Raw genomic sequence first — 57,671 nt, 5'->3', positions numbered from 1 at the left:
TCTCAGCACGGCGTACATCACCATTCAGCCCGGGAATACTTAGACATCCTTCAGGTCCAAGCTGCTCGCCTTCTGTACTGATGATTTCTGGATTAATCATTTTGATCAGCCCGTGCTCTTCATCCGCATCCACCACAATTAGGCGCTTCAATATGCCAACTTGCGGAGCTGCCAGGCCCACACCTTCAGCGTCATACATTGTATCAGCCATATCATCAAGCAATTTTTTCACATTAGGTGTAACTACAGTTACTTCTTTAGCTATTTTGTGCAACACTTCATCCGGTTCCTTAACGATCATACGTATCGCCATTTCAAACACCTTCCCGTTCTGTACATCTCTATATTTAGAGTTTATTGATCTAGCTCTTTTTTTACATTGTAACATGATAACGATTTACATCAACATTTGCGGATCAACATCAATGCTGATTTGGAGCCCTGCATCCCGTACAGAATCCTCTAACTCCTCAGCCACTTGCCGTACAAGCCCTATTACATCGATGGCGCCGCGCCATTTTATCATACATTGGAATCTATATCTACCCTTTAAGCGAGGGATTGGAGAAGCTACGGGACCTAACAGATCTAGTACATCGGTGGTTAGCTTATCTAAACTTCCATACCATCTTAGATTTCTGGCCTTCCCCTGCAGATTCATAGCGTAATTCTCCGCCATCCGGAGTAATAGCGGTAACTGCTCATGGGATAATGTAACGAGTATCAATCTGCAATACGGTGGATAGTGTAAACCTCTACGATGCTTCAACTCTTCCCTTACAAAAGACAGATAGTCATGTCCGCTAGCATGAACAATAGAATAATGCTCCGGTGTATAGGACTGAACAACTACCTCACCCGGAAGCTGATGCCGACCTGCTCTTCCAGCAACTTGTGTAAGCAATTGGAAGGTCTTCTCCGCTGCACGAAAATCGGGTAAATTCAAGGCTGAATCTGCTGTAATTACACCAACAAGAGTTACGTCAGGAAAATCCAAACCTTTCGCTACCATCTGAGTACCTAGCAGAACATCCGCTTTTTTGTCTCTGAATTGGTTGAGTAACTTCTCATGCGAACCCTTTTCTGTTGTTGTATCCACATCCATACGAATCACCCGTATACCAGGGAACAACTTGCCAAGCTCTTCCTCCACTCGCTGCGTCCCCGTTCCGAAGAACCGGATATGCTCACTCCCACACTCTGGACAAAGCTTTGGTGCTGGTTCCGCATGACCACAATAATGACAACGCAAGTTGTCACTACGACTATGATACGTTAATGAAATATCACACTCGGGGCAGCCTGCTACATATCCACAACTCCGGCACATGACAAACGTTGAGAAACCTCTACGGTTAAGTAGTAACACGGTCTGTTCTCCACGTTCCAGTCTTTCAGCCAATGCAGAATGAAGCTTACGGCTGAACATCGAGCGATTACCTTCTTTCAGCTCTTCCCGCATATCCACTACATTTACCTTGGGTAGCTCGTTGCCAAGCGCCCGAGTAGGCATCTCGAGAAGTACTGGTGAAAAATGAATATCAGTCTGCGCTCTGGAAGCATGATAGCTTTCTAACGAAGGCGTGGCGGAGCCTAAAATCACGGCTGCCCCACACTGTTCGGCTCTGCGAATCGCAGCATCACGAGCATGATATTTCGGATTTTCTTCCTGCTTATATGAGGTCTCATGCTCTTCATCCATAATAATTAAGCCTAGGTTAGAGAACGGCGCAAACACCGCAGATCGGGCGCCAACGGCAACCGTAGCTTTTCCTTCACGGATCTTGCGCCATTCATCGTAACGCTCGCCAACAGACAATCGGCTATGCATTACCGCGACACCACTTCCGAAACGTCCCTTAAACCGTTCCACCATCTGCGGAGTCAATGCGATTTCTGGGACGAGCACTGCGGCCTGTCTACCCTGATCCAAACAACGTTTGATACATTGCAAATAGATTTCTGTCTTACCGCTCCCCGTAACGCCATGTAACAGAAAAACTTCATGGAGCTGCTCTTCTAGCGTTCGTGAAATACGAGTGTATACAATCTCTTGCTCTGCTGTGAGTGGCAGAGGCGTAGTAGGCTTAAAATCGCGTCCTTGATAGGGGTCGCGATAGACTTCAATTTCACTGATTTCGATAAAGCCTTTTTCCTCTAAACCCTTCACGGTACTTGCCGTCACTTGAAGTGCTGACAAGACTTCCTTAAGCGCCATTGGGAGCGTAGCTTCCCTTTCAATTAGAAAGCTAAGTACTTCCTTCTGTCGCGCGGATTTTTTGGGGAATTTGTTCAACGCCTCACGAGCAGCCGTAATGCCTATAGCCAGATCTACTGCTTTCAGCTTCTTCTTGCCCATTTTATCTTTGATGGATTGGCTCTCTACAAGAACTCCACGTCTTAACATGAACTTCACCGTCTCCGCAGCCTCCGGGAATGCACGGGTAAGTTGCTTCATGGAAACTTCGCCAGTACGTCCAATAAATTCAGTAATTAGGCGTTCTTCATCCCCTGAATCGGCAAACATAGGGAATAATTCATCATCAGGAAATGCTGTTTCTTCTTCTACATCGCCTAACGAAATCAGTCGTTCTGCCTTCCCTTTTAGGGCTGTGGGCAGCATCGCCTGAAGGGCTGAAATTCGTCTGCATGCATACCTTTTACTCATCCAGTCCGCTAGTTCAACTAGTTCAGGAGATAAAGGCGGAAGCAAATCGAGTACTTCTTGAATGGGCTTAAGACCAGGATTCACTACTGTTTCACCTGACTCCAGTGAGACGACAAAACCTTGAACCGTACGGTGTCCAAACGGGACCGCTACTCGACTACCCACTTCAATCCATAACTTTAATGACTCTGGAATACTATAATCAAATGGCCGGTCAGTGCTGCGTACAGGCACATCCACAATGACCTTGGCAATATCCATTATAATGAAGCTCCAGTAATCCGCTCTGCCACGAGTGTCAGCAAACGACGAGCAACCTCATCCTTAGACAATTGTGGCAATTCAAGCACCAATCCATCTACATCATATATCGATACAATATTCGTATCCGATCCGAATCCGGCTCCTGCAGCCGCTACATTGTTTGCAACAATGAGATCGCAGTTTTTGCGGACCAGCTTGTCCTTTGCATAAAATTCTGTATTTCCCGTCTCCGCCGCAAAGCCGATCAAGAACTGCTTATCCTTGTTCTTACCTAGCGTTTCCAGGATATCCGTTGTTTTGATAAGCTCAAGAGTCAGCGTATCTCCACTTTTTTTAATTTTGGAAGGCTCGCTATGTTTAGGACGGTAATCCGATACAGCAGCTGCCTTGATCATGATATCGCAGCTGTCCCACAACGCAGTAACCGCATCATACATCTCTTGTGCGGATTGAACACGAATGACAGAAATATCCGGGTCCTGCGGAGGTGCTTCATCTGTTCGCGCAGCAACCAAGGTAACCTCTGCCCCCATAGCACGTGCAGCACGTGCCACAGCAAAACCCATTTTACCGGATGAATCATTGGAGATATAGCGTACCGGGTCAATCCGTTCTACTGTACCACCAGCTGTAATGACGATCTTTTTACCATGGAGTGGACTAGACTTCACACTTTCTTGCAATGCAAAAAAATCCTCAACATAGCTTACAATGGTCTCAGGCTCCTCTAAACGTCCTTTACCCACGTAACCACATGCCAGCAGACCTTCTCCAGGCTCAATAAACTGAATACCTCGTTTAGCGAGGGTATCTAAATTACTAAGTACAGCGGGATGCTGATACATATGAACATTCATAGCCGGTGCCACCATAATAGGTGCAGTAGTAGCGAGTAACGTTGTGGATAACATATCATCCGCAATTCCGTGCGCCATTTTAGCTATAATATTAGCAGTTGCTGGTGCTACTATCACAAGGTCCGCCGAATCAGCCAAATCAATATGTGAGATGGAGGATGGATCCCGTTCCTGGAATGTATCGCTATATACTCGTTGCTTCGACAGTGACTGTAGAGTTAATTCTGTAATGAACTGCTTTGCCGATGCTGTCATAATGACATGAACCTCGGCACCTTTTTGGACAAGCTTACTGGTCAGGGTTGCTGCTTTATAAGCGGCAATTCCTCCTGTAATCCCAAGTAAAATGGTCTTCCCCTTCAAGCTCTTCAATATGATCTCCCCCCTGTTCCCTACTCTTACAACGAATGATCTATTTCTTAAACTTCTTATATTTTGAGAAAAAAATAACAACCTTCCGGTTGTCAGAAACAGCCCGGTCTTGGGCTATCATCATTCATTAAAGACCCATTAATGCTCCATAACCCAAGAAGAAACGGCATCGCCTAATCACAACTAGGCGGTATCCGTTTCTACAAAAGGTCATATCTAAATAGGATTGAGACTACTCTTCACCGCGGGTAAGCGTAATGCGATCTTCGTAAATTTCTTCAAGAGCAACACCGACGAATTTATGCGATCTTGGGTTCTTCACATCTGTCTTGCCACCCTCACGCAATTGTCTAGCACGACGTGATGCAGCTACAACGAGCGAATACTTACTGTCAACCTTGGTCATCATTTCATCAATTGATGGATATAGCACAGGGACACCTCTTCATAGTTTACTGGTAATACATTCAGCCTTGCAGCATTCATTATCTAACTTTACAATGTTCGGCGATAATAATGCTTTCTATTCTCTTGCAGGCCAGATCAATCTCATCATTCACAACAGCATAATCATAATGCTGCATTAGATTAATCTCATCCTCCGCTACAGTCATGCGGTGATCGATCACATCTGGATGTTCTGTACCCCGTCCGCGTATGCGGTCCTTCAACTCGTCCATAGAAGGTGGAAGAAGGAACACAAAAATACCTTCAGGAAACTTTTCTTTGACTTTGAGTGCTCCCTGAACCTCAATTTCGAGAATAATATCTTTGCCGCTATTGAGAGTTCTCTCTACAAAATCACGTGGAGTACCGTAAAAATTACCTACGTACTCCGCATATTCAAGCAGTTGGTCGGCTTCTATCATAGCCGCAAACTGCTCTTTGCTTTTGAAAAAATAGTTCACGCCGTCTTCCTCACCCGCACGCGGACTGCGAGTAGTAGCAGAAACTGAGTAGACAAGTTTGGGCATCTTCGGTCGTAGCGCAGTACATACAGTACCTTTACCCACGCCGGAAGGTCCGGATAATATGATGAGCAATCCTTTTGACATAATACACTCCATTTAGTTGTTATTCGTCGTTGTCGTCATCTTTACTGGATAAGCGATGTGCTACAGTCTCCGGCTGTACAGCCGACAGAATGACATGATCACTATCTGTAATGATTACGGCACGAGTCCGTCGGCCATAGGTGGCGTCGATCAACATATGTCGATCTCGAGCCTCCTGGATAATACGTTTGATTGGTGCAGATTCCGGACTGACGATGGAAATAATGCGATTGGCGGACACAATATTCCCAAAGCCAATGTTGATAAGTTTGATTGCCATGTTCCGGTAGTTCCCCCCATAAAGTTCTATGCTATTACCTGTTCCCGGTTACTCTATGTTTGCCGCTTGTTCGCGAATCTTCTCCAGCTCCGCTTTCATGTCTAGCACAAGACCCACGAGTGTTAAATGATTGCATTTCGATCCGATTGTATTCGTCTCCCGGTTCATCTCCTGAATGAGAAAATCCAGCTTGCGTCCTACCGGCCCTTTCCCCTTCAGGAGGGTTCTGCATTGTTCGAAATGACTATACAACCGGGTCAACTCTTCATCAATATTACAGCGATCAGCAAAAATAGCGATTTCCATCCCGAATTTATGCTCATCAAATGCGAACGTCCCATCATTTAATTCATTTAATCGATGACGAAGTTTGTCACGATATTCAATGATTACAACAGGTGCAAGTTCGACCATTTCAGCATGCATGGTCTCGAGATGATTGAGACGCTGTTCAATATCAGCGGCTAGAAAACTGCCTTCACGGGCGCGCATCTCCAGCAGAGACTGCAAACTCTGCTCAAGTCCCGTCTCCAACATTTCAGAGTAGTCTTCTAAGGCCGCGGACACGGCACCCGCAGCCTCATCTTTGCTTTCCATAATCCCGGGTATAGAAAGTATATCACGTAGAGTCAACTCACCGGACAAACCATACTCGTTCTTAAGCTGATCTGCTGCCTTAAGATAAGTCATGACAGCAGAGCGATTCAGAACCGGTCCGGAAGACGACTCATCGTGCTCTCTATTGATGGTAACATCTATCCTTCCCCGTTTGACGTGCTGCTGAACCTTTCTTCTCAGCACATCCTCATAACCCGTCCAATCCCGGGGCATCCGCAGTACAACTTCGCAGTACCGGTGATTCACCGATTTCACTTCGAACGTAATCTTGTAGCCGCCGAATTGCAGGGACGATTGACCGTATCCGGTCATGCTAAATGACAACGGAATCACATCCATTACACTATTGTAATTGATTATTACTAGCGAAACAAGGGGGACAATTTACGTCCTGATTTCTCCCATACATATTCCATCAGCTGTGCACTCATATCATAGAACATGAACGGTGTCATCAAATAGATCCCATTGAAATGGGCTATAGCAACATCTAGCAACTCCTTAGCAATAGCGACCCCTTCAGCTCTTCCTGCTTCCCCTTCAAGTCCCTTCATACGGTTCCGGACTTCATCTGTAAGCTGAATACCTGGAACCTCGTTATGCAGGAACTCTGCATTACGTCCACTAGCCAGTGGCATCACACCGATAAACACGGGAATATCCAAATGTGCTGTGGCTTCAGCGATTCTCACGATAAGCTCCTGATCATAGACAGGCTGGGTCATAATATAATCTGCACCAGAGGCAATTTTCTTCTCCAGCCGCTGTACGGCCTTATCTAAATGTCTAACATTCGGGTTGAAGGCAGCACCGATTACAAAATCCGCTTTCTGCTTCAAAGGTTTACCTGAGAAGGAAATGCCATCATTCAACTGTTTAATCATACGAATAATCTCAAAAGAGGTTAAGTCGTAAACCGAACTTGAGCCAGGAAGATCGCCGAATTTTGCCGGGTCTCCAGTCACCGCTAACACATGATCAATTCCAAGCGCATCAAAACCCATCAAATGCGATTGAGTACCAATCAGATTACGATCGCGACAAGCAATATGCACTAGTGGACGAAGTCCAGTTTTAGCATGCACCAAGTGGCCCAAAGCCATATTGCTCATCCGTGTAACAGCTAGTGAGTTATCGGCGAGTGTCAGTGCATCCGCACCCGCTCTTCTCAGTGCTTCCGCCCCCTGCATAAACTTGGCGATATCCAAATCTCGGGGTGGATCAAGCTCAACGATAACTGTATGGCGTTCCTTCACTAAATCAACTAAGTTCGGCTCTCTGCCATCTTTTTCCTCAGCTTCGCCAAAATCCTCTTGTAGTGATACACGCTCTACTGTTACAAGCGACGGTTCTGGAAGTGGCTGAGGTACGTAACCTTTCAATGCGGAAGAAATTTCAGCAATATGCTGCGGAGTAGTACCACAGCAACCGCCAATAATTCTGCAACCCATTTCTGCAAAAGTTACTGCCATCTGTCCGAAATATTCTGGTGATGCCCCATACCGATATTCTCCGTCTACATAATCCGCAACACCCGCATTCGGATAAACCGAGGTTGGTAGAACCAGATTACCCTGTACAGCTTTTAGTGCTCTCTTAATTCCATTTGGTCCAGTATTACAGTTAAATCCGATGATATCTGCGCCGTCACCTTCTAAAATGCGAAAAGCCTCCGGCAGCGTCAAACCATCTAATGTGCGTGCCGACTCATCCACAGCAAATTGGCAAATGACAGGAAGAGCACTATGTTTACGTACTATTCTCAGCGCAAGATGCAGTTCCTCGACATCGTAGAAGGTTTCTAGCATAATTCCGTCTACTTCTTCTTCTAACAAGGCTGTAATCTGTTGTGTAAAATACTTCTTCAACTCTGTGGATGAGAGATTCGCACGTTTACCGGCACGAATAGAGCCTACAGCACCTAATACATATCCAGTATCTCCAGCAGCTTTACGAGCGATTCTAACTCCAGCGCGATTAATTTCTTCAACCTTGGACTCCAAACCATATTTGGACAGCCTGTCAAAATTCGCTGAGAAGGTGTTGCTTTCCAGCAGCACAGCCCCTGCATCGATATAGCTGCGATGGACATCTTCGATAACCCCCGGAGAGGTCAAATTTAATTCTTCGTAGGAAATGCCGACAGGGAAACCCTTCTGATATAAGTACGTACCCATCGCTCCGTCTCCGACCAATACTTTGTTTCCCCATGCGGAACGTAAATCCTGCTTCACTGCAAGATCCTCCCCTGTCACATTAGTTTCTACTTTAGTTTCATACTAATGTAACATAAATCGCTATGGATGATAAGCTTTCATAAGAAAAGCAATCAGTCCCCCAGCCCGGGTATGCATGATCAAGTATTAAAATCCTCATACTATCAAAAAACAATTAAAGGGGTATTTAAGTGAAGAAAAAAACTAGAAAGTTACTGATCCGAAAATACGCAGTGATGCTACTCTTATGCATTCTCTGTCTGTTATATTTGTATCTGGGGGATTGGTTGTTCGGCTATGGCCTAGGCAATATTGGCTATATTCTAAATTACTTGCTGTATACAGCCTCCGAGAAAGTCGCTGCCTGTATTTTGTTGCTATGTCTAATTATTCCCGATATCCTAGCCTGGAAGACGGGGCATCAACCAGAACGAGGAGGAGAACTGTGACTTCTTATCGCTGTAATAATAATTAGGAGCAACGGAATCAACACCATAAAGAAGGGAAAGACCGTATATAGCAGTTTCCCTCCCTCTTCAATATGTTCTGTAAAGCTCCGTGCGTTCAGTATCGAACTGAACAGGATAATAAGAGCTACCGGATAAACCATTCTTCGATAAGGTATCTTGAACAATTCTGATATCCCAATAAGTGCTGCCGCAAAAAAAACAGACAATTTGAAAAAAACACCGATTATTAGCACCATGACAATTAGAATATCCACACGCTGAATAAAATCAGAGATAGAGATCTTACTGATGGTAGGCATTAAGGGGAGCGGGGAACGCTTAACAATATCTGTACCTAGCACCGAGATGTTCAGAACCATTGTCAGACTTAACAATATACCTGATACAAACATGCCTGCGGCGATAACCCAAGGGCCCTTTTTAACGTTATTTAAATAAGGCATTAGCATAGTAAAACAGATCATTTCACCAAAAGGGAACATGTAGTTTTGATGTAAAACAGAAGATAAAACTGGATTAATTCCATTTTCAAAAACAGGGAGCAAACGGTTCAGATTAATGGAGCCCGAGAACATTAGCATGCTCGAACAAAATAATCCAATGAGTATCACAAGCACTGCAAACACCAGCGAGGTTCGGGTCAACACCTCTACCCCTTTATGCAGTACATATGCACTTGATAATATCATTAGCATCGAAATAATGAATAACGGCGTTCGGTGCATGGTTGCCATAACCAGCATAGAGCCACCATCTCGCAGATCACGACCAGCCAAATTAAGAAACAACACGATATATGCTATGGATATCACCGAACCCACATATTTACCAAATAGTTGCCGGATATATGCCGTAAGGGGCAGATTCGGAAACTTTTTATAAAGATAAGCATATCCCGCAAATACAATTAAACCCATTAAGTTCCCCAGCAATATGGAAATCCAAGCATCCTTATCAGACTCCATTCCAAGATTCACTACCAGCGCCGTCCCTAGCTCAAACAACACTGTCAGGGTGAAAAATTGAAGTAGTCCTATTTTAATATTTCCCATAGCTGCCCTCCTAAAATTATCTTATATTGTTGAACTGAAAGGAATTATTCCGCATGTCGGTATGCCGAACAACTATATCCACGTCAAACTTGATTTCACAGGTTGCAAATATGCTATCCCAATGATCTTTCACTTGCTTCCAACCACGCGGATTTTCTCGTTCTACAGCTTCACCAAATCCAAGATAATCGCTTTTTAACGAACGAGCTGCTGAGACAGCTGCATGTAACTTATCCTTGATATTCTGTTCTAGAAGTTCCGAAAGATTATTTACGACCTTGGGATCTGTTAAGTCCAAAGCATTAGGCGATTCTTCTAAACCAGCCTGCTCAGAGATATATATTGTGATTATCGGATGCTCTGGATCCTTCGCCTCAGCATGAATATGTACCTGAGATAAATACACAATGAATGATACATATTCATTCTCTCCAATCGAAACCACTTCAGGGATTTGAGTAATTTCATTCTTTATTAGGCTGGTGCCCACAGCTTCATCACCTTGCAGCCAGCCTTTCAGTTTATCCTCTTTAAATGCAGCTAGATCTGTAACTCTAAGGATGGCTTTCGGTTTTATATCCTTTAAACTGTCATTACTTCCTTGTTGGTCCCCACCAATTACCATTACCCCATTGACGATAGGCCCTCCCCCTGGAAGTTGAATACCGCGAACTATATCATCCACTTCCATCCGGTAATTATATCCATACTGTTTAGAGGTCGTCTGCAGCTTCTCCACTAGATCATTGGCAGGAATCTTGCCAAACGCAGTCATGGTCGTCAAACTTTCTATTGCCGGCTGTCCTTTGGATATAAAAATATAACTGCTTAGTCTAGTTTCACTTTCTCTTTCAAACACATCCATCATATCTTTGATGCCTTCGCGAGCGAACTTCTCCGATATTATGATCACTCGGATATGTCCTAGTGACAAAAAACGTGCAGTCTGACGCGAGGCATTAGCCAACGCTTCAAACATAGTGCGGCCGCTGCCTTTATATACCACAACCGGTGAAGCACCTCTAGCATTTTCACCTGAGATTTCGTCAGCAATAATAACCTGGAAAGATAATACATATTTTTCCTCATCCGTAGGACCTCTATCAATAGCTACTCCAGAAACGATTGCCCTTCTATTTAACTCCACACTGTCCCAGCAGCCTGTAAGACTTAAAATTATCATTAAGCAAGGCAATAAGGATCCAATAAAAAAAAGGCGTTTACTCTGCATCCTGCATTCCTTTCTTTGCCTGATCTGGGCCTTCAGTTTTTTTGAATATTTCAGGAGAAAGATTCTGTTCATGTCCTGTTGAGATCTTCTTTCCTTCTGAAATGCCTCCGTGCTTAGTAGAAGCTTGCTTCGTATTTAAAGCCCACAAAGGGAGCCTTAAGATTGCATCCTTTTGACCATGTGAGGATAGGGGCACAATTGGGGACAGATAGGGAACTCCAAACGAACGAAGACTATTCATATGCGCAACCAGTACGATTAAACCTAACGTGATCCCGTAAAAGCCAAACATACCTGCGAGTACTAAAAAAAGAAAACGAATAATTCTACCTGATATTGCCATGTTATAAGCAGGTACAGCAAAGCTCGCAATCCCTGTCAGCGCTACTACGATAACCATAACCGGCGTGATGATCCCTGCTTCTACTACTGCCTGCCCCAAAATAAGAGCACCTACAACGGATACAGTCTGTCCTACTGCACGCGGCATCCTTACTCCAGCTTCTCTAATAATCTCAAACGCTCCCTCCATCAGGAGTGCCTCCACAAAAGCAGGAAAAGGTACATTTTCACGTTGTGCTAATAGATTGATCAACAGGGTTGTAGGAATCATCTCATAATGGTAGGTGGTTAATGCTATATAAACGGAGGGTCCCAGAATTAGTACAATAAAACTGATATATCGAACAAGACGCATGAGAATTGTAATGTCGAACCTTTGAGCATAATCCGAGGGAGATTGAAAAAACAGCGTAAATACCGCAGGCAAAATCAATACAAAGGGAGTGCCATCTATGATGATCACAACCCTACCCTCTAATAGGTTCGTCGCTGCAACGTCAGGCCGTTCACTATTATTAATGGTTGGAAAAGGTGTGAAGGTTTTATCCTGAATTAGCTCTTCAATATAACCGGATTCCAAAATGGCATCAACATTAATTTGACTTAGCCGCTTTCTTACCTCTTCAACCAGCTTCTCATCTGCATTGTCTTTAATGTACATAAGGGCCACATGTGTGTGGGTTACCTTTCCGATTTTCAAATGCTCCAATCTTAGCTTAGAAGACTTAATTCTTCTCCGAATCAAGGAGATGTTCGTAGCCACAGATTCAACAAAACTATCCTTTGGACCTCGCACAACTAGCTGGGTCGTTGGCTCGGTGACCGAGCGAGCTTCTCCTCCCTCCGTCTCACATAAAATAGCAGTGTCAAATCCTTCAATCACAATGACCGTGTTGCCAGACAGGATTGCCAGCATGACCTCTTTCCAATCCTGTAGCAGCTGCGCTTCACCTAATTCCAAAGCACGATTAAATATATAATCCTTGAGATCTTCGGTTGCGGAGATGTTTTGGAGCATATCATCTGTAATTCCGAGCAACGAGCCGATAACGAATTCATTAACCGTTTCCGTGTTGACAAGACCATTGAGATGAATCGCAGCTGCTTGAATAGGCTGCTTGCTTCCAATCTTTACCTGACGAATTTTGAGATCCGGACTATGCCCCAGCTCCATATCTATTTGTTCAAGCGTTTGGTCTAAATCAGCAGTAAGTCTTGGGAATCGAGCGCCTTCATGAACCGAGGCTGCTTGTTGTCCTTTCGTGGATTTGTTTCTTCTATGTATCCCGTTTATGTTCAACAAGGTCCCCCCCTTTTTTCAAGCTTGAGGGTATTATTCTCGGTTATCCCTTCCATTATTCGGCTACATAAAGCCGTAAGGATGTTGGATCAAAAAAAAGCCCAAGAATAGTCTCTTGGGCTGCCTTTTATAGTATTAATCTAAATTTCTACACTTCCTGTGAATGCAACCTCAGCAGGTCCTGTCATATACACATGGTTATCTTCTTCATTCCATTCAATATAGAGATCGCCACCCTTTAGACTAATCCATGCCGCTCGGTCTGTCAGACCATTCAGCACAGAAGACACTAAAGTTGCGCAGGCTCCAGTCCCACAAGCAAGTGTTGGTCCAGCCCCACGTTCCCATACCCGCATATCTACTCTCCCACGATCCAGAACCGTCGCGAACTCGACGTTTACCTTTCTCGGGAACAATGGATGTACTTCTAGCTTAGGTCCCCAGGTCGTAAGATCAAAAGATACGGCATCTTCTACATAAATAACGCAATGAGGATTACCCATAGATACTGCAGTAAACTTAAATTCGGTTCCGTCCGATTCAATCGGCTCTGAGAGTACGGGTTCTGCATCAATAGCTACCGGAATTTGAAGGCCGGACAATACTGGTTCGCCCATATCAACCGTTACAGTTTCCACTACACCGTCTTTCACATTCAAGGTAACCTTTTGTTCTCCGGCACCAATCGTTTCAATAACAATCTGCTCGGAGTTTACCAAACCATGATCGTAAACATATTTAGATACACAGCGAATGGCATTTCCGCACTGCTCCGCTTCCGAGCCATCAGAGTTCATAATGCGCATCATGTAATCGCCGCGTTCAGACGGAAGGATGTATACAAGTCCGTCCGCACCAATTCCGAAGAACCGGTTGCATAGCGTTACAGCAAGATCCGCTGCATTGCTTGGTAGCTCTTGCTCACCGAAAACTACGATGAAGTCATTGCCTAGGCCGTGCATTTTTGTGAATTCCATTGAAAGCCCACTCCTAAAGGTTATGTTATGTTAGCATTCGCCTAAGCTTAATATTCTGTGTAATGTAGCCCTTCACACGTATACGAGCTGTTAACTGCAACAAGTATACCTTTAGGAATGGAGCAATACTATTAACTTTATGCCGAAATTTTTGTACTTTTTATCATCGAATTACTACCGCTACGACCACGATTACGTTTACCGCCCCAAACACTGCCAGCACCCATCAAGAAGGTCGGGATCCCTGCTGTTACAAAGACTAGACACCATTCACGAAAATTAAGCGGTACCGTTTTGAAGACGGGCTGTAGAAATGGAATATACATTACACCCAGCATCAGAATCACGGATGATAATACAGCAAGCACTAGGTACTTATTCTGGAACGGATTTCGATGGAACACCGAACGAGAACTGCGGCAATCGAAGACATGAATCAACTGAGCCATTACGAGTGTCGCAAAAGCTACAGACTGAGCTCGAATCAGCTGTGCTGGATTCTCTGGTGCCACACGTAAGGTTAGCCAAAATGCACCTAACGTACATAAACCGATTAAGAATCCACGGCTTATGATCTTCCACCCTAAACGACGGGCAAAAATATTTTCCTTCGCACCACGTGGCTTATGCTCCATTAAGTCCTTCTCAGGCTGGTCAACACCAAGCGCCATCGCTGGTAGTCCGTCCGTCACCAGATTGACCCATAAGATTTGGATAGGTACTAACGGCAGAGGCAGACCAAGCATCATGGCGAAGAACATGGTCAAGATCTCTCCCACATTCGAAGCGAGTAGGTAACGAATGAATTTACGAATGTTCTCATAGATGTTTCTACCCTCTTCAATAGCAGCGACAATGGTTGAGAAATTGTCATCCCCCAGGACTAGTGAAGAGGCTTCCTTGGTCACATCTGTACCTGTGATGCCCATTGATATTCCTATATCAGCCGCTTTAATTGCTGGAGCGTCATTGACTCCGTCCCCGGTCATAGCCACAACATGACCACGGCGCTGCAAAGACTTCACAATTCGAAGCTTATGCTCAGGAGATACGCGGGCGAACACATACACATTGTCCGATACTTTATCCAGCTCATCATCATCCATCCGAGTCAGTTGAGCCCCTGTTAGCACTGTGCCCCCACGTTGCAGAATCCCTAATTGGTGAGCAATGGCCTCTGCAGTCGTTCCGTGGTCCCCAGTAATCATTACAGTCTTAATTCCGGCTCGGCGTGTGACGCTTATGGCATCGCGGACTTCACGCCGCGGAGGATCAATCATTCCAGCCAATCCGATAAAGACGAGTTGGTACTCTGCATCCTTTTCACTATCCACATTTTCACTCGGACGCATATCCCGATAGGCCATACCCAGTACACGAAGAGCACTCGAAGCCATTTGCTCATTGGCATCCAGTACTTTCTGCCGCAATGTTGGCGTTAAAGGCACAACACCGCCCTCCCAGAGCATATATGAACAGCGATTAAGCAGTACATCAGGTGCACCTTTCGTACATACCATCCGTCCTCCGGGATGACCAATGATAACTGACATTAACTTTCGCTCGGAATCAAATGGAAATTCCTTCTCGCGGGAGTAAGTTACAGCTAGCGTCTGGGCGGTCAAACCCATCTTGCCTGAAAGCGCCACAAGAGCCCCTTCGGTTGGATCTCCTTTGAGCTCCCAGGTGGATAAGCTGTCAGATGACTTATCAACTACGATGTCCTTATCCTTCCCTTTACGCTTCCCCCGTACTTCAGACGGGAAAGTCTCTATAATCTCCGCATTACTGCACAAAGCACCAACCTGTAGCATCCGCCGTAAACTTTGATCATTTTTGAGATCTACAGGTTTTCCTTTCTCCAGAACCTGTCCGTTCGGAGCATAACCTTCACCTGTTACTTCAAGCCCACGTCCGCCCGTCCATAATCGGGTCACCGTCATTTTATTCTGAGTCAATGTGCCCGTCTTGTCCGAACAGATTACGGATGCGCAGCCCAAAGTCTCCACTGAAGGCAATTTACGAACGATAGCCTTACGTTTGATCATCCTCTGCACGCCCAGCGCAAGTGCGATGGTAACAATGGCCGGAAGCCCTTCGGGTATTGCAGCGACCGCCAAGCTTACCCCGGCCAAGAACATTGCTGTGGCAGGCTGTCCATGTAAAATACCAGCTGCTACAACCACAATCGTTAAACCTAGTGATACATAGATCAATATTTTCCCTAACTGCTCGAGACGATGCTGAAGCGGAGTTTCCTGAGATTCTGTATTCTGGATCAGGTCCGCAATCTTACCCATCTCTGTGTTCATACCTGTACGAATTACGATAGCTTTACCAGTACCCCTGGTTACCATTGTGCCCATGAACCCAAGATTCTTCTGATCGCCGAGCGGAATCTCCTCCGCGTGAATCACATCCGAATGCTTCGAGACAGGCAGTGATTCCCCAGTAAGCGCAGATTCCTCCACATATAGAGAACTGCAATCCAGCCATCGTATATCCGCGGGAATTCGATCACCACTCTCCAGCAAGACAATATCACCTGGCACTAACATCTTTGCCGGAATGACCTCGCTATTCCCCCCACGCAGCACTTTGGCAGAAGGTGCGGAGAGCTGTTTTAAAGCTCTTAGCGAACGTTCGGCGCGAAACTCTTGAACAAACCCAAGGGCTCCGTTTAAAAGGATAATCGCGATGATCGTGATGGCATCCAAATATTCGCCAAGCAAACCGGATACGAGCGTCGCACCCATAAGCACAAGCACCATGAAATCCTTAAACTGGTTCAACAGCAGGGTAAACGGGGATACGGTCTTTCCTTCGGACAGCTCGTTATACCCATTTTGCTTCCGTCGCTCCGCGGCATCCTCTCCACTGAGGCCCGTCCTCGGATGGACATTGAACATTTTCTGCAGCTCTTCTGCACCGAGCCGGTGCCAACTGTTTTGTTCCATGACTTTTCTTTCCCTCCCGGTCGTTTCTTGACTTCCGGCGGCGCACAGCTTTTCCACCTGTTCATGACCAAGTGTATTCAAGGTCGTCCAATAATATCACCGCCTATCTAATTCCCCTTTTGCGCGAATGTCCCAAAGTATGGCATCATAGAGAGGTAAGCTTTAACGTCTTCGGTGTTCTTATATAGGCCGTAAGCGTTTAAGCGAGAAATATAAGAGATAAAGTATTGTATAAAACTTATACTTTCTTATATTTTCAGAAATTCATTTCACGTCGACAGGAGAGCTTTATCATGGCATTAGACGGCATTGTTACCCGAGCTATTGTGCACGAACTGCAATCATTCATTGGTGCGCGCATAGGCAAAATATATCAACCGAACAACCACGATCTTATCTTCAACCTGCGGGGCGCCGGCGGCGGTGGCAAGCTATTGCTCTCTGCTAATCCGACATATCCGCGTCTGCATCTTACAGAAAGAAACAGCATAAACCCATCAGAAGCACCTATGTTCTGCATGCTCATGCGTAAACATTGTGAAGGTGGGGCGATCGAGAGTATCACTCAGGTAGGCTTGGAACGAATTATTCACATAAATGTTAAGACTAGAGATGAGCTTGGAGACGTCTCCGCCAAAAAGATCATCATAGAGCTCATGGGACGGCATAGTAATATCATCCTTACAGATCTCAGCACTGGAACGATCATAGACGGCATTCATCATGTTACTCCATCGATCAGTAGCTACCGGATCGTAATGCCCGGTGTCGCTTACACAGAGCCTCCTCAGCAACACAAGCTGAACCCTCTGAAAATCGACAAAGAACAATTTCTTAATTTGATCTCGGCTGCTGAAGAAGCCGCTCTACTGGAAGAAGATGAAAAGGAGACCGAACCGGAAGAAATCATTGAAGGCGAGCTCGCTAATCTGATTACAAAAGAAGAAGTTGAGCAGAAACCTGACGGCTCAGGCGGTCCTTCCCCTTCAGCTGACCCTGTAGGCTGGATGGTACATGCTTTCAGCGGAATGAGTCCACTTGTTGCCGGAGAGATCGCTCTTCGCCTTAGAAATGACCTACCGATAGACGATACACATGGATCTACAACAGATTTCCCGACAAAGTTATGGGAAGCCTTTCAGTCTGTTATGGGATCCGTGCTTGATTGCGAATTCTCTCCAGTTTCAGGTGCAAATGCGAAAGGGAAAATGATTTTTTCCGCGATTCCGTTAACTCTATTGGGTGAAAATGCAAAGAAATATAACTCAATCAGTGAGTGTATGGAGGATTATTACGGGGATAAAGCCGAACGTGATACGGTGAAGCAACGGGTAAGTGATTTGATCCGTTTCCTGGGCAACGAACGTAGCAAAAACGTTAAGAAGCTTGCCAATCTGCAGAAGGATCTGGACGAAGCGCAAGACGCAGATCGCTATCGCATTTGGGGTGAATTGCTATTCGCGTCGTTACATGCCGTGTCCAAAGGAGATAAAGAAGCCTCATTGGTCAATTATTATGACGAAAATCAGGCTGAAATGATCATTCCGCTTGATCCTTTATTAAGCCCATCGGATAACGCACAACGTTATTTTAAAAAGTACAACAAGTATAAGAACAGCCTTCTTGTTATAAATGAGCAGTTAATTAAGACTCATGAGGAAATATCCTACATGGAAAGTTTACTCCAGCAGCTTGCCCATGCTTCACTGAATGATATTGAGGAAATTCGCGATGAGCTTGTAAGTCAGGGATACCTGCGCGACCGAAGCAAAAAAGGTAAAAAGAAGAAAAAAGCAACCAGACCTACATTACAAGTCTTCACCTCGTCAGAAGGCATCGACATTTATGTCGGAAAAAACAATTTACAGAACGAATACGTCACCAATCGACTGGCATCACCGAACGACACTTGGCTGCATACCAAGGATATCCCTGGTTCTCACGTGGTCATCCGAAGTGAGGAGTTTGGAGATGCCACGCTGGAAGAAGCAGCTCAGCTTGCCGCTTATTTCAGTCAAGCGAAGCAGTCAAGCAGTGTGCCTGTAGACTGCACTTTGATCCGGCATGTACGTAAACCGAGTGGCTCCAAACCTGGATTTGTGATCTACGATCATCAAAAGACGTTATTTGTCACACCGGATGAGGATCGTATTAAGAGTCTTCCAAACACGTTGAGAAGCTAAATAACAAAAAGAACCGGTTGTCGTCCTTGTATGGATGACAGCCGGTTTCGCATTTTACAGGAATACAAGATCTTTGATTTAAATATCAGTAACCTTATTCAACTGATCCAGCACACTAGCAGAAACCGTAACACTACCGATATCTCCATGGAAAATAACACCTTGGCGGGCACCATGAAAATCCGAGCCGCCGGTTATAATCAAGCTAAACTCTTCAGCCATGGTTAGGTAACGCTCTGAATCAGCGGGTTCGTGATCCGAATGATAAACCTCAATCCCTTTAAAAGTCCCCCGCTCCAATATGCCTCGAACCAACTGATCGTCACCATATAGACCCGGATGTGCCAATACTGGAGACCCACCTGCCTCAATAATCCAATTACAGGCTTCCTCAGGCGTGATTCGCGGAGGTGACACGTAGGCTGCTGCGCCTTCGGCTAAATACTTATTGAAAGCATCTCTCATATCTTTAGCTGCTTCAAGACGAACCAGCTCATCAGCAATATGTGGTCGACCAATACTCTCATCAGGCTTCAGTTCCCGTCCAATCCCCGCGACAACTGCCTCAAGCGTAATCTCAATCCCAAGCCCACGTAACTTAGAGATGATCGCCTCATTCCTTAGTGCCCGGGTATCTCTTAGCCCTTCCAAACGGGAAAGAAACAACTCTTTTGCTGGATCTACGTAGTATCCAAGGACGTGAATATCTTTTCCTCCTGCACGGGTGCTGATCTCTACACCGGGTACAACAGTGATTCCGTACTTCTCTCCTGCTTCGAGAGCTTCCTTCACACCGGCCACAGTATCATGATCCGTAATGGCAACAGCGATTAGTCCCTTCTCTTTAGCAAGACGTACATTTTCCTCCGGCGGATGCATGCCATCAGAGGCTTGAGTATGCGTGTGGAGATCGCATCGTCCGAAGTCAATATTCTCCAATCTGTCGCCCTTCAGTTCATCTAGTCTAGTTTCATTCTCCATTTCTATCACCTCTAACGCTAGTTTCTAAGTTTCCGTATTTTGGTCATTCAAGCTTTAGTTATCATTCGAATGCTCGCGCAAAAAAGTCAAGAACGTCACTGCAGAAATCGGCAGCAGTGTCGATTTTAGATGAATGGCGTAGAACTGTCTTTTAAATGAGGCATCCGAGATATTCACGATTTTCAGAAGTCCCAGCGCCACCTCATGCTTAACAGAAGAGGTCGAGATGATTGTAATCCCAAGTCCAGCCTCCACTGCCGACTTCACAGCACCCGTACTACCAAGCTCCATCACTATTTTCATCGTTCCCGGATCAAGCCCCTTAGAGAACAGCTGCTCTTCCATCACACGCCGCGTTCCTGAGCCCTGCTCCCGCAGTACGAAAGGGTGCTGAAGCACCTCCTCCAAAGCAACCTCTTGCCGCTCTGCAAGCGGATGATCATGGGGCACAATCAACTTCAATTCATCCCCCATCACCGGCTCAATCACCATATCAGGATGTGTCACCGGCGCTTCAATTAAACCAAAATTCAACTGATGTTTTAGGATTTCCTCCATAATTTGCGAGGTATTCATGACTTTCATCATGATTGAAATGTTCGGATACTGCTTCCCAAAAGGGCCTAAGAGCCGTGGCAGCACATACTCCCCAATGGTAAGACTTGCCCCAAGCTGCAGACGCCCCTCCAGCATATGCGTAAACGCCGACATCGCTTGATCCGTCTCACGCATCAATTGGATGCTACGGATCGCGTATGGCATTAGGGTATGCCCTGCTTCGGAGAGCACGATTTTTTTGGTAGAACGATTGAAGAGCTTGGTTCCAAAATAATCCTCTAGCGCCTGTACCTGCATGGTCACTGCTGGTTGAGTCATATGTAATGTCTGCGCCGCTGCCGAGAAGCTTCCTCGCTCTAAGACCGTATAAAAGATATGTAATTGATGAAAGTTCATGCTCTACAACTCCTTGTGCTATCTATAAAGGAAACTTAAGGATTATGTATGATATGAAGCTTGTACATTCTTATTTCCAAAAAGGACATGCAGCCACCGCCGCATGCCTCCTGTCCGTTCTTTATACACTATTTGCGTTTACGCTTCTTCTTCGTTAGCTTAGTGCGGCGGGAATTGCGCAGCAGCGAAAAGTAAGTTTTTAAATCTCTCAACTGTGGTGTCGCAGAGATTTTTCCAAGAAACGAAACGATGATCATAGAATATAATGGCTGACCTGAAATATCTTTTTCACCTGTCAATTCCGTGAACTCAGCGATTACTACAGAGTCATCGTCAATTAAATACGCGTTAAAATCACTGTCTGAAAAGGGCTTAAGCCGATTCTGCATCAGGCACTGCCACATCCATGCGGCGACCTCTTCGTCATTGCTTACACCTTTACTGATCCGGTCCAAATAGCGACTCTTCGCATGATTTGTTATAACGATGTCAGCGACCCTGTAGTCGTTCAGCATGATGTGGAAGGGCTCGTAAGAACTGGGCCAATCCGTCCCTTTGTTGCGCATCATCATCACACTCCACCATAAGGGTCTTTGTATGTACTTAATGTTGTCATCTTACCTCATTGCTGAAAGTTGTACAAGTTCCAGGGAACGGAAGAAAGCGCGATTAATCGAGATCTGCGTATAAAAAAACAGGCGCTATTTAAGCACCTGTTCATCTCCAAGAATTACATACCGTAATTACGGGACTTGTCCGGCCCATTACTGGTATACTCTGTCTTAATTTCGTTACGATAGGATCTTTCGATCTTACGAACGTAGGAGAGTCTGCGGACATTCTTCATAACTTCCTCGGCACGTTCTGCATTTACATACATCACTGCATAATGCATTTTCCGAGATACATAATGTAATGTTCCGTATTTCTCAAGGTTACGTGCCGCTTTAACGTCACTTACCCAAATGATGTATCCTGTCCGTTCCGCAAACATAAGCTAAACCGCCTTTCTCTCTCTAAATCCTAAGGGAAGCTTATCCGCAGGAGCATTTTCCCCCGCTACCGCATCCACCTTTAGGGGAAGGATCGTTACTTGGTACTTTAATGCTATCCGATACTGAAAAAGCAATCGCTTCCGACATGGAATGTAGAATGTCATCAAGAGTCTTCTCTGCCTGCTTAAAACGAGCGACCTCTTCAAACTTCTCCAATTCCGCTTCTACTGCCGAAACCTCATCCTTCGCTGAATGATAGTTCGGGTGAAAATGTCCGAATCGCTGTGTTTCTTCAAACAACTCCTTCTTTGCTTGAAGTCGTTTGACCATGGCCTGAATTTCTGGGTTCGAATCAACCCGTCCTTTCCAGTATAAGTAATCCGACACTTCGGCGGATTGATTAATCATATCGCCTAATTCATAGGCGTATGTCAGCACTTCAGCCATATCGACCGTATTTAATTCCGCTACGCTCATGAACTCAGCTCTTTTCTACGTTAATGTTCTACCGAATTCAGTAGACTTTTCTATCATAACATAATCACTCGCTTCAGCAGAAGAGGAATTTCTTCGCCTTTTGGGAATAACTAACTTCATTTCCTTCCAGTCTTCAGGGGTCAGCTCTATTTCTTCAACCGTTTCACCATCGTTATACAGCAGATGCCCTACCACTTTCCAAGGATTCCCTTTTATTCGGAAAGGAATGAAATCTAACATTTGGTCCTTTAAGGAAAACCGCACCTTAATTCCCCATCTCAACCCTTGCTCCATTACTTTCTGAGCGGTTGAGCTATGGTAATGACGCCATTCCTTGCTCCAGATCTGAGGTACATTTTCTGCACCTAATAAGATATCCTCCTCCTGCTCAGGAGAAATAACAGGTAAGTTTAAAAAGGGATTCCCTCGGTGAAGTAGCCCTAGTTCAGAATTTAGTACTGGGAGTGAATACAACTCTTGCCCGGTTTCTGCTTCTTGATGGAATGAAGTCCAAACAATGTCTGCGTCTGCCTCCTCCTCACATCCTCCAATCATCCTAGAAGGAGCCATTCCTGCTAAATACAACTCCTTATGTATCTGCTCCACAGACTCCGGAGATATAAGGAAATGAAGCGGTCCGATACGTTTAAGGCAATCTTGCAGTCGCGGATGGGCTGCAATAGCCGTTCCGTCTTCCTCCGTCTGGCAAGTCAACAGAATCACTTCAGAGAGTGATGTTCGGCCAATGCTTTTTCCCCATTGCTCTAAAGACAGCTCCACCACGGATGGCAGACCACCCAGTGCATGATCTTTAATCCAAGCTATCGCTTCTTCTGGAGGCATCCCTCGCTCTGATGCTTGCTCAAGCTTCTCACGAGTCAGCCGGAAGCTCCACATCGTATCTGTTTGCAGCAGTTCAGAGCATTTAGCTAAAATCCAGCGAACAATATAGGGTACCTCCGGTGGAATCAGAACTTCAAAATCGGGCTGCACAATAAACTGAACATTCGAATTCTCTGCCATAGAATCAGGAAGGGACTCGCTACCCGAAATCAGCTTTGGTTTTGCAGCAGTCCAGCGAAAACACGGGATACCCTCAGGCGTGCTCCCCTGTTCACACCATCCAAAGCCTGTTAGACAACGAAGCCAGTTCAAGCTTGATTGTTCCAGCTCATTTCGGGCAATCGTTCCGGTTAAATTCATATCTGCCATCCAGTCCAGAAGCCCAGGCAACGCTGTCCATTTCTCTGGTACAAAAGCAGTGCTGGATATCAAATAGCGAAAATGCTGATCGGCAGGTCCAATGCTTCCAAAACGATGAATAACAATCCCATACAGGATGTCAGTCATTCTCGTCTCAGGAAGTTGCAACCAACGTTTCAGCATATCCTTGTCAAGTTTAAAGCCTGTTTTTAGTCTGGTAATAAGCCCAAGACACAACATGATGTCTACAACAAGAGTCGCTGACAGAGTATCCATTTCATTCGAAGGAATGCCCATAGAGAGCCCCGCTATATGTTTTTCCTGAAAAGAAAGCTGAGCCGCTAAGCGATTTAAATTCTTTTTATGAATGATTCCCTTAGCGGTCAAAGGCAAGCCTTCACTAGAGGTGAACAGCAAAGCCCGAAACAGATCTACTGCCAGTCCAGCACCCGCCTCCATGGATAGATTCACTGAATAACCCTCAATAAACTTAGGTTGGCATGGGAAAAATTCTTGTTCTAGCACTGGTAATTGTTCCACAGGAATTTGGTACAACTTCTCCCCCAATATTTTATGCCTCGCAGTTAACAACCCCGCGCGCCGCAGTTCATCCATTGCAAGCTTTTGCTCTGCCCGGCAGAGCGTCGTAGGACGCCAACGCTCTTCTTTCCCCTCGTCAAAGGGTTGGGCCGCGTAAGCAGCACATAATCGCCTCAAAACCTCTAACGCTTCCGCTGATAGCTGGTTCAATAGATCGTTCCCCCCTTTCCGCTCGGCACCCTTTTAACGACATATTCATAGCCCTGTTCTGTCAAAAACATCCGGCGGCGCATAGCGAAATCCTGCTCCCGACTATCTTCAGATACCAGCGAATAGAAGTACGCCTTGTTCTCCCCCGCCTTCGGGCGCAAGATTCGTCCCAAACGCTGGGCTTCCTCCTGCCTAGATCCAAAAGCTCCTGAAACCTCGATAGCAATCGACGCGTCTGGCAAATTCACCGCAAAATTCGCCACCTTAGATACAATCAACACCTGAATCTTCCCTTCGTTAAATGCTGCATACCGCTCATCTCTTTCTCGTTGCTTCGTTTTGCCAGTAATCAGAGGCGCACCGATCTTATCCGCTAGTTCAGTTAATTGGTCGAGATACTGTCCAATAACCAGAACAGATGATCCCTGATGGGCTTTTAGAAGCTCGACTACAACCTCAGCTTTAGCAGGATTGCTTGAAGCTATTCGAAATTTCTCTTTCGCCTCCGCATACAAGTACTTCTGTCTCAGCTCAGAGCTCATCGGTATGATCATCTCGACACATTCTACCTCTGCAATCCAGCCCTGCTGCTCCAGCTCCTTCCAAGGCATATCGTAACGCTTAGGCCCGATCAAAGAGAATACATCCCCTTCCTTCCCGTCTTCTCTAACCAAAGTTGCAGTGAGACCTAGTCTTCTAGTAGCCTGAATATCTGCAGTAGCCCGGAAGACTGGAGCTGGAAGCAGATGGACCTCATCATAAATAATCAAACCCCAGTTGCGTTCATTGAACAGCTTCATATGGAGAAAAGGACCGCCTTTGGATTGACGATGCGTTAATATCTGATAGGTAGCTATAGTAACAGGTCGCACTTCTCTTTTTTCACCGGAATATTCACCAATAGACTCATCATCCAAATCGGTTCGCTCAAGCAGCTCATCTACCCATTGTCTTACCGAAGTTGTATTTGAAGTTAAGATCAGTGTTTCACATTGTAGACTTTCAAGAACGGCTAATCCTACTACCGTCTTACCCGCTCCACAAGGTAACACAACTACCCCGCTGCCTCCCTGCCCTTCTATGCCTTGAAATAACTGAACGGCCTCCAGCTGGTATTCACGCAGTCCAAATGCTCCACCTTTCGCTCCACCCTTTGCATGATTGTGAGACTCCTTCCAGGCCAAACTTAGAGCTTGTCCGACATGATAACCAGCATAATCCAGAACAGGATAGCCTAGTCTCATCAGCTCTTGCTTTAAAAGCCCCCTGTTCTCCGCACGGCATGAGCTTTCTAGTGAATTTATTCTCTGCAAACCTAACTCCTTTAGACCTGATTCATTAACTAGTCCATCCAGAATCTCAGGTGTCTCAGCCCTAAGCGTAATGATCTCATTCGAAGTCTCCTGTCCGTGAAGAGTCAGCTTCCCATACCTAGAGTGAAGAGTTCCGATCTCATCCTCCAGCCCGGCAGGAACACCCCAGCGCGCGAGGCGATGCAGACTTGAAATAATCGCTTCAGCTGTATAATTAAGCGATGCAGCATTCCATAGTGATAATGGAGTGATTCTATAGGTGTGATAAGCCGGAGGACTCTTTATGAGCTCTGCAAAGGTTCCTAGCTCTTTCCTCGCCTTCTCAAAACCAGGATGTGCACATTCCAGTAGAATCGTCCGATCCCTGCGCACAATGCAGGCCCCTGTTTCATTCATAACGTTCCCTCCCCAATCATTAATTTTTATGTATAGTGTGAAACCTATATTTTCTTATATTTGAACAGGAAAAAGCTCATCCCCGCATAACGGTCATGAGCTTCCCTATCAAACTATCTAATGTAAATGCTGCTGCGAAATATCATGAAGTGCTTCGCCAGCCTCGTCCACAAAAATGTTGCGCACAGCCAAGTCACCGATGGACACTACACCAATCAGCTTCTGGCCACTAGTCACAGCCAATCTACGAATTTGCCGGCTCGACATCAGTTCTGCAGCCTCATCTACAGATGTATTCTCTGAGACGGTCTGAATTTCTCTACTCATTACCTTTTCCACAGCAGTTGATCCAGGGTGTTTAGCCGCGTAACCTCTAATCACTAGATCACGATCTGTAATTACTCCGAGCAGAGTCTTATCTTCTTCATTATCAATGACCGGTATAAATCCAGTGTCATGATCTCTCATTTTAACAGCGACTTCATACACGTTATCCTGTAACGTGACTGCTACAGGCTCCATCGTCATAACCTCTTTCACTGTCTTCAAGGATGAACCCTCCTAAGCATAATCTCCATGTTATGGAATAGGTTCTCCTCTATGAAACGAAATTATACGATTGTCTTCTCTTGCAAACAGGAATTCGCCATAGCGATCAATAATTTCATCCCATGCAACATAGCATCCTCGTCAAAATCAAATTTGCTATGATGATGAGGGTAAACTGCATCTTTATCTGGATTCCCAGCACCTACGAACATAAAGCAGCCAGGAATTTCTTTTACATAGTAGGCAAAATCCTCAGCTGGCATCAGCTTTTCCATCCGAATCACTTGAACGTCTTCTCCTAGCGCTCCTGGTGCCACCTCGGAAAAACGCTGATATTCCCCCTCGTGATTTACGAGTGGCGGATATCCCATAACGTAGTCTATCTTAGCTTCTGCACCGTATGCGCCAGCTATTGAAACTGTCATTTCTTCGATCCTGTTGCGGATCAGATAACGGGTTTCCTCGTCAAACGCCCGTACGGTTCCTGTAATGCGACAATGCTCAGCAATGACATTCTGGGCAAATCCCCCTTGAATGGTTCCTACACTGAGAACAGCGGGCTCCAGCGGGTTCACAGAGCGGCTTACGATGCTCTGAAGCTGAGTCACAAGCGCGGCCCCGGCCACAATGCTGTCAATCGAGCGATTCGGCATACCGCCATGTCCACCCTTACCGATGATATCAATGAAAAATTCATCAGCAGATGCCATAAGAGGTCCTGGCGCACTGCCCACAGTCCCCATTGGGAGCGGAGTCCACAAATGCAGTCCATACACCGCATCCGCACCTTCCAGCATACCTTCGGCAATCATTCCCTGTGCACCACCCGGGCAGACTTCCTCCGCTGGCTGAAAAAGAAAACGCAGCTCCCCTTCTAGCTCATCAAGGCAGCTGCTATAGTAAGAGGCTACACCCAGCAGTATTGAAGTGTGTCCATCATGCCCACAGGCATGCATAACCCCTTCATTTTGCGAAACGTAGTCATTCTTATTCTCCTCTTTAATAGGTAGTGCATCCATATCCGCGCGAAGGACTACCGTTTTCCCCGGTCGTTCTCCTCGCAATATACCTGTTACACCATACCCGGACGTGCTTCTTCTAACTTCAATACCGAATTCTGCTAACTTATCTGCTATAAATGCTGACGTTTCCCTTTCACGAAAAGACAACTCCGGATAACGGTGTAAATGGCGTCTCCATTCCACGATCTCCGGCATGAGCGAATCAACCGCTAAGCTCTTCATACGTTCTCCATCCCCTTCATCATAAACCCGCATCAATAGCATGCGACAGCAGTCCTGTTCACTTTGTTCCAGCCGCATACGGCTATAATTCTTTTATTGTAGCAGAAACGAAAAAAACTGGGTATCGTTAGGAGGTGCCTACTCTTGCACAACGTTTAGAAACATACTATCATGAGGTAGAACATCAGCAAACGGATCATGAATTCATCATTATACTTCATAAGGGGGATATGCGTGCTATGATTTTTGAGAACACGGGCCTCGTAGGATTGAAGAGTGATCTTCTCTATCTGGACGAGAGTGCGACAAAGGCTGGCTTCATTCGCTGGCAATGGGAATACTATCGTGCCACTTACGACTGCAAAATTGAAGACCCACAGGATGGTGGCGAATACTTTCTACGCATCAACACTCGAGCTGTCGAGGGGAAGCTGGAGAAAGCTGATGCCGTACTTGCAATTGAAGCCGTATACTTAGGGAAAGCAACATTCCCTCATGGCCTGGAGTATGACTCCCCGGTGCCTAAACCAGTATTGGACACTGCTGCTACTCGGATTCTCGAATTAAAGCAGCTGTTGGAGGCTTGAGTAACAGAAAGGGAAAGACGAAACAAAATGTCAGCCTGCCCAAAAGAGGAACACCCGATTTCCAACTACTTATCTTAACACTACTACTTGTGGGTTTCGGTCTAGTCATGGTCTTCAGTGCTAGCTCCAGTTTGACCTTAGCAAGCTCGAAGTTCGGTAATGACCCTCTATATTTCATGAAACGCCAAATGATTTGGATCGTACTTGGAATCGTTGTTATGTTTACAGCCATGAATATTCACTACAGTAAATTCAAGAAGTGGTATGTACCTATCTTCATCATTACCGTTATTCTCCTGCTAATAGTAGCCTTCTCCGAAAGAATCAATGGCGCCAAAAGCTGGTTAAGCATCGGAACGCTAGGAATCCAACCTACCGAACTGGCCAAAATATCGATTATCCTGTATCTCTCTGCACTGATTACCAAAAAAGGTGAGCGTTTTAGAGATTTCCGTACAGGATATATCCCTGTAATGGTCATTGTGGGTATAGTTGCCGGACTTATTATGATGCAGCCAGATTTAGGCTCATGCCTTATTCTCGTGGCTACCAGCGGACTTGTCATTTATGCAGGCGGTGCCAGCATGAAGCATATCCTAGGCTCTATTGCACTCTTGGTGCTAGGCGTAGGAATTGTTATGGGGGCTAAAGCAGCGATTGATTCCCTTTCCCCCGCAACCGACAAAGTAGCAGCCAATCAGGACTATAGAAAAGGCCGTATCCAAGCTTTCATAGATCCCTATCAGGATGCTGAAGGCGAAGGATATAATATTATTCAGTCTTTGACCGCTCTCGGACAAGGTGGAGTCAGTGGCTCTGGCTTTGGCAAAAGCATTCAAAAGCTGGATTATCTTAAATACCCGTATACGGACTTTATTTTCCCCGTCATTGGTGAAGAATTCGGCTTTATAGGAACGGCATTATTTCTGATGTTATACCTGTACTTTATCTGGCGAGGTATTTTAATCGCATTAAGGTGTAAGGATCCCTTTGGCACACTAGTGGGCATTGGTATTATGGGCCTTATTGCCATTCAGGCCTTTGTCAATATTGGTGGTGTAACGAAGACGATTCCGCTTACCGGTGTAACCTTGCCATTCATCAGCTACGGCGGCTCTTCACTTCTTGTGAGTATGTTGTCCATGGGAATTATGCTGAGCATTTCAAGAGAAACCAATCTTCCAGCTAAAGAGGAAGTCACGAAATCTGTAACTACGGTTAGACAAGTTCGTTCCCGGTAAGATTCATAAATCCGGATGTGATGGAATATATAAAAAAGCAGTCCAAGTTAAATATCTTGGACTGCTTTTTTGTGTACAAGCTCTTATGCATTAAGCGATTTCATCGTTCTTAAAGGCTACGCCTTCAACTTTGACATTCACTTCAACAATATGAAGTCCTGTCATGCTCTCCACAGCTTCGCGTACGTTCTGTTGAAGCATCCGGCACACTTCATGTATCGGTGTTTCATAGAGAACGATAATACGCAGATCTACTGCTGCTTCTAGCTGTCCCACTTCAACGGTAACGCCCTTCTGAACGTTCTTACCACTTAGACGCTTTGCCCAGCCCTCTGATAGGCCACCTGACATGGCTGCAATACCTGGAGTCTCCAAGGCAGCCAATCCGGCAATTTTCGAGACGACGTCATTTGAAATTCGTATATTTCCCATTTCCAATTGAAGTTGTTCTGCCATGCCATATCCCCCCTTAACTCATTATCAATTATTGTAATTCCTAAACAGGCTAAAAAGCAAATCACTTTCTCGCTTTCTCGTTTACATACAGGAACAATTTGGGTATATTGATTATGAATTCATCCTGAATACATAGATAGGAGTGTACTTTACATTGAAAAAATGGATTTCACCAGCCTTGCTGGTAATCACCTTTATCCTTAGTGCAATCGGCCATTATGCAGATTGGGACCATACACTTCAGTTTGTTCTCTCTGCGGTCGCCGTTGTGTTTGTGGCTGGATTTCTGGGCCGCGCCACAGAAAGTGTGGCTCATTATGCCGGACAGCGGTTAGGTGGCTTCCTAAACGCTACCTTCGGAAATGCCGCTGAGCTAATCATTGCCTTTTTCCTAGTGAAGGAAGGACTGTTCGACATGGTGAAAGCCAGTCTTACCGGTTCCATTATTGGCAATCTGCTGCTTGTCCTAGGTTTAAGTATTTTCGCTGGTGGAATGAAGTTCAAAGTGCAGAATTTCAACGTAACCCTTGCCGGTATGAATGGCTCCCTAATGGTCGTAGCGGTGATCGCTTTATTTGTTCCGGCTATGTTTTTCAATACCCATTCCATAACTGAAAAAGATACAGACGTGCTCAGTTTAATCGTCGCTGGCCTACTCATCGCCTCATACATGGCCTGGCTAATCTTCTCCATGATTACGCACAAGAAACATCTAGAGGACGTTTCAGAAGCGGGTAAGGAAGAAATGGCTCATGAGCATGCGCCTAAGTGGTCCAGAAACAGATCCATCCTTTATCTACTTCTTGCTACCGTGATGGTAGCCTTTGTAAGTGAGTGGCTGGTAGGAACGCTTGAAACACTAACTGAGCGCTTTGGATTTAGTGAACTGTTTGTAGGCGCCTTCCTCGTGGCAATCATCGGTAATGCCGCAGAACATAGCGCAGCCATTATGCTAGCCATGAAGAACAAAATCGGTGCGGCAGTAGAAATAGCTGTCGGAAGCAGTCTTCAAATTGCACTATTCGTAGCACCTGTACTTATCTTCGCCAGTTATTTCATGGGTGATACTATGGATATTGTGTTCACAACAATCGAAATTGTCGCTATTGGTGTCGCCGTCTTTATTGCCAAATCAATCACTCAGGATGGTTCGACCAATTGGTATGAGGGTCTCTTACTATTAACGGTCTATCTAATTCTCGGAGTCTCCTTTTATCTCGTATAGAGACTCCCTGTTCATTCTACCATACTCAAAAAAAAACGCACATGAGTGACAATCTGTCCTCATGTGCGTTTCTATGAATACCTAAAATCAAAATTCATTCTTCTTTTGCTTTGTTATTCAAAGCCTCATAAAGTACTGCTAATTTCCGCTCCAGCTTACTCAGCACCATTTTACCGGTAATCTCTGGCACCAAACCTGCTCTAACCGCAAAATCGACCTCTCTAGAGAAACCGTACATTTGGGTATCCAGCACTTCCTCATAGAGTGGGCAGTAGCGTGTTGCCAGATTTTCCATCTGCACTTCAATAAGTTGCTGAATTTTATCGGCATCTTCTTGTAGAAGATTGATCGCTTTAAGATTAAACTGTTCCTGTAATTCCGACGAAGTCATGCCTCTTTCCCCCCCATGTCCAAAAGTTAAGCTGCTTTTACTATTTTACTTAATATTAGTCGAAATCCGATATCAATACAACAATTCTGTTTATACTAACCATTTATTTGAAAGCAGCAGCTATGTTGTTTATAAGTGACGGCGTTAGTTCCACATCTATTTCTAGAAAAAACGCCCCACCGTAAATCGGTAGGACGTCTTTACATACAACTATTACTCAGCTACAACTGTAAAGTTCAAACCGTGTTTAGCAAAAACTTCACTCATTGCCTTCTTAGCTTCTTCTGCATCTGTTCCGTGAACATGAAGCTCGTAGCTTTGGCTTGATACCAAAGTCGTGAACAAACCAAGGATACTCTTAACATCAATGTACTTGTTGTCCGCTTGAAGAACGATTGAAGAGTTGAACTGACCTGCTGTTTGAGCAATATCAACGATTGCCGCATTGTTACTGGACATAGAAATCCCTCCGCAACTTGATTATGAAACATAAGTCATTTGTAATCATTTCTTATGATACCTTGAATCCGCTTACTTGTGCAAGGTGTTTTCTTACTTTTACATCTTATTTCAAGTTTTCAGGATTCAGACCTTCGAGTTCTGGTAACACGAAGATTCCATCCTTACGGATTAATACATCGTCAAAATAAATCTCCCCGCCGCCATAGTCTGGACGTTGGATTAATACAAGATCCCAGTGAATGGAGGAACGGTTTCCGTTATCTGTAACATCATACGCTTGTCCAGGTGTAAAGTGCAGGCTGCCTGCAATTTTCTCATCGAACAAAATGTCATTCATTGGGTGCAAAATATAAGGGTTAAAGCCTATAGCAAATTCTCCGATATGACGTGCGCCGTCATCTGAATTCAGGATTTCATTCAAGCGAGCGGAGTCATTGCTTGCTGCTTCAACAATTTTACCGTTCTCGAATTTGAATTTGATATTTTCAAAAGTTACTCCATTATAAACGGATGGTGCATTATAGCTGATCGTTCCATTTACAGAATCACGAACAGGGGCGCTGTAAACCTCGCCATCCGGAATATTCTTTTGTCCAGAGCATTTCTCTGCACCGATTCCTTTGATGGAGAATTTAAGATCTGTTCCGGGACCTGAAATATGTACCTTATCTGTTCTGCGCATGAGATCAGCCAATGCATCCTGAGCCTTGTCCATTTTGGCGTAATCCAAATTACACACTTCGAAATAAAAGTCCTCAAATGCTTCTGTACTAATATTTGCAAGCTGAGCCATACTCGCATTGGGATAACGTAATACTACCCACTTCGTATGCTTCACGCGTTGTTCACTATGCACTGGATGGGAATACAAAGAATTATACAATTTCATATTTTCTTCTGGAACATCGGACAGGTCATTTACATTCTCACCTGCACGAATGCCGATATAACAATCCATTTGCTTCATCCGGTTCAAGTCAATTTCAGCCCATGTCTGAAGACTCTCACGTGTTGCATATTTAAGCATGCTGCGTAGGACTGTACGATCTGTCAACTGCACAAAAGCATGACCGCCGGCCTTGCCGATTTCCTCAACAACCGCTTTAATTAAATCTCTTTCATTGCCAATCATCTCTACAAGCACGTTCTCGCCTGGCTGGACATCTACGGAATAACCTACAAGATTTGCCGCCAGCTTTTGAATTCTGGGATCCTTCATTGTGTACTCTTCCTTCCTCTGTCTGAAAAATAAGCATGCCGTTCTATTGTAGCACGCCCTTTATGGAGCGCAAGACCTGCATAACAATGTAAAGATCAACGGTAACCTGTGAAATCCACCTTAGATACATAGGTTTCATTTTCAGATTTATTCATCATTTCACCGGAATAGCTTACTTTTCGATTCAAGGTAAGTCTTCTAGGAAGGTTATGTTTCTTATCAACTGTTAGGTGGTAGACCGTTTCTACATTAGCCTGTTTCAGCTTTTGTTGTAATTCATTATTTTTTTTCTGCCATAGCTTCTCCAAAGCTTTCGAAACTGCCTGATCAGCCTCTGTGTTGTTCTCAGCCGATTCGGGAGTTTTAGGTCGAAGGTTCTGCATTTCTTTCTCCAACTCAGCAGAAAGCTGCTTTCTAGCCTCCGAAGGCGTCAATTCGATTCGCAGCACACTTGTCCCTCTGCCAGCTCCAGCCTCTTCGGTTATATTCTTCTCCATGGATTCAAGCTCCTCAAGTTGCTTAAGCGGATTAAGCGCAGGTAATGGATTTCCCTCTACCGAGGAATTTCCGGAAGTCTGAAGTTCCCATCTGCCCTCTTTTTTCTCTAACTGACTGTAATAAGGTTTCAGAGCATACGTACTACTCTTTAAGTCTTTAACGCCGTCAGCGGCTGTTTTTTGAGTCATGGCTTTATCTGGAAGAAGTGTGTACAGCTTTACCTTTTTATGATCCTCTACTGTGCCTCCGTAAAACAATAAGGATTCAGGAACCGTCGTCCCCCCTCTTGTCAGCATATTTGCCCCTTCAAAAACAACCTCATCACTTCCAGCCATCCCTGCCAATGCCAAACTTAAATCTTCCTTCGCAGGTTTGTCTCTTATGACGCTACATCCGCTACAAAACACGCAGTATAGTGTAAGAACTAGAGGGACTCCTCCCTTAAGTAATAATAGCTTTCTCACGGTCCTCAGGCCTTTCTCGGAGTATTTTACTTAAGTACAACCCACATATAGGGTTCTCCCTTCCTGCATGCCTTATACCGCAATTAGAGCCAGAATAATTGTGCATGTAAAAAAAGAACCCATGAGGCTTACCTCATGAGTTCTTAATATTGCTATCATTGTCTTTAGTATCAAAGACCACTTGGTTCCGGCCATTATTCTTAGCTTTATACAGTGCCATATCCGCTCGATAAAATAATGACTCAACACTTACTCGATCGTCCATCCAGCTCCATTCTGCTATTCCGCAGGATACAGTTACATTAGGTTCGGTTTCTTCCATAACGCGTTTGCGTATACGCTCGGCTACATAACCCGCCTGCTGCACTCCCATTAACGGTAAATAAACAGAGAGCTCTTCCCCTCCCCATCTTGCGGCAATATCCCCTTGACGGATGGAGGATTTCACAATTTCGCTAACCTCTTTTAGGATCTTATCGCCTTTTTGATGACCGTAAGTGTCATTCACAATCTTGAACTGATCAATATCTACAACAATTAAACTACCGCAAAAGTCTGTAGACTGTCTTTCTTTTATCTCTTCGTCCAAGTAATGACGAGCATAAAGTCCAGTTAGGCTATCTCTGTTCGCAAGTCGTCTGACTTCAGCATGTAGCCTGGCGTTACCTACTGCTAGACCAATATGCCCCGCCATCGCCTGCAGCAATCTATAATTATCATATGAAAAATAATGTGCATCACGATGTGCCAACATGATCGCACCTCGTATTTCACCACCCACACTAAGAGGTGTGGCAATCAAAGACTGCGAGCCAGTGGCATTCATTAGCCGGGAAGTTGTCTTAGGATTATCTATGTAATCGGACATGATCAGTGATTCTCCTGTGGAATACACCTTTCCACCTAAACCTGCCCCTACTTCTAAAACTTCGTTCTGCAAAGAGGGATGATTGCAGGCAATGACTTCAAGACCACCCTTTTCCTCATTCATATGTAAGATACAGCAGTAATCTGCACCAAACATTCCAAGTAGCTCTTCGAATGCAAATTGAAAAATATCACCTAAACGTAAGCTTTGATTGAGACGCTGGGTAAGCTCATTACTCATGCGGAGCTCGCGGATTAGTTGGTTAGAGCGCTCATATAGCTTAGCATTCTCAAAAGCAGTCCCTGCCGTATCAGCCACCATGGAGAGAAACCGTAAATCAACATCTGAAAAGATCGGATTATCCATCATCATATGGAATACCCCATAAACCCCCTGTTTACCACCTAACGGAAGACCAATCTCTACATTACGATCATCATCATCACTAGTGTGCATTGCAACTCGTCCATCCTTAAATGCCCTAGCACAGACATCATCACTTGTCATGTGGAATGGTAAAGGTTTGACCTGCGGATGAGTGCTGCGGTGGTCTTGAGACATAAACAGCTCAAGCCTGGCTCCAGGATACATCGCAGAAATGCTATCAATGACTTCCGACAGAACAGCATCCACATCTATGTTGTCATGCATCCGCTGGACAATCTGATATAACAAAGAACGACGATTGCTTTCACGTTCAGCATGAATATGGGTACTTGCAAGATCAGCTACAAATATATGTTCAAACTCATGATAAAAACAGGTACGGTAATGCAGCGACATCGCTTCTGCAGTATCTCGTCCACCCACTTCATATTGTTGTGTGGGCATAGAACAACCTAAAAATGCAAAAATTTCATTGTCGACGCGTGTGAATAACGGTATGGTAAAAAAACTAAGATCCTTACCCTCTACGGTCAACTGAACTGCCGAAATTGTTTCTGAAATCAAGCTAGAAGCCGCGGCCTGTTCCCATTGCTGTCTCCATAGTTCTTGTTCATCCCATATGTTGTTTATATACTTCCCTTCAAAATTCAGTACACACCATTCCCATGATTTAGAGAATGGAAGGACATCGAGTCCACTAAACCATTCATTGAAACTGTCTGCAATCAGGTTTGCTAGATAAGGGAAGTCATGCGTAACTATTTCCGTTTCCCTAAGCCAGGCGGTGGGATCTTCGGAATCTCTACTAGCGTGTATGTTATCCTGTAACAGCATACGGCTGTCTTTATGGACGTATGCTTTCTGCTCTGACATAACGAAGATCCCCTTTGCATCTTGATTAAGTAAACTATCTTCCCTAGTAACAACTATTTAACTATATTTTACTCTCTTTCTTTGTGTATTGCATTACATTTTCATCATTTCCGGGACTTTTTTTTAGGACCAAAGAACTATCGACAAAGATTGACAAAAACTCTTTTAATAAGCGCTTGACTTTATATACTGTATTCATATAATATTTATTGTTGAACAAGACTGTAACAAGTCTTACTTGGGCGTAACGTTGTGTCACCCTCACGCATTTCGTTACTGCCAGGGCAGCGGCTGAACTTCCCTGGCAGTGTGGAAGCCATTAATGCTAATCACGGATACGAAATGCGGCGCAAATAGAGCCCTAACTGAAATTTCAATTATAAAGGAGTCTACTATAACATGGCACGTTACACCGGACCTAAATTCAAACTCAGCCGCCGTCTGGGCATTTCCCTTAGCGGTACAGGAAAAGATTTGAAACGCCCTTTTCCACCAGGACAACACGGAGCTAACCAACGCAGAAAAGTAAGTAACTACGGAATGCAGCTTTTGGAAAAACAAAAACTGCGTCACATGTACGGCTTGGGAGAGAAACAATTCAAAACTCTCTTCACTAAAGCACAAAAGCTTCCAGGTCTTGCGGGCGAAAACTTCATGTTCTTGCTTGAAAGCCGCTTGGACAACCTAGTTTACCGTCTTGGATTTGCTAACTCCCGTGCTGGTTCACGTCAGTTGGTATCCCACGGACACGTAACTGTTAACGGCAAAAAAGTTGACATCGCTTCTTACCGTGTAAGCTTGGGCGACGTTATCGGTCTTCGCGAAAGAAGCCAAAGCATGGCTTCCATCAAAGAAGCTCTTGCTAACCGTTCCCACCTTCCAGCTTACCTGGAATCTGCTGATGGATCTTTCGAAGGTAAATTCATTCGTTTGCCAGAACGTTCCGAGCTTTCTCAGGATATCGATGAGAAACAAATCGTCGAGTTCTACAACCGTTAATATCTCGCTTATAGCGAGTATGACCAAAGCCTCCGGATTTATCCGGAGGCTTTTTGTTATTCTAATAGGTAATGCACACTCCGACTGCATTCAAAATCACCAATTTGTGCTATAATAATTCCGTTAAAAGGAGGAATTATCGTCGATGGTTCAAGAGAACAAGAAAAAAAACGTAAAGAAGCCTTCACCCCGCAGATCTGGGCTTAGCAGGTTCGGTTCTGTAGTTAAGTGGATGTTTATTCTTGGTATAATAGGCATTCTGTTTGTCGGTGGTGCAGCAGCAGGATATGTCACTTCCATGGTGAAGGATGAACCTGTTCGCTCAGAGGAAATGATTCAACAGCAAGTCGGCCAAAATGCGATTACCGGATTCGCGTACTTCCGTGATGGCGCACCGATCGGCCAGCTTCGTACAGAAGAAGATCGAAGGCTCATTCAATACAACGATATCCCCCAGATTATTATTGATGCAGTCCTCGCTATAGAGGACAATAATTTCAATGAGCATAATGGCGTGGATTTCAAAGGCACCTTACGTGCCGTCAAACAAAAGTTATTAAATGAATCCGTTCAGACCGGAGGCAGTACACTTACTCAACAGCTCGCAAGACGTGTATTCCTCAATCTGGATCGAACAGAAGATCGTAAAGCAAAAGAAATTCTACTTTCGCTTAGACTCGAGCGCTTCTTGACCAAGCAAGAGATTTTAACGGCTTATCTGAACAAAGTTCCGTTCGGTAATGGCTCGAATGGCTATAACGTATTTGGGATTAAAGCTGCATCCAAAGGTATATTCGGTCTGGATGATCTAGACAAGTTGAATATTGCCCAAGCGGCGTATTTGGCCGGTCTTCCGCAGCTCCCTTCCGCTTATTCAGCATTCAATGGCATTGGGGAATTCAACGCAAAGGCGTTCAATAGAGCTATGGATCGTCAACAGCTTGTGCTTCGCCGTATGCTAGAGGAGAACAAGATCACTACCTCCCAATATGATGAAGCACTCAAATTTGATATTAAAAGTTCGCTCGCTCCTCACACTAAGAAAGCCTATGCTACATATCCATACCTAATGATGGAAACGGAGCGTAAAGCAGCTGAGATTATTTTGTCACTAAATGTTGAGAAAAACGGTACAACTGATACAGCTGGCTCTAGTGATAATGCCGTACTTCTTGAGGAAGCAAGACAACAGTTAATGACCGGTGGTTACCGAGTCTATACCACGATTGATAAGAAAGTATACAGTGCAATGCACAGTATTTCCGAAGATAGTAGTAATTTCACCAAGAACAGCAAAACAAAAGGTATTGAACAGACGGCTGGCATATTGATCGACAACAAGACCGGAGCCATTCTCGGTATGATTGAAGGTCGTGATTTTAATATCGAACAAATGAACTACGCAACCCAAATGGTCCGGCAACCTGGTTCAACGATGAAGCCGATTTCAGCTTACTTACCTGCCTTAGATGCAGGACTGATTCAACCTGCTGGGATCTTGGATGATGCTCCCATCATTTTGAAAGATGGCGGGAAAGGCTTCCATATCCCTAAGAATGCTAACAATCGCTATCAGGGCTTAGTTACGGCTCGCTATGCCCTTAATAAATCACTCAACCTTCCTGCACTTAAACTGTTTAACGAGAAGGTCGGAATAGAGGATGCTTGGGCTTTTACTAAAAAGCTAGGGATTACTACCCTCACCGAAGATGATTACAGAGCGCAGACTGGGGTTATAGGCGGTCTTCGATACGGTACATCCGTTGAAGAATTAACCAATGCCTACTCCGCCATTGGCAATCAGGGAGCATTTAATGATGCTTACATGATTGAGAAGATTGTGGATTCGGAAGGCAAGATCGTTTATCAGCACAAGATTAACCCTGAACAAGTATTCTCTGAGCAGACTGCTTATCTAATGACCGATATGCTGCGTACAGTAATCACAGAAGGTACTGCAAGTACAGTAAGAAGAAATTATAAGCACTTTAAAGATGTTCCGATTGTAGGTAAAACGGGTTCCACTCAGAACTATGGAGACGTCTGGTTCATGGGCTACACCCCTGATGTCACACTTGGCATGTGGGTTGGTTACAAGGAACAAATTAATACCCTTACAGGAGATACACAAAAACGACAAGCACAGACCTTATGGGCTAAAGTCATGAATGCTGTTATCGATAAGCAGCCAGACTTGTTTGTTACAGACAAATTCACACATCCTGAGGGAATTACCAAAAAGACAGTGTCCGCATACAGCGGTAAACTGCCAACGGCTCTAACTGACAAATTCACAACGGATCTTTTCAATGCGAAATATGTACCTACAGATAGTGACGACGGTATTTCCAAAGCTAAGTATATTACTTATAACGGCGTGAATTACCTTCCGCTGGAAGGAACACCAGAGGATTTCCTGAAGGAAAAAATCGTTGTTAAACGCGAAAAGCCGATTCAAGATTTAGTCAAAGAGCTCTTAGCAGCCTTCCCTAAGATGAAGGATCATAAATCGCTGGATTATTATATGCCAGCCGATGCTAAGACAGATTTCCCTACTGAAGTCGATCCACGCGTGGACGATGGTGCTGCCCCTTCTGCTCCTGGAAATGTTAGTGTCTCATACAGCACTGGAAAAGCTGTGATCAGCTTCTCCCCAAGCGGCTCTCCAGATGTAGTAGGATACCGGTTATACCGTTCTAAAAATGGCGGGTCTTTCCAGAAGCAAGCTGTAATTATGGCTGACGAGAGCAAGGTATTCTCTCCAGGAACACCTGCGAGTGCCAATGTAACATTCTATGTTACTGCTGTTGATGTCGCAGGTAATGAGACGGCTTCTGGCAACGTTGCTGGAGGCACTACACCAACACCGGAAGCTACACCAACTCCTGATCCGCAACCGGAGACAACGCCTCCTACAGACTCTGAGAGTACACCAGGAGAGGATATCGAGATTCCAGGAACCATTCTACCAACACCTACTTCAACGCCATCTGGCGAAGGTAGCAGTAACGGAAACAGTAATAGTGGGACAGCCGGCAATACGACTGGAAACCATTAGCCGGTAGTCAACAGAATAACTTTGCACAGACAAAACACCGTTCCCTTGAATTCATTAGGGAACGGTGTTTTTTATGATCCATTCTAATCTTCTATCGTTGATAAATCGCCAGTTGGGAGATGAAGCTCCCAAGCCTTTAATACACGCCGCATGATTTTACCTGATCGTGTCTTAGGAAGTTTATCCTTAAATTCGATCTCTCTCGGTGCAGCATGCGCAGACAGCCCGGCTTTAACAAATGCCGCGATCTCCTCTTTGAGAGCAGCTGTAGGAGTATAGCCTTCTCTCAGCGAAATGAAAGCCTTGATAATTTCCCCACGCACCAGGTCTGGTTTACCAATTACGCCCGCTTCTGCCACAGCTGGATGCTCTACCAATTTACTCTCCACTTCAAAAGGTCCAATACGCTCACCAGAAGAGTTGATAACATCATCAATCCGTCCTTGGAACCAGAAATATCCATCATCATCCATATAAGCGGAATCACCAGACATATACCAACCAGGAATGCGGAAATACTCCTCATACTTCGTCGGATTGTTCCAGATCGAATTCATCATGGATGGCCAAGGCGTCCGGATTGCAAGATTACCCATTGAGAATGGTGGAAGAACATTGCCTCGATCATCTAAAATCGCTGCTTCAATGCCTGGTAACGGACGACCCATAGAGCCAGGTTTGATATCCATTCCAGGATAATTGCAGATCAGTTGTGCCCCTGTCTCTGTCATCCACCAAGTATCATGAATGCGCTGATTGTAGAATTTATCTCCCCACCGCACCACTTCAGGATTTAACGGCTCTCCAACAGACAGGACATGGCGCAGGCTACTTAAATCAATTCCCTGAATTGAACTTTCTCCTGCCCCCATTAACATACGAAATGCTGTAGGTGCACTGTACCAAATACTAACCTTATTTCGTTCAATCGTCTTATACCAATCCTGAGGGCTAAAACGCCCTCCTCTCACGACATTCGTTACCCCATTTAACCATGGAGAGAATATTCCGTAAGATGTACCAGTCACCCAGCCCGGATCAGCTGTACACCAGTAAATATCATCTGGACGTAGATCCAGCACCACTCTACCTGTATAATAATGTTGAATCATTGCTCTTTGAACATGATAAACGCCTTTAGGTTTTCCTGTAGAACCAGATGTATAATGCATGATAAGACCATCGTCCAGGTCAAGCCATTCCAATTCGAGCTCAGAAGATGCGTTAGCCATCTCCTCTGTGAAACCTAAGTTACCTTGCTCGATATCAGTGGTACCACCTACCAGAAAAATATGACGCAAATTCGGAAGCTCATCTCGCTTTACACGATGAAGTAGTTCAGGCGTAGTAACTAACGCAACGGCACCGCTATCTTCCAGCCGGTCCTTAACAGCTGTCTCCATGAATGCTTCGAACAGAGGGCCTGCTATTGCCCCAATCTTCAAAATGCCTAGCAAACTAAAATATAGTTCCGGTTGACGAGGCATAAAAATAAATACCCGATCTCCCTTACCGATACCATATTTACGCAATACATTTCCGAACCGATTCGACCGTTCCTGCAGATCGGCAAATGTATAGGATTCATCCCGCACCGCATCACTGTAGAGCAGGGCCGTTGCCGCTCCCCGTCCTTCTTGAACGTGGCGATCCACTGCTTCATGTGCCATATTTACTTTGCCAGTGTCATACCATGAGAAGTTACGTTCAACATCCTCCCACTTAAAATTGGCTACTGCCTGGGTGTAATCAGACATATTGGAGCTCTGCACACGTCCCGGCAAAATTTCGCTATGGACTTGACCCATCACTCTTGCCTCCCTCACTCGTTTGATTTAAGCTTTAAGGGTAAGACTCTTCTCTTAGATAATGATGTCAATGCAATGAATGTGAATTTTTTATGTCTGAATTAGTATAACATAGCAAACGTTTACATTCCATATTTTATGATCTGAAAGGAGCACTGCTATGGAACATCGTAAAATCCTTGTTTCTCATACGCTTTCATATAAAGGAAGAACGATTACAGTAAGTGGCCCCCGATCTCCAGAGGACCTAGAAGCCCTCCATATGCATAATGATCTTGATGCCTTCCGTAAGCCGATAGAGCAGCAAGAAGCTCTTATAGAGATTGCTAGCTTGCCTGAAGGACGTATAATTACAGCTGTAGAGAATGGAACTATAGTAGGCTATGTAACCTTTCATTATCCAGATGAAATGGAGCTTTGGTCACAGGGTGGAATGATGGACCTTATTGAGCTTGGGGCGATTGAGGTGAGTAATGATTATAGGGGAGCCGGACTTGGCCGGCTACTGATTTCCACTGCTTTTGAGAAGGAGCAATTGGAGAATTGTATAATATTTACAACAGAGTATTATTGGCACTGGGATTTAACAGGAAGTGGGCTTGATGTATGGGCTTATCGTCAAATGATGGAGCGGCTAATGAAAACTGTAAATATGGTTTGGTATGCTACGGATGATCCCGAAATCTGTTCACATCCAGCGAACTGCTTAATGGTTCGCATAGGACAAGAGGTACCTATGTCCTCACAGGAGACTTTCGACAGGGTACGCTTTAGACAACGCTTCATGTACTAAATGAGTATTATAGGTGCTGCAGCATATATTCTAATATAGAATGTGAGCGCCCCGAGGCTTCAACCGTGAACTCCTTAAAACTCACATTTGCTGACCCGTCAGATTTATCAGAGATCGAACGAATAATAACAAAGGGAGTGGCGTTCATCATACATACTTGTGCAACCGCCGCCCCTTCCATCTCCACACACATTCCATTCAATTCCTTTCTTAATTTGGCTACAATCTCCGCATTAGAAATGAATTGATCACCTGAAAGCACTTTGCCGACCAAGTGCTTTTGACCTAGCTCGTTACACGCCCTCTCAGCAAGGAGCACCAATGAAGAGTCTGCCTTAAAGACAGAATTTTCCTGATAAGGTATTTCTCCTCTTGAAAAACCAAGCGCCGTAGCATCCATATCATGCTGGACACAAGTAGACGAGATCACAATATCTCCAATATTCAATTCAGGGTGCACAGCTCCAGCAACTCCAGTAAACAACACACGTGATACATCAAAGGAATCAATTAGGATTTGTGTCGTAACTGCTGCATTCACTTTACCTACCCCAGATTTACACAGCACTACAGACTTTCCTAATATATCTCCTATGTAATAATGTATTCCTGCCTTGACCTTCGTCTTCTTATTCTCCATCCTTTCTAGTAGTAGCTTAATCTCTTCATCCATCGCACCAATTAATCCGATAACTTCACGCAAAACTAACGCCTCCTTCAATGATTTTCTCTGTAAAAAACATAAAAAGCTCCAAAAGGAGCTTTCTACAGAATAATTGTTTAGTTCTTAAATTACTTATTCATTACTTATTCAGATGATTAACAGACAAGCGGAGAATCGTTTCATGAGGCAGGATAACCCGCGGATTCTCAACCGTCTCTTTCTTCATGAGTTTCGTCAAAAGTCTCATTGCTACCGCACCTAGGTCATACATAGGCTGGGCTACTGTTGTCAACAATGGACGAACCATCGAAGCCATACGGATGTTGTCCACACTAATAATGGAGAAGTCATCCGGTACTTTCAGACCTTCATCTTGAATACTGTGAATTGCACCAATTGCCATTTCATCAGTTGCGGCAAAAATAGCGGTTGGTTTCTTCTTGAGTCCAAGGAAATACTTCATGGCTTCAACACCAGATTCATAGCGGTAATTACCGATACGAACTAAATCCTCTTGGTACTCGATTCCAGCTTGTTCAAGAGCCTTCTTATACCCATGGAAACGCGCATATCCATTCGCAGGATCCTGGAGTGTACCACTGATCATTGCGATTTCACGGTGACCGTGACGAATCAGAGTATTCACTGCATCAAAAGCAGCGGTTTCATGATCGATGTCAACGGAAGGATAAGTCCCCTTCTCATCCCGTGTAGCACATAGGACAATCGGAACTGCAGAAGTCTGGAAAGCTTGAATATGTTCTTCAGTTACCGTACCACCCATGAAGAGCAGACCATCGACCTGTTTCTCCAAAAGGGTATTGATGACACGGATTTCCTTTTCTTTACGCTTATCCGCGTTACACAATATGATATTGTAATGATACATGTTCGCGATATCTTCAATCCCGCGTGCAATTTCTGCAAAAATCGAGTTTGAAATATCAGGGATGACAACCCCAACGGTTGTCGTTTTCTTACTGGCAAGTCCTCTCGCCACGGCATTGGGACGATATCCCAAACGCTCAATCGCTTCAAAAACTTTCTTCCGGGTCTGCGGTTTCACGTTAGGGTTATTGTTCACAACCCGTGATACCGTAGCCATAGATACGCCTGCTTCTCGAGCTACATCGTAAATGGTTACCGTCAAATTACTCTCTCCATTGCGATAAATTTTATCGTTCGACTAATTAAAAATATGATACGACACTTTGTACAATTGTGCAATGATAACGCTTCATTTTCCTTTCAAAATTTCTTTCAAGGATGAAGACGTACCCCTAAATTACAATTTTTGACTAGTGCAGGTTTCCCTATTCACGAGCACAAAAATGTAACTTCTATCTATCGTAACAAAAAGTGAGTGAAAAATCCAACATTCCGTGAAAGTTTTTCATTATTTTCACAGAATGTTTTAATAATTTGCGTTTTTGGTCGTTTGGAACGTTAATTGAGACAATCTTCGACTAGTTTCTTCCATCCAATTCTGGTCCGTGAGCTCCTCAGCTAATCGGTATAAATCGAGCAACATATCCACTCTAGCTTGAATTATCGCTCGGATAGCCAATTCTAATTCTTGAAATCCCCCGACAATAAGCTCTGACAAGGATTCTTTTAGAACACTAGCTAATTCATTTCTTTCTGTAAACGAAAAATCTTGTCTTGGCTCATCCGCGTTCAGTTCTTTCACTAACTTTCCTAGATCTGCTTTAATAAACGACAAGGGCTCATAACTAGTACATACCGGACAAGTATAGACAGGGACGTGGGTAATCTTCACCTTCGTATTAAAAATCAATGAATGCATATGTAAGGTCATGAGGCCACCACAGCTGCACAACTTTTCCATTAAATTATCTGTATACATCTTCTACACCTCTTGCAAGAAATGAATTAAGTACAAAGTATGACTTTTCAATTTCTATATTCGACCTCCCTCGATTAAAACCCTCCTTAATTGCATATAATGATTAAATTGGCAATTCGTCTATAATTTACAATCCTTCAGATGACTTCGTATTTTAAATTTGATAGAATATGAAGGATCATGTGATACGAAAGGAGCTTAACAAAATGAGACTAGCCGGCAAAAAGGTCATAGCACTCGTAGACGATGAATTTGAAGATTTGGAGCTCTGGTATCCCGTGTACCGAGTAAGAGAAGAAGGCGCAGAGGTTCACTTGGCAGGTTTGGAAAAAGATAAAACGTACATCGGCAAATACGGTGTACCTGCAAAGGCAGAATACTCCTGGGACGATCTTAATGCCGCAGATTATGATGGAATTTTGGTTCCTGGTGGCTGGGCTCCTGATAAAATCCGCAGATATAACGCCGTTCTAAAGCTCGTACAGGATTTTAATACAGCTAAGAAACCTATTGGGCAGATCTGCCACGCAGGTTGGGTATTAATCTCCGCTAAAATTCTGGAAGGTGTAACCGTCACCTCCACGCCGGGCATCCGTGATGATATGGAGAATGCCGGAGCTATCTGGAAAGATGAAGCCGTGGTTACGGATGGACATATTATTTCTGCTCGTCGCCCGCCAGATCTGCCGCCCTATGGTAAAGCTTTTTGTGATGCGTTGGCTGGGGAGTAGAATACGGTAGATTTATAGTCTAACAATTAAACAAGCCCTGTTTCTCACTAAACGTGAAGAACAGGGCTTTAGATTTAATTCGCTCGACATCCGGGTTACTTACTTAATTCGAATGGACGCTTTCTCCTTGATTACGTTTGGATAAGAATTAAACCAGAACGTCAACGGTTGGGGTAACTTCTCCTTACCTACATTGAGGAAATTGGTTATTGTAGTTCCCTTACTACTTTCATTAAACTCTCTATACCCTGAGTAATCATTTTTGATAGTTTCCATCATATGCCCGCTTCCAGAGCTATCTTCAAAATAATCACTCAATGCAAAACCTCCATAATCAAGTGACTCCTTATCTTCTTTAGGAATAAAGTAATCTAATACCAGAATACCCTGCTCTTCGTTCTCCATTCGTTTGGAAATCGTCAGATTGCTATCCGGTACCTTCAGAATCTGCTGTGTTTCGGTATTAATCATAAGCTCCAGCTTAGATTGATCTAGAGCAGAAATCCCTTCAATTTCAAACTTAATCGGATCATCAGGTCTCATATTATCATTATGATAAATATTCGATCCACTTACCCACATTAACTCCTCTTGTTGCTCTCCTTTTCCGATGACAAGCTTAGGTGAAAGCATATTAAATATCCTCATTGTATTCTTTTGGTCATATCTTTCCCGCATATAAATACCCGTAGGTCCAATATAGATATTCTCCATATTAATTTGCTGTCCGGCGATAGAGAGGCTTTCTTTCAAATCAATGATATCACCCTGAAAATAATTATAATCGGCTTCCAGTGGAATCTTGACACCCATTTCTTTTATATCCTTGTTATTAAAAACTTGACCAAGAGCATCTGGAAAAAGCGATAATGTGATATTCAACTCCTCTGGTATCTCATCCTGATATTTATCCCAGACGATTTGCTCATACATACGAGTCGTCCCAGGAGAACCAACCTTTTGTGCATTAGTAGTGCTAAACCCACTGTATCCACTAAGGTGGTACTTATCCTCTGGAGTCTTTCTTAAAGACAAGCCAGCCAACTGCATCTTCTGATCCGTATTATTCCGGATGGTATAAAGCACAGCAATTCCTCTTCGGTCGGCCATAATTCCATTAACCGTCCACTTTATTCCATCCACCTCAGCTGAAGAAATATTCACTTCCTTCATCATCCCTGCGTCAAGTGCGGATGTGATGGTCAGATTATTAGCAATAACGGGTCTAAACACCTCAAGCTGCCCCCAGCTTTTTGGAGGTAACTGTGCACGTACAGGATTCGCCATCTGATTTGCCCAAGGGACAATAATCAATAAGGCGATAGCTAGGATCGCCAACGCAACAACTGCGTATTTTTTTCTAAAAGACAACCTTTTGTGGTTACCTAGCTGCATCCCTTTGCGAATCGCTGCGTCCAGCTTAACATCCGGGATTTCCTCAGCCTCGACATTGATTTTTTGAAAAAATTCATTTAGCAGCTTTTCTTCAGGCTCAGCCATAAAATAGATCCCCCTTCCGTTTCATTCTGTCACGCAGTTGTTTCAGACCTTTATTGAGCCATGTCTTCACGGTGCCCTCCGGTTTATCGAGCACCTCCGCAATTTCTGCAAGGGTCATATCCTTGTAATATTTGAGTACAAGTACCTGGCGATACTTCGGCTTTACCCCGTCCAGTGCTTGTTCCATGTCCAATCTGCGGTCGCTTTTCATCTCCATGATCCCTACATCACTTCGTTCAGCTTCTGTGACTGTATTCCTCTTTCTGCGCTTCAACTCATCGTTACAGCAATTGATCAGAATTCGTGTCAACCAGGGAGCAAACCGCTCCGAGTCTTTCAAGCTTTTACGTTTAATCCATGCGCGGCAGGTTGCCTCCTGCAGAACTTCCAACGAATCTGCTTCGTTTCGCAAATAGCTGTAAGCAATGCTGTAAAGCTTTCTTTTCTGCCCAGATACCAGCTCGTAAAATATGTCTTCATCCGTAGCGACAATTTCCATTTCGTCCTTAATAATGTGTTCCATGCTTGTTCCGTCCTTCCCCCTTGCCATCACGCATAAATCATTCCTGTGCAACTCGCTCTATGTATAGACTGCTCTGAAGCGCAAACGGTTTTGTTTTTTTATAACGATCTAGTACAAAAGAAAAAGGCTCGGCAAGAATGCCGAACCTTGATGTGGACTTGATGATGTATCGCTTAATAACTATGAAGAAGCTTTCTCCTTTGTTTCCACGCTCGTTCCAAGCGTAATACCGCTTTTCTGAGCATAAGCACTTAGGATTTCTTCCGTCTCCGAGCTTGTACGATGATGGAAGCAAGCTTTGGCAACCCTTGTAGCATCTATAGCCAGTGTATTCAGGGTACGGTGTTTTACCTTCAGCAGTGCCTGTGGCGACATGCTAAGGTCATTAATCCCCAGCTCCAGCCAAAGTGGCAAAGAACGCTCATCTGCCGCCATTTCACCACATACACTTATATCTATTTTTGCATTACGCGCTGCTTCTACAGTCATACGTATCATTCGCAGAACCGCTGGATGATATGGATGATACATATGCGCAATTTGTTCATTCATACGGTCTACGGCTAGTACATATTGCACCAAATCGTTCGTACCGATACTGAAAAAGTCAACTTCCTCTGCCAGTAAATCCGCAATCATAACCGCAGCCGGAACTTCAATCATAATACCGACTGGAATATTCCGATTAAACGGTATGCCCCGTAGCTCCAGCTCAGCCTTCACTTCTTCCAATACAGCTTTTGCTGCCTGTACTTCTTCTACGGAAGATATCATAGGGAACATTAGCTTTACATTCCCATAAGCACTCGCCCGCAAAATGGCGGTTAGCTGAGTTTTGAACATATCTTGTCGATTTAAGCTGATTCGAATGGCACGATAGCCAAGGAATGGATTCTGTTCTTCTGGTAGCTGGAAGTAATCCAGATGCTTGTCCCCGCCTATATCCAGCGAACGGATCACAACCATATTGCTGCCTACCTTCTCGACAACCTGTTTATACACTTCGAATTGTTCATCCTCCGTTGGGAAAGAACTGCGATCCATATAAAGAAACTCTGTACGGAATAGACCTACACCCTCAGCTCCATACTTGAGTGCTAAATTCAGTTCTTTAACAGAACTGATATTACCGGCCAATCGCAGGTTAACGCCATCTTTAGTGACGGCCTCTACAGTAGCCAGCAACTCCAGTTGTTCTTTCTTTTTATGCTGCTTATTCCGTAGAGATACATATTCATTGATCGTTACTTCATCAGGATGAATTTGCACAGATCCGGTGTCTCCGTCTATCACGAGCATATCTCCGGTCTGAATAGGGTTAGACAAATTATTCTCCAAACCTGCTACGAGCGGAATGCCCAGTGCACGAGCCATAATGGAGGAATGTGAGGTTTTACCGCCCATCATAGTAACAATACCTAGAACATAAGTTGGGTTCAAGTGAGCTAACTGGGAAGGAGACAACTCCTTCGCAACTAGAATATACGGCTGTGTATCCGATGGCAGCGTGACCTCAGGAGCACCTAAAAGATGCTTTAACAGACGATTTCCGACATCCTTGATATCGACCGCCCGTTCCTTCATGTATTCATCATCTAGCAGATCAAACATCGCTACAAAATGATCAATCGCTTCCTTAACAGCTACCTCCGCCGCCTTGTACTGGCGCTCAATAATCCCCCGGATTTCGCTCATGAACACCGGATCATCCAATATCGCCAAATGCGCATCAAAAATACTGGATTCCTCTGGACCGACCACTTCTCTGAATTCTTTTTTGATGAATTCAATTTCGTCCTTAGAGGTACGGATACCTTCGTATAAACGCTCAAACTCCTTAGCTAGATCCACTGGGTTCACTTGTGTGTCTGGCAAGCTCCACTCCCAGTTGGGTAAGACAAAGGCCTTCCCGATAGCTACACCTGCTGCTGCGCCTATGCCTTGTATCATCCTTCTATCCCTCCAACGTTACTTTCATGTAAGACTACGGACATTACTGAAGATTGCCCCTTTTTAACATTTTTAAATGGAGCATAGCTCCATGATTTTACTCGATCAGGATTCGTAATCACCATTGGTGTAGCCAGTGAGGCCGCATGCTCACGCAAATAAGCGAGGTCGAATTTAACCAGCAATTGACCTGGCTCCACGCTGTCGCCTTCTTTTACAACCGCCTCAAATGGCCCTTTAAGCTGCGAAGTATCGATCCCTATATGCATAAGTACCTCCAGCCCTTCCGGCGTAGCAATACCAACGGCATGCATTGTAGGGTAGACGTGCATAACCTTCCCGAATACAGGCGAAGTAAGCTCCCCTTTTTCCGGCAAAAATGCAACACCATCACCCACTAGCTTTGCTGCAAAGATGTGATCCGGCACTTCCTCAATGGGCATCATTCTACCCTGCATCGGAGAACTGAACAACACCTGCGGCAGATCACGAAGCATCAGTTTATTAATCTCCTCGCGGATTAGCTCTGAATACGTACCAAATACTACCTGAACATTCCCGCCACCGAGCTTGATAATCCCAGCAGAACCAAGACCTTTAAGCGCCCCGGTATCAATATATCGATCATTGTGGACGGTAAGCCTCAAACGGGTGATACAGGATTGAACTTGTACGATATTCTCCTTCCCACCAAGCGCCTCCAAAATCAGTGGTGCCTGATAAGGGATGTTGCCTGCCCAATCACCGAGTTCCGAACCTTCTTCACGCCCTGGTGTCGGGATCTGAAAACGGCGAATCGCCCAGCGGAATAAATTATAATATACAATCCCATAACCAATACCGATTGGAATCAAAAGCCAAGCCCTCTGTGACAGATGCAAATTCAAAAAGAAGTCAATAGCTCCTGCTGAATAAGAGAACCCGTGATGAATCCCAAGCATGTAGGTCAACACCATCGCGAGACCGGACATTACAGTATGAACCGCGAATAAATACGGAGAAGCAAACAAAAACGCGAATTCGATCTGTTCTGAAACCCCAGTTAGAAAACAAACTAAAGCCGCCCGCATGAAAGTCTTTTTAATCTTAGGCTTCAAATCCTCGCGCGCTTCCTGAATGATAGCAAAAGCAATGGCTGGCAGTGCGAACATCATTATCGGAAACAAACCTGCCATAAAAATTCCAGCCGTAGGATCGCCTGCAAAAAAACGTGGCAAATCCCCCTGAACGACAGTGCTACCATCAGGAGTTGTAAAGTTCCCAAGCTGAAACCAAAACACATTATTAAGAATATGGTGAAGACCGAAGGCTGTTAGTACTCTATATAGTACTCCATAAATAAAAACGCCAAATCCGCCTGTCTGTAAAATCCCTTGAAAAAGATCATCCAGTCCTCTTTGCAGTAGTGGAGAGATTCCTAACATCACCCATGCAAAGCCAGCCGAAAATAATCCCATGAACAGCAAAACAAACCGCGACCCTCCAAAAAACTGGATCGCCTCTGGAAGCTTGATATTTTTAAACCGGTTTTGAGCAATACCGGCGACTATACCCAGCAAAATTCCGATAAGTGTTGCAGGTTGTACAAGCCCGTCTCCCATATGGGTAACAATCCGGTCGTAAGTGAACATTCCAGCCAGTGCTGCAAGACCCGCTGTTCCAGCTTGATTGGATAATCCCCATGCTACACCCACAGCGAACAAATAAGGCATAAAATAAAAGATTCCCTGCCCAGCGTATGTAGCCACTTCGGATACCGAAGAAAGTCCCCATGCAGACCAAGGTAAACTGCCCAAACTAAGCAAAATGGCTGCCGCCGGCAGTACCATGGTAGGAAGCATTATGGCTCTGCCCAATTGCTGCAATGATCCGAGCCAATTCAAGGCTACCCTCTCCTTTCTTTCTATATTGAATGGTACGCGCTGCGGGGGTTTTTGTCAAAATAAACTGAAGGAAAAATTCCGATGGATTGGGCTGTATTCGCTAACCTATATACGTATCGAGATTTCGTGCGGATGACCTGAAGAATTTAGTATAAGATATTGACCTTTCATTTCTCAAGATGCTCTTTGGTGACTTTTTATAGGCTCTTTGGTGTACTTCTTATAGCAATAACAGTGCATTTCATAGCTTCGGATCAATGACACTAGGTGGTTTTCGCATTCTAATGTATTATGTGCAACAGAATGAGCTTAATTTTGATGAAAAATGGTTTTGATTGCACTTTGTACAATAGAAATCTCTAGAATCGCACAATAGTAGATCTATTGCTCTTATTGATTGTACAAAGTGCAATGAACATAATTTTTTTAAGCTAAAACGAAGATTCTATTGTACAAAGTGCAATCTAACGCTAAAATCACTCCTCACCGTTAAACTGAAGGTAAAGATTCGATGAAATGAGTTGATCACTCTATCACACTAAGCATAATAAGACACTGAAATCTGATCTGAAGAACTTGCTATAAAATATAATTTCTCAAATTACTCTTTAGAGACTCTTATAGATTCGATTTAAAGATCCCAAGGAAGTTCTCGTATTCTAATGTATTATGTGCAACAGAATGAGCTTAATTTTGATGAAAAATGGTTTTGATTGCACTTTGTACAATAGAAATCTCTAGAATCGCACGATAGTAGATCTATTGCTCTTATTGATTGTACAAAGTGCAATGAACATAATTTTTTTATGCTAAAACGAAGATTCTATTGTACAAAGTGCAATCTAACGCTAAAATCACTCCTCACCATATTTGTTCAGGGTGCATTGGTCGTAACTCGTAATGTCTAACCCCTCTTCTACCCACGATTGGCTTTAACAGCCCCTTCTCACTTAACGATTGTAACAATCTACGCGCCGTCCGAAAGTTAATACTGAAATGCGCTATCACATCTTTTGGACGAATCGCCCTGCCCAGTCGCCAAGCCAAACGCAGAACCTCCTTCTCCTCAGACAAAATATCTGCGCCTGTAGATTTGCGCGCCAAATGAGGTGCCAGCACCAATTGTAAAAGCATCCGGCACACCTCGGGGCGGTGCTGGAGATCGTCAACAGAAAAATGAATCATCTTCCAGCCCATTCCGGTCAGAAAAGTGTCCCGATTAACTGAATAATTGAACCTCTCGCGGTCCATGTCCTTCACATGGCTTTGAAACCCGTCGCACTCAATCCCGAGGCTGCTGCCGCTCTGCGGTAGAAAAGCGAAGTCCAGAAACTGAGATTTACGGTTCCAGTCATACACTTCGTATTCTGGATGCAAATCATCGAGACTCTCAAACAATGGCCACCATACATTTTGCAAGAACAGCTTCTCAGCATAGTTATGCCCTCTAACAAGTCTTCCCCTTCTTTCACCTGATCTTTCCGACAAGTGCTTGTCAATGAACAAACTATGTGCTTCTTCAAATTCCATAATGGTATCCTCCCCGAGTAAAATAAAAAACGCCCTTCACCGCAAATCATGCGGATAAAGGACGTTCTTCGTCTAATTTCAGTATATCAAGTTCAGATGGTGATTTGCATTAGAAATTGTGCAGCCTGGGCAGCCATCGTAATCAAACAATGCTTATTATCTTTGGCTGTTCTTTAACATTCAAGCTGCAATTTACTTCAGCGCTAAAAAACATGCTCCGTTCGTTGGTTCGTTGTAGGTCGGTTCATTGTTCGCTCGTTATTGTTTCGGTCATCGGTCGGTTCATTGTTCGCCCGTTATTGTTTCGGTCATCGGTCGGTTCATTGTTCGCTCATTGTTGGTTCCTTTATGGTTCGCTTGTCGGCTCATATGCTTGGATGCTCGTAGGTTCGTTATTCGCTCGCTATTGTTTCATTCGTGGGTTCATCGATGTCTCGTTAACTCGTTCGTCTCTTCATTCGTTCGAAATCCCTCCACTTCACTCTCCAACCGCACACTTAATCCCCAGTCGCATAAAGTGTTAACCACCGAACTCTACGTCCGACTACGCCCATGCATCGTGATTGCTTCCTCGACCTTGATGCAGCGGTCCATAATCGCCGTCATACCGTGCTCAGCGGCGATTTCAGCGGCCTCCTGGCTGATAATCCCCTGCTGGAGCCAGAGCACACGTGCGCCGATTTCAGCGGCCTCCTGTGCGACCTTTGCGCAGTATTCGCTTCGACGGAACACATTGACTATGTCCACCGGCTCTGGAATTTCGGCTAACGTATGATAGCACTTCTCTCCCAATATTTCACCGTCAACCAAAGGGTTTACAGGAATGATCCGATATCCCCGACTTTGCATAGCACCGGCGACCATATAGGAGGTCCGGTCTGTTTTGTCAGACAGGCCAACAACTGCAATATTACCTGCAGAAGCAAGGATATCTCCGATCTGCTCCCGACTTGGATTCTCAAAGCTCATACATAGTGCCCCTTTCCATAGTTACACTTTATGATCCTTATATAACTGAAGCTAGATTCACTAGCTCCCTTACCTCTATTGTACCCATTCTACATTTGCACCAAGCGCACGCAGGTGATCAAAATATTGCGGATACGATTTAGCGACATGGTGAGCATCCTTGATCAATAGCGGTTTACGCGCTCGTAAGCCTACTACTGACAGCGCCATAATTACACGATGGTCGTAATGCGCGTTAATGGTCACACCACCTTCGACGCCTTCAGGCATGCCGTGAACGATAATCTCATCGCGGCGTTCCTCAACATTGGCTCCTGCACGGGTCAACTCTGCCAAGTAATCAGTTATACGATCACATTCCTTATACCGTAGGTTCTCAACGTTATAGAATCGCGAAGTGCCTTCAGCAAATACAGCAGCAGCTACCATAGCCAGCACTGCATCGGTGGCAGCATCTCCGTCGAATTCAACAGCTTTTAGAACGCCGTTCCCTTGTACGTGTACCGTTCCCTCATTATGAGTAAGAGGTACTTCCATCATACGCAGCACATCAACAATGGCTCTTTCTCCCTGCTTACTCTGTTCCACAAGTCGATGAACCTTAACATCTGACTTGGTAACAGCAGCAGCCGCAAGAATAGCCGCAGAGCCAGGATAGTCACCTTGAACGGTATACGTCTTTGCCGCATAGGCTTGACGACCTGGCACTTTAAAGGACATGTAATCATTCGCTGCATGAACCACAATTCCAGCCTGCTCCAATACTTCTAGCGTCTGACCTACAACAACCTTTGATTTCAAATCATCAAGAACAATAATTTCACTATCTTCTTCAAGCAATGGTGTCAAGAAAAGTAGAGCGCTTAGGAACTGGGAGCTGACTGCACCGGAAACTGTAATTTTACCCCCAACAGGTTTGCCACCACGGATCGTGATCGGCAGCTTTCCTTCATTGTGCTCTACCTTCACACCAAGCTGTTCCAGAGACACGATCAGGTCGTCATGCGGACGTTTGCCTAATGAGTCAGGATACGTATTTACGAATATAACCTCAGGGCTTAGTGCAGCCACAGCCATTAGAAAACGTAGTACTGCTCCAGCATTCCCCACATTAAGTTCCTTAACATCCTTCGGTTTTCGTCCAAAGCCTTGAATCACAATCTTCTCATCATCCTCTGTGAGTACAGCTCCCAAATCCGCAATACAACGACGGATTGCATCGCTATCTTCACTATGTGCCGGATGATAAATCGTACTTACGCCTTCTGACAATGCGGCAACCAGCAAATAACGAGTGGTGTAGTTTTTGGAAGAGAGGGCCCCGAATTCTCCTTGCAGAGATGGCGTTGGCCTAACAATAACGTCCATAATATAAACTCTCCTTAGTAGTTATAGTTGTATATAGTGCTCGTTTGACAGGGTATTCCATGCTTGTGTTATCATTAAACCATTCTTCTGATGAAAAGAGGTCACAACCATGCATAATGTTCCACAAATCACACCGCAAGAATTGCGGCAGTGTCTAGAGACAGGGGAAGACCTTGTACTCATCGACGTTCGTGAAGACGAAGAGGTTGCCTTTGGGATGATTCCCGGTGCACAGCATATCCCCATGGGAGAAATTCCACACCGCACAGAGGATATTCCAAGCGATGCCAAAGTGATCTTTATCTGCCGTTCCGGTGCTCGAAGCCAGCGTGTCTGCGAATATCTGCAACAGTTTGGTTATCATGCTACAAATTTAAACGGCGGTATGATTGAATGGAATGAAACACTCTCTTAAAAGCTCAGCCGCGGTAATGCATTAAAATATTTTGCGACACTTCTGCCGCAGTCAGTCCCGTTGTATCGACCGTGTAATGCGCGAACAGATAAGCATTATGGCGATCTTCCATGATTCGTCTAACCCGTTCTACTGCATTGCCGGCGAGCAGCGGACGATTCTGATCTCCACTAACACGAGCAATAATCTCTTCTTCCGTTGCCGTCAGCGCAATCACATGCCCTTTACTCAGCATTAACGCTGTATTCCCCGGCGCCAATACCGCGCCTCCACCAGTAGATATTAATTTATTCTCGGATTCTAGCATACGTTTTAGAACTGCCGTCTCCACGCTTCGAAAGTATTCCTCGCCATCTTCTGCGAAGATTTCGGCAATGCTTCTGCCTTCAGTTTCAATAATGACATGATCTAAATCAACCAGCTCATAGCCCAGTTCCTCCGCCAAAATAGCACCTACTGTTGACTTTCCCGTTGCCATCATTCCTACTAAAATAATGTTCTTATTTCTTTGCTCTGCGTTCAACTCTTTAAATGCTTCTGTATCCCCAGCCATGTCTATCCTCCAACCGCGATATTTGTCATATCATAACACAGGGTCAAAACATTAGACAATCCGCTTCACATAGTAAATACACAGCAAATTTTCAACAAAAAAGGCCCGAAAGCCTCCCCATATCTGGAGAAGTAATTCGGGCCACTTTTTTTAAAAGACGGATTGTCAAGCTAAGTGCGACACTTCGGACATGAAAGATTCGTGAGCAGACTTCCACCCCAGACATTTCCGGGGGCGGTGGTTGATGAGATCTAGGGCGTGGGCAAGCTCCTCATCTGAAACTTGTGCAAAATCATGGCCTTTGGGAAAGAACTCTCGAAGGAGTCCGTTGCCATTCTCGTTAGACCCTCGTTGCCAGGATGAGTAGGGATCAGCAAAGTAGACATCCAGTCCATGAAAGGTTTCCAGAGCGCTATAGCAGGCGAATTCCTTTCCTCGATCCACAGTAGCCGTTCGGAAAGTTTCTTGCGGATACTGGCTAGCCACAACACCAAAGGCGATCTCCATCGAATGAGCGGTACGGTCGGGCATCTTTAGGGCCAAATACATCCGTGTCTTGCGCTCGATAAAGGTCGCGGCACAAGCAAGGCTTTTTCCTCGGCTGGAAACCACCGTATCTAGTTCCCAGTGCCCGAAGGAATCTCTCTTTCGTACTCCCTTTGGCCGTTGACTAATGGTTTTCCCC

51 protein-coding genes (1 of these 51 running past the window's edge) are annotated in these 57,671 nt (G+C 44.7%); 10 read left to right on the top strand and 41 right to left on the bottom strand.

The annotated features are described in order from the left end of the window. The 8 genes from def to UQ64_RS04300 form a co-directional block, all read right to left on the bottom strand. Positions 1 to 313: the 5' portion of a peptide deformylase gene (gene def, locus UQ64_RS04335; protein WP_060622276.1), read on the bottom strand. 173 nt of this gene lie to the left of the window's left edge; only the first 313 of its 486 coding nucleotides appear in the window; the start codon lies at positions 311 to 313; its stop codon lies beyond the left edge, outside the window. Positions 314 to 397: 84 nt separating this feature from the next. Further along, positions 398 to 2,929, bottom strand: a complete 2,532-nt coding sequence (gene priA / locus UQ64_RS04330) for a primosomal protein N' (protein ID WP_060622275.1) — start codon at positions 2,927 to 2,929, stop codon at positions 398 to 400. After that, positions 2,929 to 4,164 carry a bifunctional phosphopantothenoylcysteine decarboxylase/phosphopantothenate--cysteine ligase CoaBC gene (gene coaBC, locus UQ64_RS04325; RefSeq protein ID WP_082650987.1) on the bottom strand — a complete coding sequence of 412 codons (1,236 nt, stop codon included), beginning with the start codon at positions 4,162 to 4,164 and terminating at the stop codon, positions 2,929 to 2,931. Before coaBC ends, priA begins: the two co-directional genes overlap by 1 nt. A 229-nt stretch (positions 4,165 to 4,393) precedes the next feature. Next, on the bottom strand, positions 4,394 to 4,594 hold the full coding sequence (gene rpoZ, locus UQ64_RS04320; RefSeq protein WP_060622274.1) for a DNA-directed RNA polymerase subunit omega: 201 nt from the start codon (positions 4,592 to 4,594) through the stop codon (positions 4,394 to 4,396). Between the two features lie 52 nt (positions 4,595 to 4,646). Beyond that, positions 4,647 to 5,216 (bottom strand): guanylate kinase, encoded by a 570-nt coding sequence (gmk, locus tag UQ64_RS04315; RefSeq protein WP_060622273.1) that lies wholly within the window; start codon positions 5,214 to 5,216, stop codon positions 4,647 to 4,649. A 19-nt stretch (positions 5,217 to 5,235) separates the two neighbouring features. Next, positions 5,236 to 5,496 (bottom strand): extracellular matrix/biofilm regulator RemA, encoded by a 261-nt coding sequence (remA, locus tag UQ64_RS04310; RefSeq protein ID WP_006209218.1) that lies wholly within the window; start codon positions 5,494 to 5,496, stop codon positions 5,236 to 5,238. Between the two features lie 48 nt (positions 5,497 to 5,544). Further along, positions 5,545 to 6,438 (bottom strand): YicC/YloC family endoribonuclease, encoded by an 894-nt coding sequence (locus UQ64_RS04305; RefSeq protein ID WP_060622272.1) that lies wholly within the window; start codon positions 6,436 to 6,438, stop codon positions 5,545 to 5,547. 38 nt (positions 6,439 to 6,476) lie between these two features. Next, the gene (locus tag UQ64_RS04300) at positions 6,477 to 8,348 is read right to left on the bottom strand and encodes a bifunctional homocysteine S-methyltransferase/methylenetetrahydrofolate reductase (protein ID WP_060622271.1); all 1,872 of its coding nucleotides are present in this window, start codon (positions 8,346 to 8,348) and stop codon (positions 6,477 to 6,479) included. Between the two features lie 173 nt (positions 8,349 to 8,521). On the opposite strand from UQ64_RS04300, the gene UQ64_RS30670 reads away from it, so the two are divergent. Beyond that, a complete protein-coding gene (locus UQ64_RS30670; RefSeq protein ID WP_156417443.1) occupies positions 8,522 to 8,779 on the top strand; it encodes a hypothetical protein in 258 nt (85 codons plus the stop codon). Here the strand turns inward: UQ64_RS30670 and UQ64_RS04295 are convergent. The 5 genes from UQ64_RS04295 to UQ64_RS04275 all read right to left on the bottom strand — a co-directional run bounded on the left by UQ64_RS04295 (position 8,752) and on the right by UQ64_RS04275 (position 16,659). Continuing rightward, positions 8,752 to 9,852, bottom strand: a complete 1,101-nt coding sequence (locus tag UQ64_RS04295) for a GerAB/ArcD/ProY family transporter (RefSeq protein WP_060622270.1) — start codon at positions 9,850 to 9,852, stop codon at positions 8,752 to 8,754. The genes UQ64_RS30670 and UQ64_RS04295 overlap by 28 nt on opposite strands. Positions 9,853 to 9,868: 16 nt before the next feature. After that, positions 9,869 to 11,035 carry a Ger(x)C family spore germination protein gene (locus tag UQ64_RS04290; RefSeq protein WP_209445709.1) on the bottom strand — a complete coding sequence of 389 codons (1,167 nt, stop codon included), beginning with the start codon at positions 11,033 to 11,035 and terminating at the stop codon, positions 9,869 to 9,871. Positions 11,036 to 11,072: 37 nt separating this feature from the next. After that, positions 11,073 to 12,728, bottom strand: coding sequence for a spore germination protein (locus tag UQ64_RS04285; protein ID WP_425339569.1), 1,656 nt, complete (start codon positions 12,726 to 12,728; stop codon positions 11,073 to 11,075). A 137-nt stretch (positions 12,729 to 12,865) separates the two neighbouring features. Beyond that, the gene (gene dapF, locus UQ64_RS04280) at positions 12,866 to 13,702 is read right to left on the bottom strand and encodes a diaminopimelate epimerase (protein WP_060622267.1); all 837 of its coding nucleotides are present in this window, start codon (positions 13,700 to 13,702) and stop codon (positions 12,866 to 12,868) included. A 137-nt stretch (positions 13,703 to 13,839) separates the two neighbouring features. Then, positions 13,840 to 16,659: a calcium-translocating P-type ATPase, SERCA-type gene (locus tag UQ64_RS04275; RefSeq protein ID WP_060622266.1), complete on the bottom strand. Its 2,820-nt coding sequence runs from the start codon at positions 16,657 to 16,659 to the stop codon at positions 13,840 to 13,842. Between the two features lie 293 nt (positions 16,660 to 16,952). Between UQ64_RS04275 and UQ64_RS04270 the strand changes: the two genes are divergently transcribed. Further along, a complete protein-coding gene (locus UQ64_RS04270) occupies positions 16,953 to 18,842 on the top strand; it encodes an Rqc2 family fibronectin-binding protein (RefSeq protein ID WP_060622265.1) in 1,890 nt (629 codons plus the stop codon). 78 nt (positions 18,843 to 18,920) lie between these two features. On the opposite strand, the gene UQ64_RS04265 is transcribed toward UQ64_RS04270, so the two are convergent. The 9 genes from UQ64_RS04265 to UQ64_RS04225 all read right to left on the bottom strand — a co-directional run bounded on the left by UQ64_RS04265 (position 18,921) and on the right by UQ64_RS04225 (position 27,704). Continuing rightward, positions 18,921 to 19,823: a PHP domain-containing protein gene (locus tag UQ64_RS04265; RefSeq protein WP_060622264.1), complete on the bottom strand. Its 903-nt coding sequence runs from the start codon at positions 19,821 to 19,823 to the stop codon at positions 18,921 to 18,923. 54 nt (positions 19,824 to 19,877) lie between these two features. Continuing rightward, positions 19,878 to 20,777, bottom strand: a complete 900-nt coding sequence (locus tag UQ64_RS04260) for a selenium metabolism-associated LysR family transcriptional regulator (RefSeq protein ID WP_060622263.1) — start codon at positions 20,775 to 20,777, stop codon at positions 19,878 to 19,880. Positions 20,778 to 20,905: 128 nt separating this feature from the next. After that, positions 20,906 to 21,343 carry a hypothetical protein gene (locus tag UQ64_RS04255; RefSeq protein WP_060622392.1) on the bottom strand — a complete coding sequence of 146 codons (438 nt, stop codon included), beginning with the start codon at positions 21,341 to 21,343 and terminating at the stop codon, positions 20,906 to 20,908. 164 nt (positions 21,344 to 21,507) lie between these two features. Beyond that, entirely contained in the window at positions 21,508 to 21,771 is a 264-nt protein-coding gene (locus UQ64_RS04250) for a YlbG family protein (protein WP_042126853.1), read from the bottom strand. Positions 21,772 to 21,811: 40 nt separating this feature from the next. Beyond that, entirely contained in the window at positions 21,812 to 22,249 is a 438-nt protein-coding gene (locus tag UQ64_RS04245) for a YlbF/YmcA family competence regulator (RefSeq protein ID WP_060622262.1), read from the bottom strand. Positions 22,250 to 22,264: 15 nt separating this feature from the next. Further along, positions 22,265 to 24,202, bottom strand: a complete 1,938-nt coding sequence (locus tag UQ64_RS04240) for a helicase-associated domain-containing protein (RefSeq protein ID WP_060622261.1) — start codon at positions 24,200 to 24,202, stop codon at positions 22,265 to 22,267. Beyond that, a complete protein-coding gene (locus UQ64_RS04235; RefSeq protein ID WP_060622260.1) occupies positions 24,199 to 25,911 on the bottom strand; it encodes a DNA repair helicase XPB in 1,713 nt (570 codons plus the stop codon). The genes UQ64_RS04240 and UQ64_RS04235 overlap by 4 nt, the downstream gene beginning before the upstream one ends. Before the next feature lie 117 nt (positions 25,912 to 26,028). Further along, entirely contained in the window at positions 26,029 to 26,460 is a 432-nt protein-coding gene (locus UQ64_RS04230; RefSeq protein WP_060622259.1) for a CBS domain-containing protein, read from the bottom strand. Between the two features lie 62 nt (positions 26,461 to 26,522). After that, positions 26,523 to 27,704, bottom strand: a complete 1,182-nt coding sequence (locus UQ64_RS04225; RefSeq protein ID WP_060622391.1) for a M20 family metallopeptidase — start codon at positions 27,702 to 27,704, stop codon at positions 26,523 to 26,525. Positions 27,705 to 27,943: 239 nt separating this feature from the next. Here UQ64_RS04225 and UQ64_RS04220 point away from each other — a divergent pair, with 239 nt between their 5' ends. Both UQ64_RS04220 and ftsW read left to right on the top strand, forming a co-directional pair. Further along, positions 27,944 to 28,291: a YugN family protein gene (locus UQ64_RS04220; protein WP_042187352.1), complete on the top strand. Its 348-nt coding sequence runs from the start codon at positions 27,944 to 27,946 to the stop codon at positions 28,289 to 28,291. Beyond that, the gene (gene ftsW / locus UQ64_RS04215) at positions 28,288 to 29,532 is read left to right on the top strand and encodes a putative lipid II flippase FtsW (protein WP_060622258.1); all 1,245 of its coding nucleotides are present in this window, start codon (positions 28,288 to 28,290) and stop codon (positions 29,530 to 29,532) included. Before UQ64_RS04220 ends, ftsW begins: the two co-directional genes overlap by 4 nt. A gap of 90 nt (positions 29,533 to 29,622) precedes the next feature. On the opposite strand, the gene UQ64_RS04210 is transcribed toward ftsW, so the two are convergent. Beyond that, on the bottom strand, positions 29,623 to 29,988 hold the full coding sequence (locus UQ64_RS04210; RefSeq protein ID WP_042126837.1) for an Asp23/Gls24 family envelope stress response protein: 366 nt from the start codon (positions 29,986 to 29,988) through the stop codon (positions 29,623 to 29,625). A 154-nt stretch (positions 29,989 to 30,142) separates the two neighbouring features. Between UQ64_RS04210 and cax the strand changes: the two genes are divergently transcribed. Then, the gene (cax, locus tag UQ64_RS04205; protein ID WP_060622257.1) at positions 30,143 to 31,213 is read left to right on the top strand and encodes a calcium/proton exchanger; all 1,071 of its coding nucleotides are present in this window, start codon (positions 30,143 to 30,145) and stop codon (positions 31,211 to 31,213) included. Positions 31,214 to 31,307: 94 nt separating this feature from the next. Here the strand turns inward: cax and UQ64_RS04200 are convergent, their stop codons facing one another. The 5 genes from UQ64_RS04200 to UQ64_RS04180 all read right to left on the bottom strand — a co-directional run bounded on the left by UQ64_RS04200 (position 31,308) and on the right by UQ64_RS04180 (position 36,375). Next, positions 31,308 to 31,604, bottom strand: a complete 297-nt coding sequence (locus tag UQ64_RS04200; RefSeq protein ID WP_060622256.1) for an Fpa/YlaN family protein — start codon at positions 31,602 to 31,604, stop codon at positions 31,308 to 31,310. Between the two features lie 213 nt (positions 31,605 to 31,817). Then, entirely contained in the window at positions 31,818 to 32,063 is a 246-nt protein-coding gene (locus tag UQ64_RS04195) for an HPr family phosphocarrier protein (protein WP_042126831.1), read from the bottom strand. 106 nt (positions 32,064 to 32,169) lie between these two features. Continuing rightward, a complete protein-coding gene (locus tag UQ64_RS04190; RefSeq protein ID WP_060622255.1) occupies positions 32,170 to 33,285 on the bottom strand; it encodes an aminopeptidase in 1,116 nt (371 codons plus the stop codon). A 95-nt stretch (positions 33,286 to 33,380) separates the two neighbouring features. Continuing rightward, positions 33,381 to 34,133: a hypothetical protein gene (locus tag UQ64_RS04185; RefSeq protein WP_060622254.1), complete on the bottom strand. Its 753-nt coding sequence runs from the start codon at positions 34,131 to 34,133 to the stop codon at positions 33,381 to 33,383. A gap of 247 nt (positions 34,134 to 34,380) precedes the next feature. After that, positions 34,381 to 36,375: a sensor domain-containing diguanylate cyclase gene (locus tag UQ64_RS04180; protein ID WP_060622253.1), complete on the bottom strand. Its 1,995-nt coding sequence runs from the start codon at positions 36,373 to 36,375 to the stop codon at positions 34,381 to 34,383. Between the two features lie 399 nt (positions 36,376 to 36,774). On the opposite strand from UQ64_RS04180, the gene rpsD reads away from it, so the two are divergent. Both rpsD and UQ64_RS04170 read left to right on the top strand, forming a co-directional pair. Further along, the gene (rpsD, locus tag UQ64_RS04175; RefSeq protein WP_060622252.1) at positions 36,775 to 37,374 is read left to right on the top strand and encodes a 30S ribosomal protein S4; all 600 of its coding nucleotides are present in this window, start codon (positions 36,775 to 36,777) and stop codon (positions 37,372 to 37,374) included. A gap of 145 nt (positions 37,375 to 37,519) precedes the next feature. Next, positions 37,520 to 40,432 (top strand): transglycosylase domain-containing protein, encoded by a 2,913-nt coding sequence (locus tag UQ64_RS04170; protein WP_060622251.1) that lies wholly within the window; start codon positions 37,520 to 37,522, stop codon positions 40,430 to 40,432. Between the two features lie 83 nt (positions 40,433 to 40,515). Here UQ64_RS04170 and acsA read toward each other — a convergent pair whose 3' ends face one another. Further along, positions 40,516 to 42,240 (bottom strand): acetate--CoA ligase, encoded by a 1,725-nt coding sequence (acsA, locus tag UQ64_RS04165; protein WP_060622250.1) that lies wholly within the window; start codon positions 42,238 to 42,240, stop codon positions 40,516 to 40,518. A 160-nt stretch (positions 42,241 to 42,400) separates the two neighbouring features. On the opposite strand from acsA, the gene UQ64_RS04160 reads away from it, so the two are divergent. After that, positions 42,401 to 43,033: a GNAT family N-acetyltransferase gene (locus UQ64_RS04160; RefSeq protein ID WP_060622249.1), complete on the top strand. Its 633-nt coding sequence runs from the start codon at positions 42,401 to 42,403 to the stop codon at positions 43,031 to 43,033. A gap of 7 nt (positions 43,034 to 43,040) precedes the next feature. Here UQ64_RS04160 and UQ64_RS04155 read toward each other — a convergent pair whose 3' ends face one another. From UQ64_RS04155 to UQ64_RS04145, 3 genes are all read right to left on the bottom strand, one after another. Continuing rightward, the gene (locus UQ64_RS04155; RefSeq protein WP_082650970.1) at positions 43,041 to 43,736 is read right to left on the bottom strand and encodes a 5'-methylthioadenosine/adenosylhomocysteine nucleosidase; all 696 of its coding nucleotides are present in this window, start codon (positions 43,734 to 43,736) and stop codon (positions 43,041 to 43,043) included. A gap of 100 nt (positions 43,737 to 43,836) precedes the next feature. Beyond that, complete coding sequence (ccpA, locus tag UQ64_RS04150) at positions 43,837 to 44,847, bottom strand: catabolite control protein A (RefSeq protein WP_042187330.1); 1,011 nt, start codon at positions 44,845 to 44,847, stop codon at positions 43,837 to 43,839. A gap of 264 nt (positions 44,848 to 45,111) precedes the next feature. Beyond that, positions 45,112 to 45,564, bottom strand: a complete 453-nt coding sequence (locus tag UQ64_RS04145) for a hypothetical protein (protein ID WP_060622248.1) — start codon at positions 45,562 to 45,564, stop codon at positions 45,112 to 45,114. Positions 45,565 to 45,770: 206 nt separating this feature from the next. On the opposite strand from UQ64_RS04145, the gene UQ64_RS04140 reads away from it, so the two are divergent. Beyond that, positions 45,771 to 46,295, top strand: a complete 525-nt coding sequence (locus UQ64_RS04140; RefSeq protein ID WP_060622247.1) for a type 1 glutamine amidotransferase domain-containing protein — start codon at positions 45,771 to 45,773, stop codon at positions 46,293 to 46,295. Between the two features lie 99 nt (positions 46,296 to 46,394). On the opposite strand, the gene UQ64_RS04135 is transcribed toward UQ64_RS04140, so the two are convergent. From UQ64_RS04135 to aroA, 7 genes are all read right to left on the bottom strand, one after another. Further along, positions 46,395 to 47,795 (bottom strand): DUF4179 domain-containing protein, encoded by a 1,401-nt coding sequence (locus UQ64_RS04135; RefSeq protein WP_060622246.1) that lies wholly within the window; start codon positions 47,793 to 47,795, stop codon positions 46,395 to 46,397. Continuing rightward, positions 47,788 to 48,318, bottom strand: a complete 531-nt coding sequence (locus UQ64_RS04130; RefSeq protein ID WP_060622245.1) for a sigma-70 family RNA polymerase sigma factor — start codon at positions 48,316 to 48,318, stop codon at positions 47,788 to 47,790. The genes UQ64_RS04135 and UQ64_RS04130 overlap by 8 nt, the downstream gene beginning before the upstream one ends. A gap of 180 nt (positions 48,319 to 48,498) precedes the next feature. Beyond that, positions 48,499 to 50,268 carry a phosphoenolpyruvate--protein phosphotransferase gene (gene ptsP, locus UQ64_RS04125; RefSeq protein ID WP_060622244.1) on the bottom strand — a complete coding sequence of 590 codons (1,770 nt, stop codon included), beginning with the start codon at positions 50,266 to 50,268 and terminating at the stop codon, positions 48,499 to 48,501. Then, entirely contained in the window at positions 50,265 to 52,151 is a 1,887-nt protein-coding gene (locus tag UQ64_RS04120) for a glucose PTS transporter subunit IIA (protein ID WP_060622243.1), read from the bottom strand. Before UQ64_RS04120 ends, ptsP begins: the two co-directional genes overlap by 4 nt. 861 nt (positions 52,152 to 53,012) lie before the next feature. Beyond that, positions 53,013 to 53,681: a PDDEXK family nuclease gene (locus UQ64_RS04115; protein ID WP_060622242.1), complete on the bottom strand. Its 669-nt coding sequence runs from the start codon at positions 53,679 to 53,681 to the stop codon at positions 53,013 to 53,015. 534 nt (positions 53,682 to 54,215) lie between these two features. Next, positions 54,216 to 54,650, bottom strand: coding sequence for a CoA-binding protein (locus tag UQ64_RS04110; RefSeq protein ID WP_060622241.1), 435 nt, complete (start codon positions 54,648 to 54,650; stop codon positions 54,216 to 54,218). A gap of 75 nt (positions 54,651 to 54,725) precedes the next feature. After that, positions 54,726 to 56,018: a 3-phosphoshikimate 1-carboxyvinyltransferase gene (gene aroA, locus UQ64_RS04105; RefSeq protein ID WP_060622240.1), complete on the bottom strand. Its 1,293-nt coding sequence runs from the start codon at positions 56,016 to 56,018 to the stop codon at positions 54,726 to 54,728. A gap of 109 nt (positions 56,019 to 56,127) precedes the next feature. Between aroA and UQ64_RS04100 the strand changes: the two genes are divergently transcribed. Further along, positions 56,128 to 56,433: a rhodanese-like domain-containing protein gene (locus UQ64_RS04100; protein ID WP_060622239.1), complete on the top strand. Its 306-nt coding sequence runs from the start codon at positions 56,128 to 56,130 to the stop codon at positions 56,431 to 56,433. A gap of 4 nt (positions 56,434 to 56,437) precedes the next feature. On the opposite strand, the gene UQ64_RS04095 is transcribed toward UQ64_RS04100, so the two are convergent. Both UQ64_RS04095 and UQ64_RS04090 read right to left on the bottom strand, forming a co-directional pair. Next, on the bottom strand, positions 56,438 to 56,986 hold the full coding sequence (locus tag UQ64_RS04095) for a shikimate kinase (protein ID WP_060622238.1): 549 nt from the start codon (positions 56,984 to 56,986) through the stop codon (positions 56,438 to 56,440). 165 nt (positions 56,987 to 57,151) lie between these two features. Further along, the coding region (locus UQ64_RS04090; RefSeq protein ID WP_245237851.1) for an IS30 family transposase at positions 57,152 to 57,671 on the bottom strand (520 nt) is incomplete at its 5' end.

The organism is Paenibacillus etheri (genome assembly GCF_001012825.1).
In the GTDB taxonomy this organism is placed as follows: Bacteria; Bacillota; Bacilli; order Paenibacillales; family Paenibacillaceae; genus Paenibacillus_AQ; species Paenibacillus_AQ etheri.
Note: the sequence above shows the minus strand (reverse complement) of the source record. Positions and strands in the feature narration are given on the sequence as shown.

Coding starts and splice junctions, on each gene's coding strand:
- UQ64_RS04195 (WP_042126831.1), bottom strand. CDS start 32,063: ATGTCCAGTAACAATGCGGCAATCGTTGATATTGCTCAAACAGCAGGT.
- UQ64_RS04225 (WP_060622391.1), bottom strand. CDS start 27,704: ATGAAGAGCTTAGCGGTTGATTCGCTCATGCCGGAGATCGTGGAATGG.
- dapF (WP_060622267.1), bottom strand. CDS start 13,702: ATGGAATTCACAAAAATGCACGGCCTAGGCAATGACTTCATCGTAGTT.
- UQ64_RS04235 (WP_060622260.1), bottom strand. CDS start 25,911: ATGAATGAAACAGGGGCCTGCATTGTGCGCAGGGATCGGACGATTCTA.
- UQ64_RS04255 (WP_060622392.1), bottom strand. CDS start 21,343: ATGCGCAACAAAGGGACGGATTGGCCCAGTTCTTACGAGCCCTTCCAC.
- acsA (WP_060622250.1), bottom strand. CDS start 42,240: ATGGGTCAAGTCCATAGCGAAATTTTGCCGGGACGTGTGCAGAGCTCC.
- UQ64_RS04210 (WP_042126837.1), bottom strand. CDS start 29,988: ATGGCAGAACAACTTCAATTGGAAATGGGAAATATACGAATTTCAAAT.
- UQ64_RS04200 (WP_060622256.1), bottom strand. CDS start 31,604: ATGACTTCGTCGGAATTACAGGAACAGTTTAATCTTAAAGCGATCAAT.
- ptsP (WP_060622244.1), bottom strand. CDS start 50,268: ATGATACAAGGCATAGGCGCAGCAGCAGGTGTAGCTATCGGGAAGGCC.
- gmk (WP_060622273.1), bottom strand. CDS start 5,216: ATGTCAAAAGGATTGCTCATCATATTATCCGGACCTTCCGGCGTGGGT.
- UQ64_RS04110 (WP_060622241.1), bottom strand. CDS start 54,650: ATGAGCTTTGAGAATCCAAGTCGGGAGCAGATCGGAGATATCCTTGCT.
- priA (WP_060622275.1), bottom strand. CDS start 2,929: ATGGATATTGCCAAGGTCATTGTGGATGTGCCTGTACGCAGCACTGAC.
- UQ64_RS04290 (WP_209445709.1), bottom strand. CDS start 11,035: ATGATAATTTTAAGTCTTACAGGCTGCTGGGACAGTGTGGAGTTAAAT.
- remA (WP_006209218.1), bottom strand. CDS start 5,496: ATGGCAATCAAACTTATCAACATTGGCTTTGGGAATATTGTGTCCGCC.
- aroA (WP_060622240.1), bottom strand. CDS start 56,018: ATGGACGTTATTGTTAGGCCAACGCCATCTCTGCAAGGAGAATTCGGG.
- UQ64_RS04140 (WP_060622247.1), top strand. CDS start 45,771: ATGAGACTAGCCGGCAAAAAGGTCATAGCACTCGTAGACGATGAATTT.
- UQ64_RS04265 (WP_060622264.1), bottom strand. CDS start 19,823: ATGGAGAATGAAACTAGACTAGATGAACTGAAGGGCGACAGATTGGAG.
- UQ64_RS04130 (WP_060622245.1), bottom strand. CDS start 48,318: ATGGAACACATTATTAAGGACGAAATGGAAATTGTCGCTACGGATGAA.
- UQ64_RS04190 (WP_060622255.1), bottom strand. CDS start 33,285: ATGAAGGATCCCAGAATTCAAAAGCTGGCGGCAAATCTTGTAGGTTAT.
- UQ64_RS04100 (WP_060622239.1), top strand. CDS start 56,128: ATGCATAATGTTCCACAAATCACACCGCAAGAATTGCGGCAGTGTCTA.
- rpsD (WP_060622252.1), top strand. CDS start 36,775: ATGGCACGTTACACCGGACCTAAATTCAAACTCAGCCGCCGTCTGGGC.
- UQ64_RS04220 (WP_042187352.1), top strand. CDS start 27,944: ATGATTTTTGAGAACACGGGCCTCGTAGGATTGAAGAGTGATCTTCTC.
- UQ64_RS04160 (WP_060622249.1), top strand. CDS start 42,401: ATGGAACATCGTAAAATCCTTGTTTCTCATACGCTTTCATATAAAGGA.
- UQ64_RS04275 (WP_060622266.1), bottom strand. CDS start 16,659: ATGGAACAAAACAGTTGGCACCGGCTCGGTGCAGAAGAGCTGCAGAAA.
- UQ64_RS04145 (WP_060622248.1), bottom strand. CDS start 45,564: ATGTATACAGATAATTTAATGGAAAAGTTGTGCAGCTGTGGTGGCCTC.
- UQ64_RS04245 (WP_060622262.1), bottom strand. CDS start 22,249: ATGAGCGTAGCGGAATTAAATACGGTCGATATGGCTGAAGTGCTGACA.
- UQ64_RS04260 (WP_060622263.1), bottom strand. CDS start 20,777: ATGAACTTTCATCAATTACATATCTTTTATACGGTCTTAGAGCGAGGA.
- UQ64_RS04170 (WP_060622251.1), top strand. CDS start 37,520: ATGGTTCAAGAGAACAAGAAAAAAAACGTAAAGAAGCCTTCACCCCGC.
- UQ64_RS04135 (WP_060622246.1), bottom strand. CDS start 47,795: ATGGCTGAGCCTGAAGAAAAGCTGCTAAATGAATTTTTTCAAAAAATC.
- UQ64_RS04180 (WP_060622253.1), bottom strand. CDS start 36,375: ATGTCAGAGCAGAAAGCATACGTCCATAAAGACAGCCGTATGCTGTTA.
- UQ64_RS04115 (WP_060622242.1), bottom strand. CDS start 53,681: ATGGAATTTGAAGAAGCACATAGTTTGTTCATTGACAAGCACTTGTCG.
- UQ64_RS04295 (WP_060622270.1), bottom strand. CDS start 9,852: ATGGGAAATATTAAAATAGGACTACTTCAATTTTTCACCCTGACAGTG.
- UQ64_RS04095 (WP_060622238.1), bottom strand. CDS start 56,986: ATGGCTGGGGATACAGAAGCATTTAAAGAGTTGAACGCAGAGCAAAGA.
- UQ64_RS04250 (WP_042126853.1), bottom strand. CDS start 21,771: ATGTTTGCGGAACGGACAGGATACATCATTTGGGTAAGTGACGTTAAA.
- UQ64_RS04270 (WP_060622265.1), top strand. CDS start 16,953: ATGGCATTAGACGGCATTGTTACCCGAGCTATTGTGCACGAACTGCAA.